The following is a 56,725-nucleotide window of genomic DNA, read 5'->3' on the forward strand; positions in this document are numbered from 1 at the left end:
ACGCGGGCCACGGTGTCCTTCAGGCTCTCGCCGCCGGGCGGCGGCACATCGTAGGAGCGGCGCCAGACGTGGACCTGCTCTTCACCCCAGCGGGCGCGGGCATCGTCCTTGTTGAGGCCGGAGAGGTCGCCGTAATCGCGCTCGTTGAGCGCCTGGTCGGCGATGGTCTTGAGGTCGGGCTGGCCGATCTCTTCCAGGATCAGCTTGCAGGTGCGCTGCGCGCGGCCCAGCGCGGAGGTGTAGGCCACGTCGAACTGCACGCCCATCTCCTTCAGGCGGCGGCCCGCGTTGCGCGCCTCTTCGATGCCGAGATCGGTCAGGCCCGGGTCCTTCCAGCCGGTGAACAGGTTCTTGAGGTTCCATTCGCTCTGGCCGTGGCGGGCAAGCACAAGAAGGCGATCCATCTCTTTTGCGTCTCCGTAGTCCTAGTATCGGGTGTTTTTAGAGGTCTTCGAGGCCGAGCACATCGGCCATCGTGTAATAACCGGGCTTTCTGTCGAAGCCCCAGAGCGCGGCCTTCACCGCGCCGCGCGCGAAAATACTGCGATCCTCGGCGCGATGCGACAGCTCCAGGCGCTCGCCGGCGCCTGCGAAGATCACCGTGTGGTCGCCGACCACCGAGCCGCCGCGAAGGGTCGCAAAGCCGATATCGCCCGCAATGCGTGCCCCCGTGTGCCCGTCGCGGCTGCGCACCGAGCGCTCCTTGAGGGAAATGTCGCGCCCCGCCGCGGCGGCCTCTCCGAGGAGCAGGGCGGTGCCGGAGGGCGCATCGACCTTCATGCGGTGGTGCATTTCGAGGATCTCGATGTCGAAATCCTCGCCCAGGGTCGCCGCCACCTTGCGCACGAGACCGGCGAGCAGGTTGACCCCGAGGGACATGTTGCCGGACTGGATGATCCGCGCATGCCTGGCCGCGGCTTCGAGCTTCGTGAAATCGTCATCCCTCAGGCCCGTGGTGCCGATCACGTGGACGATCCGGGCCTGGGCGGCCAGGCCCGCGAAGGACACCGTGGCGGCCGGCGAGGTGAAGTCGAGAACGCCGTCGGCCTTGGCGAAGACCGGCAGAGGATCGGCGGTGACGCTCACGCCGAGAGGAGCGAGCCCCGCGAGCACGCCCGCATCCTGTCCAAGGGCGTGGGAGCCCTCGCGCTCGATGGCGCCGACGAGACGGCAGCCTTCCGTCTCGGCCACGGTGTCGATGAGCATGCGCCCCATGCGCCCGGCCGCTCCGACCACGACAAGTCGCATTTCGCTCATGCTCGATCTCCTGTTGTCCGAGCCGCTGGATATAGCGGCTCCAGCGACCGTCGAGAATGCCCTTTTCCCGTCATGGCCGGACTTGTCCCGGCCATGGCGAAGCTCTCAACCCGGCTGCGGGCCCTCGTAGCCCTCGATGATGATGATATCCGCCACCGCGTGGCCGTCCCGTTCGGCCTTCGCGGCCTGATATTCGGGCGAGTCCCAGCATTCCAGGGCGGCCTGATAGGTCGGGAACTCGATCACCACGTTGCGGTCGCGCGAGCCGCCTTCCGCGGTCCGGAAGCCGCCGCCTCGCACCAGGAAGCGGGCGCCGTACTTGGAGAAGGCGGCGGCGTTGGCCGTCACGTAGTTCTTGTAGGCGTCCGGGTTGTGCACATCGACCCGGCCGATCCAATAGCCCTTCGCCATGGTTCAGGCTCCTTCCACCAGAACGAACTCGGCGACGCAGGCGCCCTCGCGCCTGGCCTTCGCGGCCTGATACTCGGGGGAATGGTAATAGGTGCGAGCCTGCTCGACCGAATCGAATTCGATCACCACGTTGCGGGCCCGGGCCTCGCCCTCCAGCGCCTCATAGGCGCCGCCGCGCACGAGCGGGCGTCCGCCGTACTGCTTGATCGCCTCCGTCGCGCCCTTGGCGTATTCGGCATAGGCCTCCGGGTTCGTGACGGTCACGCGGGCGATGACATAGCCTTTGGGCATGGTGGTCTCCTCCTCTCGAAGCGAATGAACAGCGAAGGCCGGGCGGCGCGGGGCATCAAGCCTCCGCCATCTCCCGCACGATGGCCTCTGCGGCCGCGCGCGGATCCGCGGCCTTGACGATGGGTCGCGCCACTACGAGATGGGTCGCGCCGTTGCGGATCGCGTCGCCCGGAGTGACGATGCGCTTCTGGTCGCCGGCCTCCGCCCCCGCAGGGCGAATGCCGGGGGTGACGATGAGGCGGTTGCGACCGACGATGCCGCGGACGCGCCCGGCTTCGGTGGCCGCGCAGACGATGCCGTCGATGCCGATGTCGCGGGCCTGCTCTGCCCGGCGGGCGACGAGCTCGGCCGCCGACACGGGCGCATAGCCCGCTTCGACGAGGTCGTTGTCGTCGTAGGAGGTCAGCACCGTCACGGCGAGGATCTTCAAGGAAGAGCCGGCCTTTCCGGCGACGGCCGCGCGCATGGTCTGCGGATAGGCGTGGACGGTCAGGAAGGTGACGCCCATGCGGGCGATGGAGCGCACGCCTTCCTCGACGGTGTTGCCGATGTCGTGCAGCTTGAGATCGAGGAAGATCTTCTTGCCCTGGCCGATCAGCTCGCGCGCGAACTCGAAGCCGCCCGCATAGGCGAGCTGGTAGCCGATCTTGTAGAAGCTGCCCGCATCGCCGATGCGCGTGACGACGGCGCGCGCCTCTTCGACGCTCGGAACGTCGAGGCCGATGATCAATCTGTCGCGCATGTCTCCCTGCGGAATGGGATTCGCTGAAGGAGACACAGGCTGGCTCATGGATGGGAGACCTTGTTGTAGACCCAGACGCGGGCGGGGGGCAGGTTGCGCCAGATCCGGTTGGAGGCTCTGGCCTTGTGCGATTGCGAGCGCGCCGGGATCGGCGGCACGACCGCATAGGTGAACTGGATGAAGGGGGCGCTCGGATGCATCAGCGCCTGCGCCGTTTCGAGAAGGGTCAGGCGCTGGTCCATGGGCTTGGTGAAGAGCGGCAGGCTCGACACGGTGGCGGCCGCAGGCTCCTTCAGGACGCCGGACAATGTTTCGTTGAGATCGTAGGCGTCGCCCTGGACGATGGTCGCCTTCGGGAAGCGACGCCGCAGGAGCTGGCAGAATTCGGGGTTGAATTCGACAAGGATGAGCCGCTCCTGCTCCACGCCGCGCCGGATCAGGGCGTCGGTGACCGGGCCGGTGCCGGGACCCAGCTCGACGATGGGGCCCGGAATGCGGGGGTCGACATAGGACGCCATGGTCCGCGCCAGGATCTTGCCCGAGGGCGTCACCGCGCCGACGACGAGAGGGCGTTCGAGCCAGGACCGGAGGAACCGGGCCTCGTCCTGAAAGCGATCCTTCTTGAAGGGCAGTTTCCGGATCGTGGGCCGTTGGGACGACTGAAGCACTGGGAAGACCCCTCGAGCGGGCGGATCACAAAGGCTGTTTAGAACTCAAAGGAAACGACCGTCAAGTTAACTTGATCCGCCCAAGCCATCGAGAAATTCCCTGAAGCGCGAGAAGAAACCCGAGCTCTCGGGGTGGTTTTCCTTCGAGCATTCCCTGTCGAATTCCTCCAGAAGCTCGCGCTGGCGCTTGGTGAGCTTTTGCGGGGTTTCCACAACAACCTGAATGTAGAGGTCGCCCACGTCCCGCGAACGCAGGACCGGCATGCCCTTGCCGCGCAAGCGGAACTGCTTGCCTGTCTGAGTGCCCTCGGGAACCTTCACCAGAGCCTCGGTGCCGCCGAGCGTCGGCACGCTGAACTCGCCGCCGAGCGCCGCCGCCACCATGGAGATCGGCACCCGGCAGAACAGGTCCGCGCCGTCCCGCTGGAAGAAGGGATGCGGCTTGAGGGACAGGAAGATATAGAGATCGCCCGCCGGCCCGCCGCGCAGGCCCGCTTCGCCTTCGCCTGCCAGGCGAATGCGCGTGCCGTCCTCGACGCCGGCCGGGATGTTGACCGAGAGCGTGCGCTCGCGCGTGACGCGGCCCGCGCCGCCGCACGAGGTGCAGGGGTCGTCGATCACCTCGCCGCGCCCATGGCAGTTCGGGCAGGTGCGCTCGATGGAGAAGAAGCCCTGTGTGGCCCGCACGCGGCCTGCGCCGCCGCAGGTGGGGCAGGCCTTCGGCTTCGAGCCGGGCTTCGCGCCGGAGCCTGAGCAGGCCTCGCAGGTGAGGGACGTCGGAATCTTCAGCTCGGCCGTTTTGCCGTGGAAGGCCTCGTCGAGGGAGATCTCGAGGTTGTAGCGCATATCCGCGCCGCGCTCGCGGCCGCCCGTGCTGCGGCCGCGTCCGCCGCGTCCGCCGGCATCGCCGAAGAAGTTCTCGAAAATGTCCGACATGAAGTCGGAGAAATCGCCTCCGAAGCCCGGTCCGCCCGCGCCGCCGTTGGCGAAGGCCGCGTGACCGTAGCGGTCGTAGGCCGCGCGCTTCTGCGCATCGGAGAGAGTCTGATAGGCCTCGTTGAGTTCCTTGAACTTGACCTCGGCTTCATGGTCGCCCGGATTCCGGTCCGGGTGGTACTGCATGGCGAGCTTGCGGAAGGCGGATTTCATCTCCGCTTCGCTGGCGGTCTTCGCGACGCCGAGAACCTCGTAGTAATCGCGCTTGGACATATCAGGCGCCCCAGGGAGCGGAGAAGCGCTCCGTTATGCTGCCGATCTCCGGGCCCTGGCGCATGGATCGGCCCGCTCCAGCGGGCCCGGCGGCCAAGGCATCGTGACGATGGGTCGAAGGATCGGTCATTGTTGTTTCTAGCCGTTTCACGAAAACGGCACCCGGCCATGAAACCGGGTGCCGAATTCTGTCAAGATGCACGCATGGTCGATTAGGCGCGCTTCTTCTTGTCGCCTTCGTCGACCTCCTGGAAGTCGGCGTCGATGACGTCGTCCTTCTGGGCGTTCTCGCCGCCTTCCGGCTGCTCTGCGCCAGCCTCGCCAGCGTTGGCTTGAGCCTGGTACATGGCCTCGCCCAGCTTCATGGAAGCCTGCATCAGGTCCGTGGTGCGGGCCTTGATGACCTCGGCGTCCTCGCCGGCGAGAGCCTGCTTGAGCGCGTCGATGGCGGTCTGGATGCCCTGCTTGTCGGACTCCGAAACCTTGTCGCCGTACTCGCTGAGCGACTTCTCGGTGGCGTGGACCAGGCTTTCGCCCTGGTTCTTGGCCTCGACGACCTCACGGCGCTTCTTGTCTTCCTCGGCGTGAGCCTCGGCGTCCTTCACCATCTTCTCGATATCGGCATCCGACAGGCCGCCGGAGGCCTGGATGCGGATCTGGTGCTCCTTGGCAGTGGCCTTGTCCTTGGCCGTGACGTTCACGATGCCGTTCGCGTCGATGTCGAAGGTCACCTCGATCTGCGGCACGCCGCGCGGGGCGGGCGGAATGCCCACGAGATCGAACTGGCCGAGCAGCTTGTTGTCCGCCGCCATTTCGCGCTCGCCCTGGAAGACCCGGATGGTCACCGCGTTCTGGTTGTCCTCGGCGGTCGAGAAGACCTGGCTCTTCTTCGTCGGGATCGTGGTGTTGCGCTCGATCAGACGGGTGAACACGCCGCCGAGCGTCTCGATGCCGAGCGAGAGCGGGGTCACGTCGAGGAGCAGAACGTCCTTCACGTCGCCCTGGAGCACGCCCGCCTGGATCGCGGCGCCGATGGCCACGACCTCGTCCGGGTTCACGCCCTTGTGGGGCTCCTTGCCGAAGAAGGTCTTCACCACTTCCTGGATCTTGGGCATGCGGGTCATGCCGCCGACCAGGACGACCTCGTCGATGTCGCCGGGCGAGATGCCGGCATCCTTGAGGGCCTTCCGGCAGGGCTCGATGGTCTTCTGCACCAGATCGTCCACGAGCTGCTCGAACTTGGCGCGCGAGAGCTTGAGGGCGAGGTGCTTCGGACCGGAGGCATCCGCCGTGATGTAGGGCAGGTTGATCTCGGTCTGAGCGGCCGAGGACAGCTCGATCTTCGCCTTCTCGGCGGCTTCCTTCAGACGCTGAAGGGCGAGCTTGTCCTTGGTCAGGTCGATGCCCTGCTCCTTCTTGAACTCGGCCGCGAGATACTCGACGAGGCGCATGTCGAAGTCTTCACCGCCGAGGAAGGTGTCGCCGTTGGTGGACTTCACTTCGAACACGCCGTCGCCGATCTCGAGGACCGACACGTCGAAGGTGCCGCCGCCGAGGTCGTAGACCGCGATCATGCCGGTCTGCTTCTTGTCGAGGCCGTAGGCCAGGGCAGCAGCGGTCGGCTCGTTGATGATGCGCAGAACCTCGAGGCCGGCGATCTTGCCCGCGTCCTTGGTGGCCTGGCGCTGGGCGTCGTTGAAATAGGCCGGAACCGTGATGACGGCCTGGGTCACGGGCTGCCCGAGATAGGCCTCCGCGGTTTCCTTCATCTTCTGCAGGGTGAAGGCGGAAATCTGCGACGGCGAATACTGCTTGCCGTCGGCTTCGACCCAGGCGTCGCCGTTCGGTCCCTTGATGATGTGGTACGGGACGAGGCCCATGTCCTTCTGGGTCATGGGGTCGTTGAAGGTGCGCCCGATCAGGCGCTTGATGGCGAAGAAGGTGCGCGACGGGTTCGTGACCGCCTGGCGCTTGGCCGGCTGGCCGACGAGGCGCTCGCCTTCGTCCGTGAAGGCGACGATGGACGGAGTCGTCCGGGTGCCTTCCGAGTTTTCGATGACTTTGGGCGTCGTGCCTTCCATGACAGCGACGCAGGAATTGGTGGTGCCGAGGTCGATACCAATGACCTTACCCATGGCGGGATCCCTCACTTTCAAGCAGACCGCCGCACCCCGAAGCGGTACGGCCCATGGCTTATGTTGACTGACGTAACAGGTCCGCATCTGTCGAGGCGAACCCTGCTGGCGCTGATATAAGAAGGGGTTTCAAGCGCTGCAAGACGATCTTGATGGCTAGTTGGCCCGATTGCATCGGAGTCGGGTGCTGTTGCAGGGCTGCAATAGGGATAAGAGGCTGACGCTCCTGGTCTTATTCCGTTGCGCCAGCTCGGGCCGGAGTGGCGGAGGCAGCCTGCCTCGCGGTCAGAGCCCCATAGACTTCGAGCCAGAACCGTACGGCGGACGGGTTCGTGTCGCGCTCGGCCAGGAACGCCCGCAGCAGCACCTCCGCTCCGGCCCCGTCTCCATGGCAAGCTACCATGATGCGGGCGGCCTGGGCAGGAACGAGCCGATGCCAGAGCCGGGCTTCACGAGAGCGTTTCCAGGAGATCGTCATCGTTCGAGTATGAGAATAATTAGCCAGAATAGCAAATAGCTATTTTGGCTAATTGGCTGAAACAGCATATTTCATCCGCCCGCTAAAGCGGGCTGGGCATGCAAAAATCCATTCATAGCAAACGGCAGGAGCACCTGCGGGTATTGTTGAAGGCGGCGCGAAAGAAAGCCGGTCTGACGCAGGACGAACTGGCTGAGCGAATGGGAGCCTATAAGACGTTCGTCAGCAAATATGAAAGAGGCGAGCGGCAACTCGACCTGATCGAGTTCTTGGCCGTTGCCGAGGCTTTGCGATTGGAGCCTAAAACGCTGATCGACCAGCTTCTGCGCGAATAGCAGTCTCCGGTTGCCTCTTCAATGATGCTTCACTTTCATGCCCTTCCGATGCCGTCATGCCCGGCCTCGTCCCGGCCAGGACGCGGGTGGCCTGGGCAGGAACGAGCCGATGCCAGAGCCGGGCTTCACGAGAGGGTTTCCAGGAAGTGGGCATGGGGTGGGTAATCTATGGTCAATGAAAGGATGCCCTTGGCAAATATCCCATTTTAGGGGGAATCAGGCATTTTGGGAGAGTTCCCGAAAAAGGATATTTGGTCCGTTGCCCTTCAGCATCGGCGGCAACATGAAATCGCTTCAGACGACTCGGCAGGAAAAGTTCTGCATGCTTTTGCGCCATGCCCGTAAGAAGGCAGGACTCACCCAAGAGGAGCTGGGAAAGCGACTCGGAAAATACAAAACATTCGTCAGCAAATATGAAAGCGGTGAACGTGAGATCACGGTGCTGGAGCTGATCGATATCGCCGAGGCTCTCAACGTCGATCCGCTCTCCATTATGAAAGCCGTCATGGCGAAGTGATAAGGCCTCCGGCAGGGCGTGCCCACCTGCCGTCATGCCCGGCCTCGGGCCGGCCATCCACGCCTTGAAACCACTGTTAAGACGTGGATGGCCGGGACGAGCCCGGCCATGACGAAACGGACGAGCGGTCGATCCGATGTGTCAGGATACCTTCGCGCCTAACCCGCACCCGGCTTCCCACCCCAGAATCGCCTGCTTGCGGGTCAGGCCCCAATGATAGCCCGTGAGCGCGCCGGAGCGGCCGAGCACCCGGTGGCAGGGGACCACGAAGGAAACGGGGTTCTTCCCCACCGCCGCGCCGACCGCCCGGCAGGCGGAGGGCTTGCCGATATGGCGGGCGATGTCGGAATAGGTGGTGGCCTTGTCGCGGGGGATGCGCAGCAGGGTCTGCCAGACCCGCACCTCGAAATCGGTCCCGATGAGAACCACCCGCAGGGGCTGTTCCGCCTGCCATTGTGACGGGCTGAAGATGCGCCGGGCGAGCGGCGCGGTCGCGGCCTCGTCCTCCACATAGGACGCTTTCGGCCAGCGGCGGGTCATGTCGGCGAGCGCGGCGGCCCGGTCGCCGTCATCCACGAAGCCGAGTCCGGCCAGCCCTCGGTCGGTCGCCATCAGGATCGCCTCGCCGAAGGGGGAGGGGTGGAAGCCGTAGCGCATGGTCAGCCCCGCGCCGCCCGCCTTGTAGTCGCCAGGCGTCATGGCCTCATGGGTCACGAACAGATCGTGGAGACGGGCGGGCCCCGAAGGCCCGACCTCGTAGGTGGCGTCGAGGATGCTGGCGGAAGAGGCGAGCAGCACCTTGGCGTTGTCCAGGGTGATCGCCTGGAGAAAGGCCTTCGGCGACAGGCCCGCCCAGCGCCGGAAAAGGTGATGCACATGGGTGGTGGAAAGCCCCACATGGTCCGCGATGGCCTCCAGCGAAGGCTGCTCGCGCCAGCGCTCGGAAATGAACGCAATGATCCGGCGGACCCGCTCGTAATCGGCCTGCGGCTCCTCCGGCGGGGTGAGATGACCGGGTTCGATGGTGATGTCGCGCAATGTATCGAGCATGGCATTGTCCTCTTGAGACTTTCTAGGCGGTCCCGGGAGGAGGGGACACCCGATTCCTGTGACGGATTCACCCGATTCGCTTCCGACAGATCCGTTCATCGAGACCGCGCTTTCAATCCGCACCCCGGCCGAGGGGCGGAGATCTCCCAGCGGGTCAGGCTCGTGAACGGGTGCATTTATGGATGGCGCGGGTCTCAATAGCCCCGCTTCACGGCCGAAAGCGCCTGGCTGAAGGCATCGGCGAAGGTTTCCCGTTCTTCCGGCGAGAGGTCGCGGGCGATCACGACATGCTGGTTGCGGGACGTGAGGGCGAGTTCCTGCAGGCCGAACTCGTCGTCGACCTCGCGATCGAGACGGGTCCAGAGCGGGTTGAACAGCCATTCGTGCGCTTCGCCCCGCTCGCTGACTTTCCGGAGCAGCAGGCGGATCGGGGTCAGTTCCAGGAGCTCGAAGGCCTGTCCCTGCCTGTAGCTGATGCGAAACGCGATGAACAGGCCGAGGAAATCGAGGCCGAAGAAGCCCGCGACGGGCCAGAAGCCCATGATCACGAAGGGCAGGCTCGCGACGATGGAGGTCAGGCAGACCAGCGCCATCACGATCCTGAAGCCGTGCGGGCTCAAGGATCTGTGCGGGCGGATGACGGCCGAGAACACCGGTTTCTCGAACCGGTCGGCTTCATCTTCAAATGTCGCCTTGCTGCCTGCCATGGTCCAGATATAACGCGGGAATGTCCGATCTGAAGCAGCCGGTCCGCCGCAAATCCCTGTCGAAATCGAAAGCCGCCGTCCCGGCGAAGGCCGTCGGGAAGGCTCTGCGCCAGCGCGGACCAAAGCCCGTCGACCGCGCTACCATGATCGAAATCTTCCGCCGCCTCAAGGAGGCCAATCCGGAGCCCAAGGGCGAGCTGGATTATACCAATCCCTATACGCTTCTCGTGGCCGTGACGCTCTCGGCCCAGGCCACGGATGTGGGCGTCAACAAGGCCACGAAGGAGCTCTTTCGCGTCGCCGATACGCCTCAGAAGATGCTGGAACTGGGCGAGGACGGGCTTCGGCAGCACATCAAGACCCTGAACTTCTTCAACACGAAGGCGAAGAACGTGATCGCCATGGCGAGGCGGCTCGTCGAGGAATTCGGGGGCAAGGTGCCCAATTCCGTCGAGATCCTCGAGACCCTGCCGGGGGTCGGCCGCAAGACCGCGAGCGTCGTGGTGAACATCGCCTTCGGCGACCCGCGCATCGCGGTCGACACGCATATCTTCAGGGTCGCCAACCGCCTGCCGCTCGTGGTCACGAAGACGCCCCTGGAAACGCAAGCGGCGCTGGAGGCGCTGATTCCGAAGGAATACCTGCTCCACGCCCATCACTGGCTGATCCTGCACGGGCGCTATACCTGCAAGGCCCGGCGGCCCGAGTGCTGGCGCTGTCCCGTCAACGACCTCTGCCGCTATCCGGACAAGACGATTCCCTGAGTGGCGTTTTAGGGCCGCACACAGCGTGGCGCGGTGGGGACGCAGGCGATGCCGGGCGTCGAGCAGGCGAGCCCCTGCGCGGTGCGGGCGCAGACGATGCAGCCGTTCGTCCATTCGGAGCAGGCGGGCTCTGACGTGGCCTGCCCAGAGGTCTGTGACCCCGCGAGAGCGCCCACAATCAACGCCAGCACCGTCACCATCAGGGCGGTCAGGATGGCGAGGGAAACGGCCAGGGCCTCGTCGCGCGCCGGCATGGCTCACCCGAAGGCCATGGCTCACCCGAAGGCCATGGCTCACCCGAAGGCGATGAGGCCGGCAAGCCCCACCACGCCGACGATGATCCGCCAATAGGCGAACGGCGTGAAGCCGTGGCGGGAGACGTAGTCCAGGAGGGACCGCACGACGATCACCGCGGCGATGAAGGCGGCGATGAAGCCCACCACGATGGTGATCACGTCGTCCGTCGAGAGGACCTTGTAGTTCTTCAGAAGGTCGTACGCGAAGGCGCCCGCCATGGTGGGCATGGCGAGGAAGAACGAGAACTCCGCCGCCGCGCGCTTCGAGGCTCCCATGAGCATGGCGCCCACGATGGTGGCGCCCGAGCGGGACACGCCGGGAACCATCGCGAGGCACTGGAGAAAGCCGATCTTCAGATACATGGGAAGGGGGAAGCGGGTGGCGTCGTCCCGGGTGACTTCCAGGGGCATGCGATCGACCAGAAGCAGGACGAAGCCGCCCGCGATCAGGGTCATGCACACGATCCAGGGGTCGAAGAGCACCTCCTTGATGAAGCCGTGGAGCGCGGCCCCGATGAGGGCGGCCGGCAGGAAGGCGATCACGACGCCGACCACGAAGCGCCGGGCGTCCGGGTCGTGGGGCAGGGCCTTGGCGATGGTCCAGAGTTTATGGAAGTAAACCGAGAGGATCGCCAGGATCGCGCCCAGCTGGATCAGGACCTCGAAGGTCTTGCCCGTGGATTCAAATCCCAGGAAGTGCCCGACGAGAAGCAGGTGCCCCGTCGAGGAGACCGGCAGGAACTCGGTCAGCCCTTCGATGAGACCCAGGAAGAGCGCCTCGATGATGTTCGCCATCGTTGAAAATCCTAAAAACGGCGCCAGATGCAGGGGCGCTCCCGGCCGTGTCAAGTAAGCTTTGCGCATGCAAGGCCGTCTTCATGCGTCTGGAACATGAGATTCACCAAAATTCCTTACCGCACGTTAACAAAGCGCGGCCTTATTCTCGCCGTCTGTTTGGCGCTCACATCACCCATGGCCACCCTACATTCGTATCCCTTTTGCCCGCACTCGCGGTTTGTGCGCCTTGCCCTGGCGGAAACGGGTCTCGAGACGGACATCGTCGAGGAGAAACCGTGGGAGCGGCGAATCCCGTTTCTGGAAATGAATCCTGCCGGCAATCTCCCGCTGCTGGTGGTCGACGACGGCTTGGCCGTTCCAGGCGCCCGGGGAATTGCGGATTACCTGGACGATGTGTGCGGGGGCGATCTGAGGGACCGCAGGCTCCTGCCTCAGGAGATCGCGGACCGGGTCGAGGTTCGCCGCCTGCTCGACTGGTTTCTGGGCAAGTTCCACGAGGAGGTCTCGGATTACCTTGCCACGGAAAAGATCTATAAGCGGTTCATGCCTGCGGAGCTGGGCGGCGGCCCGCCCGACATGGGCGCGATTCGCGCTGCGCGGACCAATGTGCGATATCACCTGAAATATATCGGGTTCCTGATTTCCAAGCGGAATTGGCTGTCCGGCGACCAGATGACCTATGCCGATCTGGCGGCGGCCGCCCATCTTTCGGTAGTGGATTATCTCGGCGACGTGCCATGGGAAGAGAACGAAATGGCGAAGGAGTGGTACGCCCGGGTGAAATCCCGGCGGTCGTTCCGCGCGCTCCTGGCGGACCGGGTCCCGGGGATGGCTCCGGCGGATCACTACGCCGATCTGGACTTTTGAGCGGACAGGCCTTGAAGCGCGCCTTCGTGGAGCGCGCGCGGCAGATCGGCTTCGATACGGTCCGGATCGCCGCTCCCGATTCCATTCCGCTGGCGCCGGAGCGGCTGCAGGCCTGGCTGGCGGCGGGCCATCACGCCTCCATGGACTGGATGGCGGAGACGGCCGATCGCCGGGCCGATCCCCGCGCCCTCTGGCCTGAGGTGCGCAGCATCGTTCTGCTCGGCGTCAATTACGGCCCTTCCGGCGATCCCCTGGCGGCGCTCTCGAAGAAGGATCACGGCTCGATCTCGATCTATGCCCGCAACCGCGATTATCACGACGTGATCAAGGGCAAGCTCAAGGAGATCGCAGGCTTCCTCGCCGCGAGGGCCTCGTCCGACGTGAAGGTGTTCGTGGATACGGCGCCGGTGATGGAAAAGCCCCTGGCGGAAGCCGCGGGCCTGGGCTTCCAGGGCAAGCATACGGTCATCGTCTCGCGCGAGTTCGGCAACTGGCTCTTTCTCGGCGCGATCTTCACCACGGCGGAACTGCCCACCGACGAGCCGGAGCGCAATCATTGCGGCTCCTGCCGCCGCTGCCTCGACGTCTGCCCGACCGATGCATTTCCCGCCCCGTTCCAGCTCGATGCGCGGCGCTGCATCTCGTATCTGACGATCGAGCATAGGGATCATATTCCCGAAGACCTTCGTCCCGGGATCGGCAACCGCATCTTCGGCTGCGACGATTGCCTTGCGGTCTGCCCCTGGAACAAGTTCGCGCAGGTCGGCCGCGAGGCGAAGCTCATGCAGCGGGACGACCTCGCGGCCTTGCCGCTCGCGGAGCTGGCGCGCCTCGACGATCCGGCCTTCCGGACCCGGTTTTCCGGCACGCCGATGAAGCGCACGGGGCGCGACCGTTTCATCCGTAATGTGCTCATCGCCATCGGCAATTCCGGGGATGCCGCCTTGGCGGATGAGGCCGTGCGCCTCCTCGACGATGCTTCGCCGCTCGTGCGCGCCATGGCGGTCTGGGCCGTCGGCCGGCTGCTCCCGGGCGGAGCCGTCGCTTCGCTCGGCGCGCGCCGCCTCGAGCGCGAGGACGATGCGGCCGTGCGTGCGGAATGGAGCCGTGCGCTCCCGGTGAAGAAGGAGGTCGCGTGAGACTTTTCGTTTTCGGGCTCGGCTATACAGCCCAGGCCTTCATCCGCTCGGCGCCATGGACGCATGCCGCCGGAACGGTGCGCGAGGCCGGGAAGGCGCAACGCCTCAGGGCCGGGGGCATCGCCGCTCACGCGTTTGCGGAAAGCGATGCGGACCTTCTGGAGGATCTCCGGCGCGCCGATGCGATCCTGATCTCGGCCCCGCCCGATGCCGAGGGCGATCCCGCGCTGACCGGGTTCAAGGACCGGATCGCGGCGTCGGACGCCTCGTGGATCGGCTATCTCTCCACGACCGGTGTCTATGGCGATCACGGCGGGGCCTGGATCGACGAGACGACGCCCGTGGCGCCGCAAAGCCGCTCGTCGGGGCTGCGCCACGGGGCCGAACTGGCATGGCTCGATCTCGGGCAACGGATCGGGCGGGCCGTTCACGTCTTCCGCCTCACCGGCATCTATGGTCCGGGGCGCAATGCCTTCACCGGCCTCGCGCAGGGGACCGCGCGGCGCATCGTGAAACCCGGGCAGGTGTTCAACCGCATCCACGTGGATGACATCGCTTCGACGCTCGCCGCATCCCTGCTCAGGCCGCGGCCCGGCGCCGTCTACAACGTGACGGACGACGAGCCCGCGCCGCCGCAGGATGTCGTCGCCTACGCGGCCCGGCTGGCCGGCGTCGAGCCGCCGCCCGAGGTGGCTTTCGAGGAGGCCCGGATGAGTCCGACGGCACGCAGCTTCTATGCCGAGAACAAGCGCATCTCGAACCGCCTGATCAAGGACGAGCTCGGCGTGCGCCTGCGTTTCCCCACCTACCGCGAAGGCTTGGACGCGCTCCATGCGGCGGGGGAATACGGTCAGGCCGCGTGACGGTTCGCGGTCGGGCCGAAATGGTCGATGTAGCGCGGGTTGATGGCTGAGACCGGCAGGATGACGAGCACGTCCGTCGTGCCGAACTGCTCGTCGATGACGGCTCCTGTCCCGAAGGTCGCGCCGATCCGCAGATAGCCCTTGATCAACGGCGGGAGGGCATGGAGCGCGGCCTTGGGGTCGACGGCCTCCTTCGGCAAAACGTCCATCCGCGTGAAGCGTTCGGACAAGGCGCGGGCCTGCCAGGAGGTGGGCGCGGCGGCATAATGGTGGAGGAAGCTCAAGGGCAGGGCGAGCGCCCCGGGATCGGTGCCTTCAAGGCTCGCGCAGCCGATCATCACGTCGATCTTGTAGTGCAGAACGTAAGACCAGATGCCGTGCCACAGCAGCTCGACGGTGCGCTTGTTGCGATAGGGCCCGAGCACGCAGGAGCGGCCGAGTTCGAGAAAGCGCAAGGAGGAATGGGCCTTCAGAAGCGGGGCGATGTCGTATTCGCCGCGGGTATAGAAGCCCTGATGGCGCTCCGCCACATCCTGGCGAAGCAGGCGGTAGGTGCCCACCACCTTCGGCTTGGCCCGGCGCAGCGAGCCTGGCTTCACATCGTGGTCGAGCACGAGAAGATGATCGCAGATGGCGTCGTAGTCATCCGCGTCACGCCGCGAGAGCAAGGCGGCCCCTTTCGGCACGGCCGACATCTCCTCGTAGAACACCTTGAACCGCAGCCTCTGCGCCTGGCGGATTTCCTGAGCCGTCGTGGCGAGACGGACCTCGAGGGAGCCGATGCGGCCGAGCACGGGGTCGAGGCTGCCGTAATGGCGCACGGCCCGCCTCGCCATCGCGCGAAATCCCTCCAATGTCGGTATCAGCGCAGGTTTTATGGAAGCTGCCATTCCATTCAGCAGAGAAGACGTCATCGAGATCTCATGGGGCGGGCGGGTCGGTGGTCGTGCCGGATCTGCACCGTGACATAGCCATCGTTTCAAACTGTTTTGTGACAAAGTATATCACAGGGGGCATGTGATTTCACAAGCGTGCGATTTCACAAGAATGCACGGGCGCTTTTCTCAGGTCATGCCGCCGACCGGCGGTCCATATGGGACCGGTAGGACAGGGCTTCGGCAAGATGGATGCGCCGGACGCGCTCTTCGCCGTCGAGATCGGCCAGCGTCCGGCCCACCTTCAGGATCCGGTGGAAGCCGCGAGCCGAAAGGCGCATGGCGTTGGCGGCGTCGCGGATCAGCGAAAGCCCCTCCGAATCAGGCTGCGCGACCTCCTCCAGGAGAGCCGGGGGACAGGCGGCATTGGTCATGAGGCCGATTCCCAAGGCGGAGTAGCGCTTCTCCTGCCGCCTGCGGGCCGCGGCCACCCGGGCCGCCACCTGCGCCGAGCCTTCCACCGGCGGCGGCAGAATGAGATCGGCCGCGGTCACGGCGGGGACTTCGATGACCAGATCGATGCGGTCGAGGAGCGGGCCGGAGAGGCGCGCCTGATATTGCGCGATGCAGCGTTCGTTGGGCTGGCGGCGGCAGACATAGCCGGGCTCCGTCGCCTGCCCGCAGCGGCATGGGTTCATGGCCGCCACGAGCTGGAATCGGGCCGGATACGTGACCCGGTGACTGGCCCGCGCGATCAGGATCTCTCCGGCCTCCAGGGGCTGGCGGAGGGAATCGAGCACCTGGGGCTGAAATTCGGGCAGTTCGTCGAGAAAGAGAACGCCGTGATGGGCGAGGGACGCCTCGCCGGGCCTGGTATGGACTGACAAAAAAGTCATTGCACTACAAAAAAGTTCGTACGGAGACGAATGAGGCGCGCAATTAAGTCCGTACAATGCACTTCAAAGATGATCGGGATAGTTCCTGGCCAAGGAGTGAAAAGTGAATAGATACACTATATCTATAGCTCTCGCATAAAGTCATATTTAGATAATTCGGGCTCTTGAGGGGAAGTTTCGGCTACATTTCCCCACCCTATTCGCTAATACAAGTCGACATCTTGGCAGATGCTTAAGCTTTGAAAGAGTCCATAACTTCAAATCTGCCTCGAGTATTAGCTTCGTACGTGTGATCCTCTGAACCGATCCCAGCTGCCAAAGTTTGTCCGCCGCCTTCTCCAGGCGTTCTGCCCATTGATTGTCCCTAATCCCCCAGTCTTCAGTACTTAATCCCCGCAATTTCGTCCTTGTTGTTCCCGTCATTGAAAGCCAATCAGGATCCAAGGTGGCTAACTTTTCGTATAGACCTTTGTTCGCTAATCTGGCGAGCCTACGATTGGCCTCAGGCACTTTGGATAGGCACTCAAGCCACTCAGCCCGGAGTAGGGCTCGGCGCTGCTCTAGCTCCACAATAGGCTCAATTTCACTGACAAGCTTTACTATGGAGGCGTAGGGAAGTCTCATTTGCGAGGCAATTTTCCGGCGTCCCAAGCCGGACGCCCTCATATCCTTAAGCTTAGCCGCCCAACTAGGTGCAAAATCCCTGACCGAATCGATGATCGGGAGCCTGGGGTCCGAGATGCAAACCCGAGAGAACGTGAAGCGCATTCCACATGGACACCGTGCTGACAGCGCTCTTAATCCGTTCTTTCGCGTCTTAAGCAAGTAAGGGGTTATCGGAAATGGTTGCTCATGCTGGAAGTATGGATTCGGGCAGCGCCAAGACTCGGAAGTCCTCTCAAGGGCTAACACAGACCCGTTCGCATAACTCTCAAAAAACAGCTGTAGCAGCACATGGCGTAATGGGTGCCAAATTACTGGACGTGATGGCTCTAGCATCTTACGTAGCCAGTGCCCGTTGCCGCTAAGTTGACATCCAAGTAGAGTTAAATACGATTCTCCATAAAATGCATGGAATGCTGCCGCAATATCTGGGAGCGAGAGCACTCTTAGCCGACGAGCAAAGCCGCATCTGGCAGCAGCAAGGCGATAGCTCCCAATAACATTGGCTGCGGGCCAATCAAGTGGGAAGCCATACAAAAGCTCCTGCGACCTGCGTGAGACTGCCAGAGCCATTGATGTATCTATATCTGCTTTGCTGATTACAGGAGTGCAGCTTTCTTGCGCACAAGCAGTAGCGTCGAAGTAGAGCCAAGCCCTATCTCTCGGAGACACCGACGAATTCAATAGTACTTGTTCATGCTTGGTACAAACGAGGGCACCAGGAAGTAGATGGGCGCGGCGCCAGTATGTCTCCCCATACAATGATATGTCTTCATCCCTGCACTGCTCGCAGAACAAAAGGTTTCGGGGGGAATCGACAGTTCGAGAGGATGCGCCGATTCGGGCGTGAACCACAGTGCAACAATCACCCTTCATCAATTCGAGGCATCGATCAGCTCTCTCTGGTTCAAGGTAACGTGCGAAGTAGGGAAATAAGGTCAAATCATTGGCAATCTCGTTAGCGGTTCTGCCCCACGAAAAATAAGTTCGGGCAGCTAGTGCTCCAAGTCCTCCCGGAAAACGGATCTGTGCTTTGATCATCCGGCCGAATAATGCTCTCGTAACTGGACAGGGTTGGAGTTCGAGGTGTGAGATATAGCGAGCAATCACGCTATAGAGCACCTCATCGTGATATGGCACCGGTAATTGGACAAACATAGCTAAACCCTGAAGATAGCTTTCTGCGCTCATTTCTCAGGTGGCGGCACCCGAATTAACTGAGGTGGCCAGCTAAGTTAGTATTTGCCGTTATTTGGTGCGGTAACCAAGCCTGCTGTTCTCAAAAGCTCTACAGGGTCTTGGCCTGGCAAAGCCTCTGCAATGAGTAGTTTCAGGCTGCAGTCTAAACTTGCCTTTCCAGCCAAGACGTTCGGTTCTGCTGCTTCCAGTACCCGACGGACGGCTAAGGCGGCGCTCATAGAAGGATCAGTCTCAAACAACCGATCAACAAACTGTTTCGCTCTCGTTTGATCGAAGCCTAGTGTACCCAAGGAGGAGGCAGCTTGGAGCCTTTCCACGCTAGATTGCTGTCTGCTTTGATGCTGTTCCTCCAGAATAGCAAGAGAGATAGTCTCTTCCACGTCCTTCTCAAGTTCGGGTAACCCCTTTATCAGTAAGTCATCGTACTTCTTGGTTTGGTCTAGTTTATTGCCCCTTAATGCATCTAGCATTGGTTTGATCAGACGAAATCGTTTGCCTGCAACGGTCTTGAAGAGCTCTGGGCCTATAACAACCTCTTCGCCTGCCTTTTCTTTCTGAATCACCTCAAGTTGAGTGAGTTGAGACAATCTAACGACTAGTGCGTGAATGCCTTGGGTCAGGTAATGCAATGTGGTCGACAACTTTTTATCAATAGTGATACGGTGCTTTGCCCACCAGAAGCTAAAGAGCGATTTGAGAAATAGATCCCATACTGGCCCTTGCTGCATACGATCCCAAACTAAAGTGCCGTAATTACCTGCGCGACGCGCCTCATGAAACGTTCCTTCGAGCAAACCAAGCGCTTGCGGAGTGCCGACGATTACTACCGGTATCTTAGCAACATTGGAAAACATTACGAAAAAATTTAAAAGCTTGTGTATTCCTACTCCGCTGGCTGCGAGAAGGTTTTGTATTTCATCAATTACAAGCACGCCCAAATAGTGTCTTGATGCGATCTTCGCGACTTCAAGTATAAGCTTGTCAGTTGCTGTCTCGCGGATCGTAAGTGGTTTGTAGTTGGTGCCAATGAGATTATCGATGGCTACAAGAAGAGCATAAAGAAGTTGTTTGAGGCTCCCGTCTGCAGGGCAATCCAGCTTCAGCCAAACTACTTGCACGAAGCCGTACTTCCTGTGGGACAATGCTGGAGGAAAAAAGGAGAGTGTTTGCTCAATTACCGTCGACTTCCCAACACCTGAAATCCCAAATAGGCCAAATGAAGGTGCCGTTGACGGGGCAGCTTGCAAGAGAGGGTGGATGTCCCCGTCCAGCGAAAGCCTATAGAGCCGCATCTGCTCTTTGCGATAGTTGTCGTTTAGAGGGCTCCGATGCACGTACCCGCCACGCAAGACGAGATTCAGGGTGTCTATAACTTCAACGTGCTGCGGAAGGGGTTGTAGATAATGATCGAGGCGCGAAACGGCCTGCATGCGCACCACCGCTGGCAAATCATGCTCGTTCGCAGCGCACACTGGAAATCTACCAAAACGCTTCGTTAGCTCGCGGCCAGTTACCTGGGGTGGTAGAGCTTCAATGAGGGGGTTTCCGACGTGTTCTGGTAATACCCCTGGACGATATTCAGCAGAAAGAACATTGATCGGTAACCGTACCGCCACCCGCCTAGCCATTGGTGGTCCTTTCACGATCTTGGTGCTGCTGTTCCAGCAACTCCAACAAATCCCGTGTAACAGAGTCTATGGACGCCTCATCTTGAGTCGTGTCGGCGGCCTTTTCACTGCGGCTGATGGACTGGTCGCTCCCAAGGGAAAATTTTTCTTCGCGACGTTGAGCGTCCTTTTCCTGGGATCTGTTCTGTGAGATTGAGGCGAGTCTCTCTGAATTGGTGCTTTCGCTGTCGCCTATAGCTCTAGCTTCTGCGGCGGCTCGTTTTCTCACGGCCTTCATCTCACGTGCAAACTGTATCTGGCGGCTTATCCTCTGGCTCTCAGTTGCTGCGAGATTGGTCTTGTTTGCATAGTCGAGTTCTTCGACCTCAGCGAGCGTTTTGCCGGCGCGGTCAGAATTGGCATCCAAAAGTCGACAAATCTCGTATCCATTTGGAAGGCTGGGATTGCGGAGATAAAATTCACCAAGGTCTCTTGGATCATAGGAGATTTTTTCGTCCCACTCTTGCCTACGGGCGAGAGCAAACCAGTCATTCTGCATCGCCGTTGGGCAAGAATAATATTCGCCTTTAAACCGGATACCCTTGGCCGTTACCCTCGCTTTATCGGGACACATGACCGCGAGCGCAACTTCATCAACCGACGCAGCAGTGAGCGATCCGCTGCGGTTGGCAACGCCCCAATTCCAGAGATCGATGGGGCATGCGGTCATGCCATCCGTTATCATTTCTGCGGGTGGAGCCTTGCCCTCTATCGGATCGAGGTTATGTTCGATAACGGCACGGATCAGAAAACCGGTGTACTCAAATAGGTTGAGTTGAGACTTAAGGCGGTAGTCCTCCGCCCCGCGCTCGCCGAAGTCAGGTTTTATGTAACCAGGCACAAAATCTTTGAACCTGGCTGGTACGCTTCCGAAACGTCGTTCGACCAAGGCTTGCAGATCCGGACGCCACGGACCGATATTATCGATTTCAACTCGCAACCCCTGCGTAATATTCTGCCCCAATCGAGTGCTCTTGAACTCTCCGCAGTCCGCCTGGAGCACTCTTCCCAAAAAGTGAGACGGCCAATCGCATTCATCGATTAGGATGCCATACCGTTCACAGAAAGCTTTCTTCGGCGTGACAACGTTGACCAAGGCCATCATTGCCCCAATCCAGGAAGGTCCCTCAAAGCCCACATAAATACCGACAATCATTCGGCTGAAGGAGTCTACAACAAAGTAGATTACTGGTCGCCCAACGATCCGATGACGATCGAATTGAGATCGGAGGTAGACATCTCCAATCGTCGCGTCGATATAATAGCGATCGCCCGGGCCTTGAGTGCCAGCGTCGGCTCGCCCGACCAGACTGCGACCTTCAAGGTTCCAGCGCCTTTCTCCGAGTAGCTTGCGATGGCGCGTAGCGAATGGGTACGTAGTTTCGATGAAGTATCGAAATTGGCGAAGCGTTGGCACCAAATTGGCGTCGACCCGCACGCGAAGCCGCCCGACATCATCTACATAGTCTTCTGCGAAGAATGTATCAATGACGTGATTACGCGCGACTCGCAACGAACACTTAGTCCGGAAGAGATATTGCGCTCCAACATGCAAATATGAACGAACTTCATCGTTCACGTTAATTCCAGGCTCTGAATTGAACTTTCGAGGACGGCCGATCTTTTTTCCAGAAGTGTTTCGCTTTTTGCCAGGGCCTCCACAGTTTCGATAATCCGGCTGGAGCGCTGCGAACGTCATGCCACGTTTAAAAAAGAGTTTGAGCAGGCGACAGATGTTCTGCCTAGTACTAGTTACCTCCTGCAGGCGGGCGGCAATAAGAACCTTACGTGTCGCCGGAACTAAAATCGCAGGCATTCTGTCTGCTGAGATGAGTGGGGCTATGAGGTTGTAGCGATCAATGTGCCGTTGATCAGACGCACTGATATGCATCCCAGGTTTACTTGACCTATCGTCATTGGGTGTTGTTGCTTCGGAATAGATCCGCCTGAGGGGGTCATCCAACTCAATATCGAAGCGGCCGTCCTCTTTATTAAGTTCAGCATGGAATTCATTGGATATGACGGCGAATGGCCAGGAGTCATCGTCAACTCTACACAGCCAAGTTTCCCCGGATAACAAGCTCACATGAATGACGCGGCATGTGAACATGAGCGCTTTGTCTCGGATCAACATTCGGATCGCTATGGGTTGTGAGCCCAATAATGTCATTTCGGGAACTCAAAGCAGGAATGACGCGCCGGGAAGGTCCTGAAGGAACGGCGCATTAAGAGGCGCGCGAAGGCGTTTCGAGGAGAGAAGTCGCCTCAGGCATCCTAATGTTGTACCTAGAGGAAGATCCAGATTGTTATCTACCGCGATGCAGATGTGCCGCACAGGTAGGTTGTGCATTGTATAGATTGCTTCGAGGAGATGCGGAGTGATGGCCTTATCGAATAGCCGCATTCTTATGTTCTCGACAGTGCTCGGACCGGGATCAAAGATCCATGCCAAATTCCTTGTGAAGTTGTTCTTGAGATCGCTGCTTACCATCAGCGACCAAGGGACGTCGCGGCTGACCCAATAGACTCTCTCTATCTCGAGTTTCTCAAGGTTCCTTGAGTTTTCGAGGTCCTTGGCTTCCTTGACTGCGAAAGCGCGGAGGGTGATCCCGTGAGGCGTCTTAACCGTCACCAAGAGGTCGGTGGTCATGACCCATATCGTTTGACTTACGGGATCTACTGGGTGCCGTACGCCACATCGGGCAGCGATCTCTAGGGTTTCGATACGGTTAAGGGGAAACTGTTCCCGGATATCGACTACATCGTCGTCCCACTGGTGGGACAAAAATGCAAAATACTCATTATCTGACAGGAGATGGTGCTCGCGGTCTGTTTTGAGACAGAATGGACGGTGGGTTCGCCCTCGCGAAGGAACATCGGAGACTGTAAGCCAGGGCTTGTAAGATTTTCCGGCTCCCGTGCCTCTGCCTTCTCGAATGAAGCGGGCGATCCTCGCTTCGGTGAATGTGTAGCGCTTTTGGGCCATAGGAATTTACGCTCAAAAATTGAGTTTCTATTTGGCTCTATGTGCACCGCAATGTGCAGAAGATTTGGGTCGGCTTGTATGATTACTCCAACGAATTCGTCACGTTCTGGATCAGACGCCAGCGTTCCTCGCAGCACTATTGACGATTTGCCGCTGGATTTGCTGAATCGGAGAGATCGAGTATTACTCCGTGTTTCTGGGACCACGCATAGATCTCTTTCATCGAATCCTGAGTGCGTTGCGTCAGACGGAGAATAACTGGCGGACCCGACCGATCAGTCGCCCCTTCCAGAATGAGGCGCATCTCGTGAGCTGTTGTTGCGCGCCAGACGTCAACAGATACGATGAGGCGACTAGAGATGTCGATAATCGTAGCGAGGTGCGCACGCTGAGTAACGCCGACCCAGCAATCCAGTGAAGACCACTCTATTTCCCATGCCCGAAATGTCCATTTAGGCCCGCCGGAGGGCGAACGAAGCTTTATGGTGTTTGGATCAATCCGTAGATTTGGTACGTGAGGCATAACGAGCCCCTTCTGCTAGTAAGAGCAGTAAATCTGCGTGGCTAATCTGTTTCAGCCGTTATGGAAGAGCAAAACGAGGTCGAATGATTGCTGTTGCGCACGCGCATTCAGTAGCCTCGTGAACCGACTTCAAGACCTGCTCGGGCCAGATTCTCCATTTGGTCCATTGTAGAAACATTGCCAGACAGCGCGCCGTTGTGCAAGAAAAATTTGTCAAAATGGAAGTTACTTAGTCATACAGCCAAGTTGTTGCGCAACGTAAATCTTGTACAGTCAACTTGTCGGCAAACTAAAGCCAGAAGTGCCAAGTTGTTGCGCAACGAATATCCTTTGAAGTTCATGTCAATTCGATCTGCTGCCCTGATCAGGGGCGGAACTCGCGGCCAGGGCTATGCCGGAGTGGATAGGGGAGATCGGGCCTCAGTCGGCGTGCATTGAGAGAGCAGGGCCGTGGGAGAATAGATCCTACACAGGCTCCGACGTGAGGCCCATGGACGCGCTGCTCGATCGGCAGAGCTTCTACGCCCTCGGGGAGTCTCAGATCCTGATTAAAGCTTGGTGATCCCACTCCGCCCTGGGCTGCTATCTACCTGCTCCAAATGTGATGCTTGGGCCAGCTCCTAAGCCATTCGACAGCACGCGACCGGGGAATTAGGAGCGGCCATCGACTGGAGCCCGAAGGTCAGCAAACCCTAGGGGTTAAATTCTAACGCTTGGTACCCGAGGATCAGCCTCGCGCTTTGAGTGGAAAGCGGACCTTCCTTGGCTCCTCTCAAAGTCTCAGGTTGACCCAGCTTGTGTAAAAACGCGAACGGGCCCGATCTCGACGAACTATTTGTACAACTTCAACGCCCCAATCCGGGGAATCTCCGGCTTGGGCAGCCTCCAAAGACATAAAAGTTCTCCGGCGAGCAACGCATCAGCGTTTTTACACAACCAAGACCCAAAGCGGCTCTTCGCAGGCTGGCACGTAAAGGATGGCGTTGAGCCAGAGTCCGGCATCCGAGACGCCGCTAAGCTAGTCGAGTAGCGGACACTCAGGCGTCTTCCTGCGTACGCCATACGAAATGAGACGTGCGCCGGGCGATGAGCCAGCGCCCGTCCCCGCGGACATACTCATCCTCGTAGGTTACGCCGCTCGTCGTCCTGACCTGTTTTCCGTTCTCCATGCCCATCAGCACGACGAGGGAGTAAGCCACACCCGTCGCGCGGTCGCCGTGCAGCTCGACGGTTTGCTGGCCGTTCTGGTGATAGACGGTGTCGAACTGGGCAAGATGGCGCTGCACGCGCTCGCCTACAATCTCACCCGGGTGCTGAACATCCTAGGCATCCAGCCGCTGATGGCCGCCCTCTGGGCATAGGAGCCAGGCTTTGCTCGTGCATCACGCCCTTGAGGCGCCCAATGCTCGCTTCAGAGGCGATGGAGGCCTCATACCGCCGATCATCAACCAGCTCGCGCTTACTGATAATGTTGAAGGGCTTCTGGGCGTGGAAAGCCGTAATCCGTCTTCAGCCAAAGCGTTTTTACACGACCAAGACCCAATCAATCCTCAGCGGATATACATACTCAAAAGGTCAACAGCATTTGGAACATCAACCTCGTAAATTGCACCCGAACCATTTGGTCCGGCCGCCTGGTCTGTGATCCAAATCTTTCGGCCGTCAAAGGAATTTTGAACTCCGATTGGCTGAACGAGCGGTTTTCCGCTCCAGATGCTCACGGGGACACCGCCTGCACCCGGAAAGGCAAAGAGGCTCTGTGATGTAGCGTCAGCACTCACTGTGATATTTAGCCCGCTGGAACCCGCAGATGGGAGCACGGCTGCTGTTTTGGGATCCATCGGGCGAGCAGCCAGATCAAGCTTCTTGGGAATCGTTAGTTCACGGGTCAGAACCGGATTAGACAGTTTGTCCAATACCTGTAATCTCAGATCGACAGAATGTGCATCTGCATTGGTGTCCGCAACAACATTGATTGAGCCGTCTGCTCCTAAGGTGCTGCCCATATAAACTCTGCGCTTGATACCTGTGTCGAGCGTGCCGTCTCCGATAGCCTCGACGACAATGCTTTCCTCTGGACTTAAACGAGCACGCAGAGCAACTGTATGTTCTTCTCGAAACGGGACGGCTACCAGCTCTCCCACCTGAAGCGGATCGGTTGAAACAATCTCCGCTCGGAAGTACTTCGCCAGCCCAGATTGGGGCAGTGCGGCATAGTCAGACTTATCATGCCTACCGCCGTCAATGTCGATGAAACGAAGGTAAGATTTTCCAGCCTCAGTATATGAACTAACACCGATTACAGTAATCCACTTATGGTCAGGGAAGAGAATTCGCGGCTCCCCACCATCAAGTGGCATGGCAAACACTCGCCCAGATCTAAATCTGGCGCTTGGGTTTTCAGGCCGATTTGTCTCCTCCCCTGCTGCCCAATCGGCCAGTATCACAGTTGATCCAACAACCGTCACACCCTCGGGGCTCCGGAAAGGCGCCCCCTCGTGTATAATCCGCGGTTGCCCTGGACTGTTGCCATCCATAACGGGAATTGCGAAGACCTTTGCTCCAACCCCTGTTCCGGGATCCCTTGGATTAGGCTCTTCACCATAGTCCGAGACAATCAGTTCATCACGACCATCTGCTCGCTCGATGTACGTGAGCCATTTGGAATTAGTTAGGAGCGGCCCTTCATAAAAACGGGTCAGTTCCCGTGTGCTAGGGTCGAATTTCCAGATCCGTGCATTTTCTCTATGTGACCCATCACGCCCTGTATCGGAAATATATAGAACTCCCCGTCCTTTGATCATGCCTTTTGTTTGAATGAGTGGATACCCGCTGAATAGCGGCTTCGGTTCAAAGCGGTTTGATTGCAAGCCGAAACTGTCGCTCTCGGGTTGCCCAGCGAATAGAGTCTGTGACCTCTCCAGTGCTTGACTCCTTAGAAGATTTGCAGCGAGAGGAACCACTGCAAAGCTACGAAGTATTGGTATGGCTTGATCCTGCATTGCAGCAATTTTTTCTGGCTGTGGTTGTGCCAGGGCCCCTGTCGATTGAAACAGGATACTAGACGCTAATGCTGCAAATATAGATCCTACACGCATTGCCATCTTCCAATGCTAGTTTTCCACTCCGAGGATCATGAAGTGATTTACCAGCATCTGATTGGAAATTATAGATAGTCTTGCTAAGCTTTAGGAGATAAGGCTCTACCCATTCGGATCGTCTACACCGCCAGGATATGAACCGTCAGCCTGTTGGCCAGAGGGAAATCCACAGCGGTGAACTCGACGCTCGATTCCATGAGGTTCGAGATGAAGGCGACGTTGCGGGCAAGACGATCAAGCTTGGCGAAGATGAGGATGGCGCCATGAAGACGGCAGAGCCGGAGGGCTTCGGCGAGGCGAGGGCAGTCGTTCTTCTTGCCGCTCTCAATCTCCACCACCTCGGCCATGAGCTGCCAGTCCCCGCCACGCAGGTAAGTCCGGACCGCTTCCTGCTATGCCTCGAGGCCCAGGCCCGAGCGACCCTGCTTCTCTGTCGATACGCGGTAGTAGGCAACATACTTGCGTTGGGACATGGTCGGCTCTCGGCTGGAGACACCCGAAAAGGCTCCAGCCTTCTATTGCATAACACCAATCACGGAGAGTGACAGAAGCCACGACGTGGATCTCACCGAATGGCGTCTGCTGTCGGAAAAGACGCACGAGACTGCACGGACGGATGCCGTTGAGGTCTTTTAGGCCCCGAAAGAATTCAATAGTAATTCCCGTCGAACTGCGGCTCTTTCGAGGATCGGATTGACTAGGAGTTTACTACCCCTGATGCGACGCCTCCGAACTGATCTTCAGAATACGCTGAAAAGACACACTGTCCAGTTCTATAAAGGCAATTCTGCGAAATTGACCCCGCATAAAGGAACTCTTTTGAGCGGTCTTAGAGGGGCTGCAACGGGTAGCAAAGCGGAAGTCTGGTGACAGGTCGATGGACGTCTGATCGAGCCACTGAAGGGCGGTCAGGTCCAAGAGGCAATCTACCTCGGCCTCTCGAAGCGGATGGTTCTACACTGGACGGCAATCGACTCTACAAAACCTGCGCGACCACCGGAGACTGATGTCGAATTGATGACTACCGCATATGTGCCCGGCGGACAGACACCCCCTGGTGCGGGGACTGCCGTATCCAAAGCGCCGTAGATCGTATTTTCAATGCCCGTAATCTGCCTTTTCAAGTCAGCAATCTCCTTTTGCGAGATTGTCGCAACTGTCTCACGAAAACCCCTTACGTCAAACAACGCTTTTGCCAAGTCATCATACTGTCCAAGCACAATCTTGTTAATTTGATCTCTCGATGCGCGCAGCGTGCCTAACACTTCTTCCGCGTTTTGGGCCGCGATGCGCGCCTTGTCGGATGAGCTGTTAGCTTGATCGAAAGCTTTTGTTACCTGTTTAGATATCTCTTCCGCGCTTGTCTGAGCTTTTGCTGCGGACTGTGCGGAATAAAGGGCCTGCTTGGCCGCTTCGGCCGAGGCGTCAATGCGGGCTATGCCACTCAGCACATAGCCAAACAAACCAGAAATAACTGCTACAACCGCGCCAGAAGGAACGATGAACCTCAGCATGTAGGCCTGAATGGCAGCCTTGGCTTCAAGTGAGAGCTCTGAAGTGGCCATAGCTCGGCACCCCTGCATTGATTTACGGCAGCAGCAGAGCCGATCCCGTCGCCGGCATCAATAGGGAATAGGATTAGAAACGCGATTGCCTCGCTTATACGCGAAGCCATAGGGCCGCTCACGACCGCGACACGCCACGCTCACACAGTTATCAGTGGGTGGCTGTACGTCGCATATGAGTCGTAGAAAGTAGCCGTTCTGTGCAACGACAATTTTCATGTCCGGGTAGCGTCAACTACGATGACCGACTTTTTCGTGTGGGCTTAGGCTGGTGCAGGCGGCGCCGGACATTGGGCTTGAGGGCGTTCCTGACGTCCTTGTCGGTGAGCGCCAGATCGAACCACTCCGGATCGAAGTGGCCGCCGCACCAGATCCGGGTCTCAGTGTGCTCAAGATCGTTCGGGTCGGCCATGATGGCGAGAAAGCGCTCATAGCTACTCACGCCACCCACGTCCTCCGGCGGTCTGGCACGGGCTCCTGCGATGCAGGCCCCCAAACGAGGAGGCGCATCGAGAGCCAGCAGCTTCTCGATCTCCACGGTGTGCAGCCAGCTGTCCCCGAAGTCATAGAGATAGCTAAAGCAGGTGCCCGGCTCCCGGTCGAAGTCGCGCAACCGCACCTCACGCTCGTCGAACACCCGCGCGTCATCCTCGAAAGCCCCGTCCTCGAGCAGCTCCGGATCGCCATAGCGCAGGCCACCAATGCGGAACTCGTGCAGGTGATAATCCCACCAGTTGAACGCCGCCTGGATCGCAAGGTGCAACTGCCCCAGGTGCCAGGTCCACGGCACCACCAGCCGCCGCCACACGGGCGGGTCGATCTCGGCCAGCGTGATCTTGATCTGGAGGGCGTTGGGATCTTTCCAGGACATGCCCCAGTGGACCTGTCACCGGGGGCGGCGTCAACTAGCCGGACGCGTCCGACGACAATTAGACAGCGGCGCTCTTGGCCTCCGTCGCGGTTCGGCGCCGGTAGCTCTCGGTGTTGAGTTCCAGAATGGTGGCGTGGTGGACCAAACGGTCGATCGCCGCGACCGTCATGGCGGGATCCGGGAAGATCTGATTCCAGGTGCTGAAGGGCTGATTGCAGGTTGTGATCAGAGAGCGTCGTTCATAACGCTCGGCGATCAGCTCGAACAGGACGCTCGTTTCCGCCTGATCTTTACGCACGTAGCCGAGGTCATCGAGGATCAGGCAATCGAAGCGGTCGAGTTTGGCCAGGGTCGCCGGCAGGCTCAGATCGCGCCGGGCGGCCTGCAGCTTCTGGACCAGGTCGGTGGTGCGCGTGAACAACACCCGTTGGCCGGCCTCGATCAGGGCCGTGCCGATCGCCGCGGCGAGGTGCGTCTTGCCGGTCCCAGAGGGGCCGAACAGCAAAATGTTGGCGCCCTGATCGAGCCAGGCATCCCCGTCCGCCAGAGCCAGGACCTGCGCCTTGCGCAGGCTCGGCACCGCGGCGAAGTCGAAGGTCGCAAAGGTCTTGCCGGGGGGCAGGTCGGCCTCGGCGAGATGGCGGGCAATGCGTCGACTGTGTCGCTCATGGATCTCGTGCTCGCACAGGGCCGCCAGGAAGCGAGCCGATCCCCAGCCCTCCGCATCGGCCCGGGCACCGATCTCCTGCCAGAGCCGCGAGATGGTCGGCAGACGCAAGGTGGTGAGCAGGACCGGCAACTTCGCCGTGTCGACCGGCGGCGCGGCGGATGAGGATCGGGTCATGGTGCGGCCCCTTCTGAAGCGGCGATGGGATCGACAGGGATCAGGCAGTCATAGACGCTCGGATCCGGCGCCCTCACATGAACCACCGGCGCCTGGACGTTCAACGGCCCGGCCACGAGGGCCCGGGCCTGATCGAGATCCGGGAGCCCGCCGCCGGCGAGGACGCTCGCGAGATGATCGGCCAGCTGGGCCTCGCAGGCGTGCGTGGCGGCCAGATGCAGCAGGCCGACATAGACCCGGCACGCCTGTCTTGGATCGAGCCTGGCATCAAGCACCTCCCAGGCCCGTCGGAAGGCAGTCTGCGGGAACAGATCCTCCCGGAATACCGAGTGCCGGAAGGCCTGCGGCTTCTTCACGAGAGCATGGACCAGATGGCGGTAATCGACGACGCGGACACCGGGACCGCCGCGTTTGAAGTAGCGGCGGGGGACGGTCAGCACCGGGCTCAGGCCGAGATGGCAGACAAGACGATCATCGTAGATATGCACCTTGAGCCGACAGCCGACGAGGCGCGAGGGCACGGTGTAAAGGACATTGCGCACCGAGATCGTGCCGGAGCGTGTGACGGTGACCGTCGCCACCGAGTAGTCGCTGGTGCGAAAGCGCGGCAGAGGAGCCAGCGCCTTGCGCTCGATGGCAAGCGCCGCCTGCACGGCTGCGTTCTTGCGCATGGCGAAGTCCTGCAGAAAGGCCTGGTAGGCCTCCAGGTCCGAGAAGTCTTTCGAGCCGCGCAAGTCGAGAGCTTCGCGCAGCCCGAGCTTGAGATGGCCATGGGCGGCTTCGACCGATCCGTTCTCGTGGGCGATGCCGGCATTGTTGCGGGTGGGCTGCAGACCATAATGGTTGCAGAACGCGGCATAGGCCTTGGCCTCGTCCTCGCGATCAATGAGATTGCGGTAGGCGGCCGAGAGCCGGTCGGTGCGATGCTCGCGCGGGACGCCGCCGAGCTGCCAGAGCGCCTCCTGCAGGCCTTCGGTGAGAGCCGTGAAGCTCTCGCCGCCGCAGATGGCTTTGATGAAGCGCCAGCCGGAATAGGCGAGCCAGAAATGATAGAGCAGATGGGGAAAGGGTCGGCCGGCGATGGTCACGCCGAGCTTGGCGCCATTGGTAAAATCCGAGAGGGCCTGCCGACCGGGCGGATGCTCCTGTCGGAAGATCAGCTCACGCTCCGGTCCCTCGGTGGCGCGCCAATGGGCCACCCGGCGCTGCAGCGAGCGCAGATGGCCGTCGCCATAGCGCCCTGGATGCAGCCGTTGCAACTCTTCCAGCAAAGTGGTGGCCCGGATCTGGGGCGCGGCCTCCAGCATCGGCACGAGTTCGTCGCGCCAGACTTCGGCGAACGGATCCGGACGCGTCCGGTAGCGCCGGCCCTCGCGCTGGCTGGGAAGAACCGGGTCGGCTTCGATGCGCCGACCGGTGCGCTCGCTGAAGCCGGCCCGTGCCGCCGCGGCGGCCTGAGAATATCCGTCCTTGCGTGAACTCATATAGCGCCTGACCTGGCGGTCGGTGACGTGCATGCCCGGCATCAACCTTCTCCCGCAATCGCGGGAAAGATTGATGCATCTCACACCTAACCGGCCATCTCTGTCGTCATCAGGCGGCCATCATAGTTGGCGTCGTACACCGTTCCCCGCACCGCTCAAAATGGAGCCCTTTTGCGCGATTTTGCAGGTAGGGCCTCAACCCTACCTGTGCCGGTTCCATAAATGATGGAGTGGACGGCGCCTGCTCCCGGCAGCGCCCTATGAGGTAGGGTGATTGCCTCAGCGCCAGACAGGGAGCCGCTCCAATGCATGTCACGACAGTAGGTCTCGATCTCGCTAAGCACGTCTTCCAGGTCCACGGCATTGATCAGGATGGACAGGTTCTGATCCGCCGTCAGCTTCGCCGAGGCGAGCTCATCGGCTTCTTCCGGCGATTGCCGCCCTGCCTGATTGGCATGGAGGCGTGTTCCACCGCCCACTTCTGGGCGCGCGAGCTGGCAGCTCTCGGGCACGAGGTCCGGCTCATGCCTGCGGCTTATGTGAAGCCCTATGTCAAACGCAGCAAAAGTGATGCCCTTGATGCTGAAGGCATCTGCGAAGCGGTGACCCGCCCGACCATGCGCTATGTCGCCATCAAGAGCTCTGAGCAGCAGGCCGCGCTCATGCTCCACCGCACCCGTGACCTGCTCGTCCGACAGAGGACCATGCTCGTCAATGCTCTACGCGGCCATCTCGCCGAGTACGGTATCATTGCTCCTCAGGGGCTGGCCAGCGTTCCCAAGCTCATCGCATTGGCCGAGAAGGCGCGCGGCACGGCTTTGCCGGACTTGGCGTGGCGCTGCATCCGCCTGATCCTCGCTCAGATCGAGGACGTCCATGGCTGCATTGGTCAAGTCGAGCAGGAGATCCTGGCGTGGCATCGCACAAATGAGCTGAGCCAGCGCCTGGAGACGATCCCCGACATCGGCCTGATCACCGCTAGTGCCTTGGCGGCCACCATCGCGGATCCGAGCTCCTTCCGCTCAGGCCGGCACTTGGCGGCCTGGATCGGGCTGGTACCGCGCCAGAGCGGGACTGGCGGCAAGGTGCGGCTGGGACACATCTCCAAGCAGGGCGACCGATACCTGCGGCGCCTGTTGGTGTTGGGAGCCTCCACGCTGATGCGGCATGCGCGGGGCCAGACCTCAGTCACGGCAGGGTGGATCAACGCGCTCCTGGCGCGCCGCCCGGCCAGCGTGGTCAAGACCGCCATTGCCAACAAGCTGGCGCGGATCGCTTGGGCGGTCCTCCAGGACAAGCAAGGATATCGCGCTCCGGCTGCTGCGGCCACATAGGCGGTCTCGGGAGCTGGACGAGACGTTTGCAGAATTGGTGAGGTGGTGATGGTGTGATGACGAACCGGTCGAGCCGGGGATCAGAGCAGCCCGAGAAGGCCGTTGCGCTCAGACGCAGCATAAACGATGGGGACCTGATCCGCGAACTTCATCACGGCCAGCGGTCATGTGGCCGCACTACAAGGCCGAACACATGGCTGCACCCGACCAAAGCGTCAAAACACCAAAAGCCCTCTTGCCACGCAGGCGCCGTCCACACACGGCCTTCCGCGAGTTTGAGCCGAAATCGCGGAAGGTCAGCCCCTGGCACGGAGCTGCCGTTTGCCCAACTTCCGCTTTAGGTTTGAGAAGGGCATCGCGGGTCGGGTCCCAAGCGTTAGATTTTAACCACTAGGGCCCATGCCAGCGCGCCCGCTTGATCTGCCCAGCGGGCGTCGCCGGTAATCTTAGCTGGTTATAGTTTCCGCCAAACGAAACGGACACGCCCACCAATAGATAGGTTCTCTGACGCTGCACCTCGGATCAACGAAATGGGCTTTTTTCTAGAGTCCTCCGATAAAAAGACCCAAGTTCCTTCTTCCGTTTGAACCGCTCGACGGGTTGAGAGGCGTCCAGCTGCGAGAACGACATAGATCGCGCCATCCACCAGTTTACGGTCAGATTGGTCAATCAGGATATCATCCGCCGTGCCTATGATTGGCGACATCCCATCGTCAGGTGCCGCAAGAACTCCGGCGTTCTCCACCTCCATCCCCAATTGGATAAAGAGCTCTGAGGGTACGACTACAGGTGGTCCATCGGCCAAACTAAATGTCACAACGTCGCTCTGGTCTATTTGCACACGAAGGCGCGGAACCAACTCCAGTCGCTCTTCCAGGGCTCCTGATGGCATGCCTTTTCCCCGAGCTAGCCACTCGAGACTATAACCCGTACTGTCAGCTATAGACGACAATGTGGCAAGAGAGACCGGCCGGCCATTTAGTATGTCATGCAACCATTGGCGCGAGACACCCACTCGGCGGGCAAACGAAGCGATGCTTTCACCGGCGATAATAAGGCGTAGGCGCCTGGATAAATCCTTGTCTGCCCCCGCTTCAAGCGGTTTTTGTGGTGACGTGTCACTGGAACCCGACAAAAGATTTGACCTCCGCTTATTCTCTGTCATTAAGTGTCGTCTATCGACGACAGTGATGATTCATCGAGGATTGTCCTACCATTCCTTCCAGAGGGCATCCTCGCGTCAAGGAGGTCGTCATGAATTTGAGGTGGAGACCGGCAGTGACCGACGCCTGTGCAAGTGGCGCTAGATTTGAGGATCTCGCAGAATGTTTAGGAGAGGAGACCTATGATCTCCATGTCGCAATGCTGATAGCGGCATTTCGTATTGCGATCAGGCGACACCCAGAGGCAGATCTCGTTGAAGATGATGAAGAACGCATTCGGCTCGATAATATAGCCTACGATATTTTCACTGTATGCAATGTGTTCGGAATTGACCCGCGCAATCCTGCAAATCGTATCAAGCTGATGAAATGTCTTTTATCTCGGGCTTATGACTTGCTTTGCCCGAGACGTTGCTCCGGTCAATCCTGAGTCACCGCGGTGTGAAGGGTGCTTAATATTGCTGTATCTCCGTTGTACGCAAAGAAAGATCAATTTTCATGAGACAAGATGAAGTCCGACGTCGTTTCCTGTCGCTCCATCGGGATCTTGACCTCTACGCCTCTGGAGGCCAGCCCGATCAGCATGAACTCGATGGGGCGCCAATTGCCGATTTGTGGCGACCCGGGGAGTATCCGGGAAGTGGCGACCCATGCATCCATGCGAGGCTAATCCTAAATCATCCGCGCCTTGGCACGGCGACTGACTATATAAGCTCACCCGTTTATCACGCTGACGTAGCAAAACGATGGGTTAGAACACAGGGTCAATTGATTCGGCTTGGTCGCCGCGATCCTGAAGGAGCGCAGGCAATCCGGGTAATGGAGTACAGTGATGTTGACCGGGCAGCCAATCTGAGCGGTTATCGCCGGCCACCATCTGAAGTGGAGCCCACAATGCCAATGGGCCAGGATCCAAAATGGCATATTTTATGGCGTTGGTTCGAAGAGAATACCTGGAACGCTCATGACTCAATGCTAGTGTACATCGCCAAAAGGTGGAAACAGAGCATTTCAACAGTGTACGTGAATACGGATTCCTGGGTGAAGTCCAAGCTTCGCCAATTGGAGAGCGAGCGTGCCGATCCCGGTGATTACAATGCAGGATCTAACTATAATTGACGTTAAGCTGTAATCGGCGATGATGACGCGAAGCATGCCTAAATGAAGAAGTTCTGATCCGCACGATTGGCAGTGGGCGTGACCGTGAGCCTATCCCTGAGCTCGGAACTTTGATGGATGGGTATTATCCCGACTTGTGCCTAGCTGTGTGGGCGGATTGGGTTGAGCAACGGGTAGGTAGATTCCTAAATCAGTGCGGTGATGATTCATGGCGGGTCGGCTTCAGAGGCTCGACCATGCTGACGGGAATGACGGAGGACGACTGGACGACGGTGCTGCACGTGTTTGCCGCCTCGTGCTCCCGGCGGGGCGCAGGGCTGTAGATCCTCATAGGGCTGACCAGACCAAGCCGTCACATCTTATCCTATTTACGTCCAATCGGGCAGGAGCTAACCCTTGCCTGTAGCTTGCGAAGGGGCTGCCGTTCATCCAAATGGCACGCCCTGGGCGGGGTTCTCGCAGGAGCGCTGTTCTGGATAGACTTGGCCGTCAGCCTGAGCTTGCGCAGAGACGCGCTGACTTTTAATCAGAGGGTCCCGGGTTCGAGTCCCAGCGCGCTCACCATATATCTCAGAGGTTTAGCTCTTGAACGGCCTTCCGGCAGGTCGTTCACCATACAGCTAGTAATCACATGGTAAGCACCAAGCCTGATTCTGCCCGGCACACTAGTGCCTTCGGGCAATTATGGTCCAAATGCCATGATATTAAATTACGGCGCGCTGACCTTCAACGATCAACGCAATGTGGCATTCGGTACGTTCCAAAACGTACCTTCAAGGTGTTAGTTGAATTGTGCACTGTTTAGCATCGAGCGTACCCATCAAAGCCCAAACGGATTAGGTTAGGTGGCGTTAGGGGAAACGCTCGATTCGCAACAATGAAATATAAAGCTAACTTAAAAACTCGTTCGCTCTCTCGGGCAAAAAATGCCATCCGTGGCGCAATCGGAAACAAAAAAACGCTTATCGTTGAGACAGTTGTCAAACAGTCAGAGATGCTTGCAAGCGACGAGTTTGACCAGTTCTTGGGTTGGCTCGGACGGTTTCCATCATTAAAGTATGATTTCAAGCCAGGTCCGCGGATAACCGAGTGGGAAGAGCTTAGCTTTAAGCTCGCAGCCCCCTTCACTGATCTAGAACGGTGTCTACGCTGGGTTATTTGTACGCATCCGAGGAAGACCGCGGGATCAGGCCTCGCGCGTCGATGGGATCGTGGCTAACGTTGGTGCAGGTTTAAGGGGCGGCTTTTTGTGATGCGACGGTCCTGCGAGCCTCGATGATGTACTTGAGGTTCTCGATGCCATCCTCGGTGAAGAGGACAATGTGCTCGGTCAATTCGGAGGCTGGGTAGTTGTCGTAGGCACTGAGGCGGCCGTCTTCCGGGAACATCTCGATGGAGCACTCGTGCAGGAAGTCCTCGTCTTCACCGAGCATGTCAGCCACGTATTTCAGCGTGTACAGCGTTGAGTTGCGATATCCCATTCGTCGGTCCCTTTTCGGTCACGCGGCCAGCTGGGAGGCCGGGTTCTCGGCCAGCCGTCGGCCTTTCCACGCCCAGGGAAGCAATTCGGGCAGGCGGGCGACAGGAAGATCGGCGATCCGGGCCAGCACGTCGGCGAGCCAGGCTTTTGGATCGACATCGTTGAGACGACAGGTCGTGATGAGGGTAAGCATGACGGCGGCCCGATCGGCCCCGCGCTGGGAACCGGCGAAGGTCCAGTTGCGGCGCCCCAGGGCGATCCCTCTCAAGACCCGTTCGGCGGCATTGTTCGTCAGACACACCCGGCCATCCTCCAGGAAGCGGGCAAAGCCATCCCAGCGCTTCAGCATGTAGTCGATGGCGCCGATCACCTCGGACGATCGGGTGAGCGTGGCACGCTCCCGCTTCAGCCACTCGTGCATCTCATCGAACAGCGGCTTGCTCTTCTCCTGCCGCACAGCCAGTCGTTCCGCGGCGCTCAAGCCGTTGATCTGACGCTCGATGTCAAACAGCGCGTCGAACCGCTTGACGGCCTCCAACGCGATCGGGGAGATCGGCTTGCCGTTTCTTTTGCGATCCCGAGCCCTTTTCTCGATATCGGCCAGTTCAAAGAATTTCCGTCGCGCATGCGCGTGGCAGAAGGCAAAGGTAATCGGCACCGTTTTCTGTTCGGCAACACTGATCGGCTCGAAGCCATTGTAACAGTCACTCTGCAGAATGCCGCCATACCCGGCCAGGTGTTTCTGCGGATGCTCGCCGCGGCGGTCACCTGAGGCGTAGTAGACCGCGGCTGGCGGCGCAGGCCCACCAAACGGCTGGTCGTCCCGCACGTAAGTCCAGATCCGTCCGGTCGTGCACTTGCTTTTGGCTCGGATGGGGATGGTCGTATCGTCGCCGTGAAGGCGCTCGGCCGCAAAGACATGCTTCTCGATCAGATCGAAGACCGGCCTGAGAGCGGAGGTTCCAAACCCAACCTGATCGGCCAGCGTCGAGGTCGACAACGCGATGCCTTCGCATGTAAACCGGGCGCTCTGGCGATTGAGCGGACTGTGCATGCCAAACTTGTCGAAGAGGATCGTCGCCAGCAGATGAGGGCCGATGAAGCCGCGCGGCGTGGCATGGAACGGCGCCGGCGGCTGGCTGATCGCCTCACAGTCCCGGCAGCTGAACTTTTCCCGCACCGTCTCGATCACCTTGAACCGACGCGGGATCTCCTCCAGCGTCTCGGTGATGTCCTCGCCCAGTTTCGCCAGGCGCGAGCCACCGCAGCAGGCACAGGTCGCCGGGGGATCAAGCACCACGCGTTCGCGCTCGATAGTCTCCGGCCAGGGCTTTCGGACTGGCCGCCTGCGCACAAAAGAGCGCCCGTTTGAGTTCCTGGTGGCGGCCTGTGCCGCAACCTCATCCTCGGTCGCGGCCATCACCAGTTCTTCGAGTTGCAATTCCATCTGGTCGATCAGTCGCGCCGCGCGCTCGGAGCGCTGGCCGCGCAGTTCGCGCGCTTCAGCTTTTCGATCGCCAGTTCCAGACTGGCGATCAGGGCCTCGCTGTCGGACAACAGGGCTTGGGCCTTGGCGGCTTGCGCCACAGCCCTGTCCCTCTCGGCGACAACGACATCTCGTTCAGCCTGCAACACCTCACGCTCGGACAGCAGCGCCAGATAGGCGCTTGCAAGGTCTTCTGGAAGATCATCAGGCTTTGAAGGCATGACACCATTCGATCAGAATTCCCCTGTCTTTTCAATTGAATAATGCTACCCGACCCGTGTCGGACGCCAGGTTTCCTGAGGGGCACGCCAATCGATTCCGGACAGAAGATAAGACAGCTGCGCCGGCGAGATTGTCACCACGCCATCAGCCGCTGACGGCCAGATGAACCTGCCGCGCTCGAGGCGCTTCGTGAACAGGCATGCCCCCTGGGAATCGTGCCAAATCACTTTGATCAGATCGCCGCGACGACCCCGGAAGCAAAATAAATGACCGCTGAGCGGGTCATGTTTTAAGACTTCCTGCACCTGCAGGGCCAACGATGGAAAGCCCCGTCTCATATCGGTATAGCCCGTCGCCAGCCATACCCGAACGCCTGTTGGGATGGGGATCATCGCAGCGCCTCGAGGCCCCGGATGATCCGCAACAGCGCATCGACGTCAACATCCCGGTCGACGATCACATGCCGCCCATTCGCCGTGACAACGTCCATTCGGCCGGGGCCGCGTGGGGAATGCGGTACCGGCGCAGTCGGCGAAGGCTCCAAGGGCGCGTGCGAGTCCGGCACGACCAGGGCAGGCACAAACCCATCCCATGAACCAGCGCCAAGCCGTCCTTCTCTGTGAGCCTTGCGCCAGCTGTTCAATTGAAAGCGGGTGATCCCGTGCCGGCGCGCCGTGGCCGAGACCTGCTTTGGGCCGCGATGGCTCTCGGCCACAATCGCGAGCTTTGCTTCATCGCTGAACCGGCGACGGCGACCAGTGTCGACCACGTCCAGGCGGCTGACCGGCCCACGGTCCCTGATAATGTCCATGGCTACAACACCGTCCATATCGACGTCGATAGAGCCAGTGGTCTTCCAAATGCCTCAATCCCACAAGGCGGCCCTGCCCGGATGCGTACGGTTATTTCGAGCCTAAGCTCTCATAAAGAATTGCTCAGTTCATTTCATGAAGCTGCGCGGGCGTTTGAGACTGCATGGCTTATAAACGATCTGGAGAATGCCTCGAAACAATTAGCATACATAGAGAGCGAATTTGGTCTTTCTGCATGGCTGCTGGAAGCGAAGCTTGCATATCTCCAAAAGACCGAGGGGCTTGACGGTCAGAAAGCTTATTTTCGGATAATTCGTGAGGCTATACCTAGGACGCCCATGGCGTCGTTTGCTTACTATGTGAGCCTCCGAAACGAAGACGCAGTATCTTTCCCTAGATTTAGTCAGCGATTGGAGACAGTTCTCCAGCATCCAAAGACACCTGAAGATATTGCAACATTCTTTAGAATTCGCCTTGTTAAGCCCAATCTTGCCACGTACGAAGTTAAAGCACTCTCCATGTATCTTGGCGTAGCGAGCGGAGTTTCGCTCATAGACGCTTACGATGCGGCGAAGGATGTTATTGAGAGTGTTGTTTTGATGGAAGAGGCTGGCCCTTACAAAGAGGCAATTTCTGCGCTTCTCGATTGCTTGCCAACCAAAGACATTAGAATTCAGAATCTTCGGCACGCCCTTGCTGGGTACTCCACGCTCGAACCTCAGCTTAGTCCTTCGGAAAATCTCTACATCGCCGGTGAGTTCACGAAAGCCCGCGCTAGTGCGCTCGAGCGCTTCAAAGGAAGCTATCAAAACATAGACGAGCTTTATCTATATGTTTGCTCCTCCATAGCTGCGAGTGTAGATCTTGACGATGCTCTTCCGAATCTGCCGACGATCTTTCGCGATTTTCTTGTATCTGCGCGGAAGAGAGAGGAGGGGCTCTCTCATGTTATTTCCGATGCTACAAAGACTCTGACTAATTTATCTTTTTTGGGGTGCGCACGCGCAGTCCTAGGTTACGTCCGACTTGAAACAGCAATCGAGCGCAATCCGACAAGTGATCGTGCAGCAATCCATTTCTCATCTCCTTCGGTCCAAGCGCGCCACCTCTATCTCCTACCAGGTGGGCTATCGGCAAAGCTTGCCTGGCGCTTGGCCGATCAGCCTTCAAATGCGACAGCTTCGAAGCTGATTGAAAGATCTCTGACTGATAATCCGGCGGAGCCTGAGCTGCCTCAGCTCGCCGAGTTTTTGGCACTTGGCTGTATCGCGACTGGGGACCTAACTAATGCTCTCGTGTACTCACGTGAGTTGCTCGAATCAACAGATGGAATTTGGAAGCGGCGAGGAGCGCAGTTCGAGGTCGCTTGCTTGATTTGGCTGGGTAGAGATGACGACGCGGTACGCAGCGTCGCGAGGCATTGTAGTCGACATGACGGTCTCAGATATGTCATGCCGTTGGATAAGATTCTAAAAAATGTCTCGTGGAGAGATGTCCGTCATCTAAAGGCAGATATTTCACTGCCGGTAGCAGTTGACGTAGTTCTCCGCACTGTGGGTGATAGTAACTTAGTTCGTATAAGGCGCTTCGCCTATGATGAGTTTCTGCGTGCACAGAGCGTACAGCGTCCATCTCAGCTCTTCGAAAAGAAGAATGGTTATGACAGCGCCGCGCTGCGTTACTTTTTTGAACGACTGTGCATCCCTGAGGTCATGGATGTCAGCTTCCAGACTTTCAAAGGTTCTCGGGAAATCCTTGAGGAGAGGATTCAGGTTTGCTCTGCTTTAATTGATCTTGATCCCGCAAGGCAGTCTGCTTACGCTGAAGAGATCCAGGATATTTCTCGTTTTATAAACGTCCAGGAAGGTTTACAGGACGTTGATAGCAGTCGCGTCCATGTAAACACAGATGCTCTTTTCAAATGGGCAGACACAGAACTTTCTGAGAGCTTCGCAAGATACAAATCTCTTCTTCGCTCGAACACCATCTCTGAAGCGGAGGGTGATCTCGAGGCCGCGCTCCAGGACTCTCTAACTGGCAAGGGCAGTTCTTTAGAAAAATATCTGCAATTCCCTACAGACGAGCTTGGCTCTTTGTTGCTCGAAAACTTCCAAGTATTGAGGAAGGAATACCTGCTGAATGATGATTTCGGCCTCAACGCATTCTTAAGTATGCGGGTTCGCCATGGGTCTCTCTCAGGCCATATTAGAGGGCCATTGGAAGAGCGGAATCTCCTTGCGGTTCGGGATAAGGATACTGGAATCTACAATGCTTTGATAGGAGGATCTGTTGAAGCATTTGGGCTGACTGGGCATGATATCGACGGCTTTGGAAAATGTATTCGAGATTTCTCGTCCGTCTATGATGGTATAATTGACGATTTGGCAAAACATAGATTGCAAGTAAGAACGCAGGAGAGGCCAGATGGTATGTTCGTGCTGAACATCGCGCCTATCATGGTATACTGGGTTAGGAGCAGAATACATGAAAACAGCACATTTCGAGAGGATTTCGAGGCATACCTTTCGGCTCTAAGTGTTCTCTTGAGCTACGATTTGGCTAATATACGGGAGTACATCGGTTCGACAACGAAGATTAAGATTGAAGAAGCAATCAACGATTTGAGGAGAAGCTTAGAAAGATCTTTGTCCCCGGCTGGTTACTCGAAGGTTGCATCAGAAATTTCGTGGGCTATCCCAGAAGTTACTGCTGCGGTCGATCGAGTCAGTGACTGGTTTTCACCTGATCAGGCGCGCCAGGCTGCGTCCGGGAAAACCATGGAGCAAATCGTGGATGTCGCTGTCGAAGCAACAAGAGCGGCTCGACGCGGCTTTAATCCGAAAATTGAGCGCGATATCGATAGTTTGGGCATCCACTCTACTGATGTGCTCCTAGAATGCACCGACATTTTGTTTACGATTCTTGATAACGTTTATCGCCATTCGGGCGTGGCTGATGACCCTTGGATTAGAATAAGCGTGAAAGGCACCGATGTCGGCGAGCCGTCGAAGGTCAAAGTCTTCATACGCGTCGAAAGTGAAGTCGCTGCTGGGGTCTTCAACGCATACGAGCAAGGTAAGCTTGACCGTATCCGTCACATGATGGACACAGGTGATTATAGAAAGAAGGTTAACTTAGAAGGCGGCACCGGCCTACTGAAGCTCAAACGAGTTGTGTCCCTTGATTCTCGGAGAACGTTAGAGTTCGGTTTCAAAGACGAAACGACGTTCTTCGTCGAGGTCTCGATCATGATCGTTTACCTGAAGGCTGAAAAAGCAAAGAACCGGGGGCTTTGAATGAATATCCTCATGATTGAAGACGAGGAGGTCAAAGCGCGACGCATTGAGTCCGCTGTTCGAAAGCTGTTGCCCAGTTGTCAGATCAAGGTAGAGAGATCTGTAAACTCAGGTCTAGCGGCGCTGGTTGAGTTTACGCCGGACCTTCTTCTCCTTGACATGTCCCTCACAACATTCAGCGTCGGACCAAGAGAGGCGGGAGGTAGACCGCAGAATTTCGGTGGCATCGAGGTGCTTGATCAGATGGAGCGCCTCGAGCTCGAGGTTCCCACAATCATTATCACACAGTTTGAAACATTTCGCCGCGGTAGCGTTGAAATCTCTGTAAAAACAATCAGAGCTGAATTGGAGCAGCAGTACAAGACTGTGTTTCGTAGCCTGATTTCCTACAACTCGGCGGATGCTCGCTGGGAAAAAGAACTCGGCCGCAGCTTGATGGATCCAACGTACCGGGGGGGCAATAATGGTAAAGGTACTAATCGTTGACGACAATCAATCGAAGCTCTCGCGCGTCATTTCGAGCCTGACTGAGTGCGGGATTTCGAGGAATGAAATTGACGTTGCACAGTCCGGAGCTGACGCTCGATCGAGGCTTGAAGCCACTGTCTACGATCTAATGATCTTAGATATAGCGCTTCCTTATCGTCCTGAGGATCAACCCGACAGAAGAGGCGGAATCGATCTTCTTGAGGAGGTTCTCGAAAGGGAAATCTACAAGAAACCTAGTAATGTCATTGGCCTCACCGGATTTGCAGATTTACGTGAGGAGTTCGACTCGAAATTCAGCTCTCAACATTGGACATTGGAACACTACGATGAAGCCGAGTCGGGGTGGATAGATCGTCTACGAGCCCGAGCGACCTACATCGTTGCCGCTTCGAAGCAGCACGCTCCAGCCACTTACGGAGTTGATGTAGCAATAATCACAGCTCTCCCAACCGAACTTGCTGAAGTGCGGCGTTTGAGTTGGGCCTGGGGAGGAGCTGAAGCATTAGACAACGTGAGCTTTTTCTATAGAGGTGAGTTCACTTCCGGAGACCGGAAGTGTTCTGCAGTGTGTGCAGCGGCACCTAGAATGGGTATGGTGTCCGCAGCTCTAGTCACAATGAAGATCATTGAGAAGTTTCGACCGAAACTTCTAATCATGACAGGAATTTGTGCGGGTTTTAAGAACGAATGCGACTTCGGTGACGTCTTACTGGCGGAGAGAACTTGGGACTGGCAAATGGGCAAATACACAGAGGTTGAGTTCCAGATCGCGCCTGACCAACTTGATGTTCCGACTGAGATTGTTGAGCGTTTTCAACAGTTGCAGGAAGACAAGCAGCTTCGCTTTAATATTTCCGATAAATACTCTGGCAACAAGCCGAATCGAATCCCAGATATCAAAATTGGACCGGTAGTCTCTGGATCGGCCGTGCTAGCCGATCAACGCCTTCTAACGGAGATCAAGACCCAGCATCGGAAGCTACTGGGGGTCGAGATGGAGCAATACGGAGTTTATCTTGCTTCAAAAGACTGCTCATCTCCAAGGCCTATCGCTATTGGATTAAAAGGTGTCAGTGATTTTGCCGATAAAAAGAAGGACAATAAGTTTCAAGGTTATGCAGCCCACATGAGTGCGGGAGTGATGGCTGCGTTCTGCGAACGATATGGCAAAGACTTGCTTATAAAGTAGATAACAGGGCTATGTGCTGACTTGTCATCAGCTATTTGGGCGCCAAGCAGTACAACTGCCTCTTTCCATCGAAAGAACAGCGGAGAGCTGTTTGGCTGAGAAGTATCGATAGGTTAGCGGTGTTCTCAGGCCACGGCCTTGAGGTCCGGCGCGGTGGCATAGGCCCACGGCAGTAGATCATCAATGCGGGTGTTGAGATGGCCGGTGGCGATGCGGCTCAACACGTCGGCGAGATAAGCCTGCGGATCCACCCCGCACAGTTTGCAGGTCTCGACCAATGAGGCGATGATCGCCCAGTGTTCGCCCCCGCGATCCGAGCCGGCAAACAGTGCATTCTTGCGCGTCAAGGCCAAAGGCCGGATTGCCCGCTCGACCACGTTGGAGTCGATCTCAATCCGCCCGTCGTCGACAAAGCGGGTCAGCCCGTCCCAGCGCACAAGCGCGTAGCGGATCGCCTCGGCCAGCTTGCTCTTCTGGCTGATCAGACCGAGTTTGCCGCGCAACCACGGCTCGAGAGCGTCCAGTACCGGACCGCTCTTGGCCTGACGAATCCGGCAGCGCTCCGCCGCACTCATGCTACGGATCTCGCTCTCGATCCGGTAGAGCTCCGCAATCCGGGTGAGCGCTTCGCTGGCAATCGGCGCCGCTCCGGCCACGGCCAGTTCGTAAAAGCGCCGTCGCACGTGCGCCCAGCAGAACGCGAGGGTGACCTGATTGCCTCCAGCTAGAGCCCGATAGCCGCTGTAGCCGTCCACCTGCAGCACGCCGGCAAAACCGCACAGATGCTCGATCGGCCGGGCCGCCTTGCGATCCGGCGCATAGACGTAGGCCACCCCAGGCGGATCCGTGCCGCCCCACGGCCGATCGTCCCGCGCATAGGCAAACAGCTGCCCGGTCTTGGTCTGGCCGCGGCCGGGATCGAGCACCGGTGCGGTGGTCTCATCGGCAAACAGCCGGGGTGAGGTCTTCAGCTGCGCCAGCAGGCGCTCATGTACCGGCCGCAGGTGCCAGGCGGCGCGCCCGACCCAATCAGCCAGGGTCGAACGATCCAAAGTGATGCCCTGACGCGCGTAGATCTGAGACTGCCGGTAGAGCGGGAGATGGTCGGCGTATTTCGACACCAGCACCTGCGCGACCAGCGCGTCGGTGGGCAGGCCGCCTTCGATCACGCGGGCCGGAGCCGGGGCTTGCACCACCCCATCCTCGCAGTGGCGGCAGGCGTATTTGGGCCGTCGCATCACCAGCACGCGCAGTTGCGCCGGCACGATGTCGAGGCGCTCGGAGACATCCTCGCCGATGCGGTGCAGGGCATTGCGGCAGCAGGGACAGGTTGGATCCTCGATGTCGATGATCGTCTCAATGCGCGGCAGATGGGCCGGCAAGGATCCGCGGTTCCGACGCCGCTGGGCCGCTCGGCTTTGACGCTCGGCCAGATCCGCTTGCTCGTGTTGGGCGCCTTCGGCGGCCTCAGTCTGTTCGGCCTCTTCCAGCCCGAGCAGCAGTTGATCCTCAGGCAGGCTCTCGGCCCTGCGGCCGAAGCGATGACGCTGCATCGCCTTGATAATCTGCTCCAGACGTTCAGCGCGGGCCCGCTCGGCCAGGAGCATGGCTTTGAGCAGTTCAGGATCATCCGGGAGAGTTTGCATCGCGCTGGTCACAGGACGAAGTGAATCATGCTTCGACGGGAGCCGCGATGGCTCTTATGGATGGGATCGGGTCAGCTGGGCTCCACAGGCACAGAGGTCGGTCGTGGCGCATGCACGCGGCGCCAGTCCAGACCCTCGAGCAGAGCGGAGAGCTCGGCGGCTGACAGGTGAAGGGCACCATCCTGCAGCTTGGGCCAGCGGAACTCACCATCCTCCAATCGCTTCGCGACGAGAACCACGCCGGTGCCATCCCAGAACACCAGTTTGACGCGATCCGTGCGTTTGGCGCGGAAGACATAAACCGTCCCGGAGAACGGATCGGCCCCCATGGTGTCGCGCACGAGCGCAGCGAGGCCATCCGCCCCTTTGCGGAAGTCGACGGGCTTGGTGGCCACCAGGACGCGGACAGTCCCGCTCGGCCCGATCATCGCAGGCTCTTGAGCGCTTGCAGGACCATAGCCAGCGTTGCGCCATCGGCCCCCGGAGGGATGCGAATGACAGTGCCCGCCACAACAATCTCGATCACCGCCTCCCGGCAGGCTGCCGGGGTGGGCTGCGGCCCGTCAGGGGCGACAATAACCGGGGTAAAGGCGAGAGGATGATCGTCCGCCGCGCACTTGGCCTGACGGCGCCAGGTGAACAGGTGCTGCGGCGCTATCCCGTTTCGGCGGGCCACCTCGGACACCACCGCGCCCGGCGCCATGGCTTCCTCCAGGATCCGCGCCTTCTCATCGGCTGACCAGCGCCGGCGTCCACTGGCTCCGGTGATCACTTCCAGGCGCCGCACCGGCCGCGGCGGCTCAAGCATATGGTCAACCATCGGCACAAAACGATCCTCAATCCAAGATCGTCAGTCTCGCTGCTCACACATGCGAATGTAAGGTGCGGCGAGAACACCGCTTACATCGATAGAGCCTGAGTGCCCGGGAGAGCCACCTCCGCCGGGCAAGATTGGAAAACATCGGTAATGCTAGGACCATTTGAGGTGTTCGATGGTGCTAGGCCACAAGGTACTGCAGTTTTCCTCGTATCGCGCTTCGAACCCGGCGGCACACCCAGCAGAATTCCTCGCCGCAGGGCTCCGCTTTCAAGGGTGTGTAGCCACAGGGTGAGATAGTTGTAACAACTTTATTGTCACTCGAAGGTCTGCTTCACGTCAGTCTCTCGCAAAAATGTACAAACTTTTGTGATGTTGATTTTATCTCTTGCAAAGCAGCGATCAGTACAAATTTTTTTGCCACGTCACACCTGGCATTGGAGCCGCCGCCGACCAGGGCGGCCATGGAGGCGGAATGATGCGGAGCCCGGAAGGGCCGCCGGTTCGAGAGCGCGCCGTCCGCAAGCAGCCCGGCCACCGACTGAATCATCGAGATTTCCAGGAGTTCGCGCGGCGAGAGCGGCGGCAGGATCGACGGCAGGCGCTGAGCCAGCATGGATTTGCCGGCGCCGGGCGGCCCGCTCATCAGCAGATTGTGGCTGCCGGCTGCGGCGATCTCGAGAGTTCGCTTGGCGCTTTCCTGCCCCTTGATGTCGCGCAGGTCCGGCAATGCGTCGGACGCGGGCATGATGGCCGGCTCCGGCCGGCTCATCACCTGGGTGCCTTTGAAATGGTTCGCGAGCTGGATCAGCGAGCGCGGCGCCAGGATTTCGAGATCGCCGCTGGCCCAGGCCGCTTCCGAGCCGCAACCCGCCGGGCAGATCAGACCGTGCCGCCGTTCGACGGCCGCCATGGCGGCGGGCAGCACCCCGACCACGGTGGTGATGGAGCCGTCGAGCGCCAGTTCGCCGAGAACCGTGAAGCCGTTGAGCGCGTCGCCCGGCACGGCCCCGATGGCCGCCATGACGCCGAGCGCGATGGGAAGATCGTAATGACTGCCCTCCTTGGGAAGGTCGGCCGGTGCGAGATTGACGGTGATGCGCTTCGCGGGAAGCGCGAGCCCGGAGGCGATCAGGGCCGAGCGCACCCGCTCGCGGGATTCCGCGACCGCCTTGTCGGGCAGGCCGACGATCGTGAAGGCGACCGTTCCGGGAGAGATCTGCACCTGCACGTCGACCGTACGCGCTTCGACCCCCTCGAAGGCAACGGTTGAAACGCGCATGACCATGAGGCGGGACCTCCAGACGGACGATTCGGGCCCGCTTTGAGGGCCGATATATCATTTATATGAATTGAACAAATTTGTGCAAATCTTTGAAAGAAGCGACGGAACCCTCCTGACTTCATGACGTTGAGTCACACTGCACCCGCCAAAAGGGCGATTCCCGTCAAGGGTTTCGGGGAGACAATCGATTATGGCAGCATTCCATGCCAAGCCGAGGGCTGTTTGCACCTGCACGCGTGCGGGGTGCGCCCGCGTACGAGCATGAGCACCATGCGGTCTCAAAGCCTGCTAAGTCGTGGAGCGGGGACATCCATTCTGCGAGATATGCACAGCCAGTACACCCTCGAGGCGTTGACTTGGGGCGCCGGTCGACCAGGTACAGCTGAAAGAACCGAGTTTTTCACAACGCGCAATGCCGGGGGGGCACGGGTTGAGTAAAGCGAAGCCTTTGCGCATTCTCATCGTCGAAGACGAGTTCCTGATTGCGCTCGAACTCGAAAGCCTGCTCCAGGATCAAGGACACGACGTGGTGGGGATCGCCGCGACCTCCGATCACGCCATGGCTCTCGGCCAGCAGCTCTCACCCGATCTCGCATTCGTGGACATTCACCTGGCCGATGGCCTGACCGGCATCGACGTTGCCCGCAAGCTCTCCGACCAGCTCCATGTGACCGTGCTGTTCATGACGGCCAACGCCAAGCGTATCCCGGAGGATTGCGCCGGCGCCCGCGGCGTGATCGCAAAGCCCTATACCGAGCGTGGGGTGAAAGAGGCTCTCGCCTATGTCACGGCCGAGCACGACCATACGGGCGGCATCACGGATCGCCTGACCTTCACCCCTTTCGACGCGAAAAGCCGTAGGGACAGCAACTCCCAGCTGTCCTGACGGCCCATTCCCCTACCGCTGCGCTTTCAGGCGATAGAGCGCATCCAGCGCTTCGCGCGGCGTCATCTGGTCGGGATCGAGCGCATCGAGCGCCTCGCGCAGGCCGTCCTTCTGCGGAGCCTGGACCGGCTCGGCGCGAACACGAACCGGAGCGGCGAAAAGCGGAAGGTCGTCGACAAGCGCCCGCTTCGGATGCTCGCGGTCCGACTTCTCCAATTCGCTCAGGATCGTCTTCGCCCGATCGACCACGGCCATGGGCAGGCCCGCAAGCCGCGCGACCTGCAGCCCGTAGGAACGGTCGGCTGCCCCCGGCACGACCTCGTGCAGGAATACCACGTCGCCGTTCCACTCCGTCACCTTCAGGGTGGCATTGGCGATGCGCGGCAGCCGTTCGGCAAGCGCCGTCAGCTCGTGGAAATGCGTGGCGAAGAGCGCCCGGCAGCGATTGGCCTCGTGCAGATGTTCGATGGCCGCCCAGGCGATGGACAGGCCGTCGAAGGTGGACGTGCCGCGCCCGATCTCGTCGAGGATGACGAGGGAGCGCGCCGACGCCTGATTGAGAATCGCCGCCGTTTCCACCATTTCGACCATGAAGGTCGATCGGCCGCGCGCGAGGTCGTCGGCAGCGCCCACGCGGGAGAAGAGGCGGTCCACGGCGCCGATATGCGCTTCCTCGGCGGGCACGAAGGACCCCATCTGCGCCAGGACGACGATCAGCGCGTTCTGGCGCAGATACGTGGATTTGCCGCCCATGTTGGGGCCCGTGATCAGCAGGATGTGGCCCGCGTCCTTGCCCGACAGCTCGGCGTCGTTGGCGATGAAGGCCGTGCCCTCCCGCTTGAGCGCCGCCTCGACCACCGGATGGCGCCCGCCCTTGATCCTAAAGGCAAGCCCCATATCCACGACCGGCCGGGTCCAATCGAGCCTGACGGCGAGATCGGCGAGGGAGGCCGTCACGTCGATCACGGCGATGGCCTCGGCCGCGGAGGCGACCTCGCCCGAGAGAGAAAGAAGCGCCTCGGTCATTTCGTCGAAGAGGCCGAGCTCGATCTTCAGGGCGCGGTCGGCGGCGGAGGCGATCTTCGCCTCCAGCTCGCCCAGCTCCTGCGTGGAGAAGCGCATGGCGCCCGCCATGGTCTGGCGGTGGATGAAGGTGTCCTTGAACGGCTCCTTCAAAAGATCCTCGCCCACATTCTGCGGCACCTCGACGAAGTAGCCGATCATATGGTTGTGCTTCACGCGCAAGGTGCGGCAGCCGGTGTCGTTGGCATAGCGCGTTTGCAGGGCCGCGATGAAGCGGCGTGAATCCTGCTGCAGCTCGCGCAGCTCGTCGAGGTTGGAATCGTAGGCCGCCCGGATGAAGCCGCCGTCCCGCCTCAGGAGCGGCAGGTCGTCGGCAAGCGCCGCCGAGAGCGTGTCGGCCACGTCCGTCCGCAGGGACTGAAGCTGCTGCGCATTCGCCGACAGCTCCTTGGGAAGGTTGGGCGCGATGGCAAGTTCGAGGCCCAGTTCACGCGCCGCGAACAATCCGTCCCGCACGCAGGCCAGGTCGCGCGGTCCGCCGCGCCCCAGGCTGAGGCGGGAGAGGGCGCGGGCCAGATCCGGCGACCGCTTGAGGATGCGCCGCAGGCGCTCGCGCAGATCCGCGTTCTCCACCAGGAAAGCCACGGCATCCTGCCGCTCGCGGATCAGGCCGGGATCGGTGAGGGGGCCTGCCAGCCGCTCCGCGAGGCAGCGCGCGCCGCCCGGGGTCACCGTGCAATCGATGGTGGCGAGGAGGCTTCCCGCGCGCTCGCCCGCGAGCGTGCGCGTCAGTTCGAGATTGGCGCGGGTCGCAGCATCGATGGCAAGCGCCGCCCCGGCGGTCTCGCGGGAGGGCGGGTTGAGGACCGGGCGGCTGTCGATCTGCGTCTTCTCGATGTAGAAGAGCACGCTGCCGGCCGCCGTCATTTCCGCCGGCCCGAAGGACCCGAAGGCGTCGAGCGTGGCGACGCCGAAATACTCCTTCAGCCGCCGCTCGGCGGAGGCCGGATCGAGGCCGTCCCGGGAGAGCGGCGTGATCGACGCCCGGGTCTCGCGCCAGAAGCCGGAGAGTTCCGGATCCTCGTGAATGACGTCTGGCACCAGGATCTCGCGGGGCTCGAAGCGGGCGATCTCGGCGGGCAGGCCCATGGCGTCCGTCTCGCTCACCACGAAATGGCCCGTGGAGATGTCGACGGCGGCGAGGCCGTAGCACCATTGCGTGTCCGACAGGCGGCGGCGGGCGAGACCCAGCAGGAAATTGGCGCGGCCCGGCTCCAGCAGGCGCTCTTCCGTGATGGTGCCGGGGGTCACGAGCCGCACCACGTCCCGGCGCACGACGGACTTGGAGCCGCGCTTCTTGGCCTCCGCCGGGTCCTCGGTCTGCTCGCAGACCGCGACCCGGTGGCCGAGACCGATCAGCCTCTGGAGATAGTCGTCGGCCCGGTCCACGGGCACGCCGCACATGGGGATATCCTGCCCGAGATGCTTGCCGCGCTTGGTGAGCACGATGCCGAGGGACTGGCTCGCGATCTCCGCATCCTCGAAGAACAGCTCGTAGAAGTCCCCCATCCGGTAGAACAGCAGGCTGTCCGGATTGGCGGCCTTGATCTCGATATATTGCGCCATCATGGGCGTGACGCGGCTGTCCTGAGCGGGCTTTTGTCCGGCAGGATCGGCTTGTTGCGGGGTCTCGGAGGCTCGGTAAAGGGCTTGGGACGACATTCGCCCTATGTAGCAAAGCCTGCTCTCCCTTTCACCCGTATCATGGAAGTTGCGCGAAGGGTGTGCACAAGTCTTGAGGCAAGCGGCCCCAGGCCTTATGGTCGCAGCCCCTGCGAGCAAAGGTCCCGCAGCCAAAATACGAAAGTCCCATGACCGAAGAAACGCCCTCGACCCGCCGCAAACGCCCCACCTTCACGGACCAGGAGGCGTTGCAGTTCCATGCCCAGGGCAGGCCCGGCAAGCTCGAGGTCGTGCCCACGAAGCCGATGGCGACCCAGCGGGATCTGTCCCTGGCGTATTCGCCGGGCGTCGCCGTCCCGGTGCTGGCGATCGCCGAGAACCCGGCGCTCGCCTTCGACTATACGACGCGCTCCAACATGGTGGCGGTGATCTCGAACGGGACGGCCATCCTCGGTCTCGGCAATCTCGGGGCGCTGGCCTCGAAGCCCGTGATGGAGGGCAAGTCGGTCCTGTTCAAGCGCTTCGCGGACGTCGATTCCATCGACCTGGAGGTCGATACGGAAGACGCCGACGCCTTCATCAACTGCGTCCGCTATCTGGGCCCCTCCTTCGGCGGGATCAATCTCGAGGACATCAAGGCACCGGAATGCTTCATCATCGAGGAGCGCCTGCGGGAACTCATGGACATTCCCGTCTTCCATGACGACCAGCACGGCACGGCGATCATCGCCGCCGCGGGCCTGATCAACGCGCTGCATCTCACCGGCCGCGACATGGCCGAAACCAAGCTCGTGGTGAACGGCGCGGGGGCTGCCGGCATCGCCTGCACGGAGCTTCTGAAGGCCATGGGCTTTGCGCCCAACAACGTGATCCTCTGCGACACGAAGGGCGTCATCTACAAGGGCCGCACGGAGGGCATGAACCAGTGGAAGTCCGCGCATGCCGCCGAGACGGACGCGCGCACGCTGGCCGATGCGCTGAATGGGGCGGATGCCGTGTTCGGCCTTTCCGCAAAGGGAGCCTTCACGGACGACATGATCCGGTCCATGGCGCCCAATCCGATCATCTTCGCCATGGCCAATCCCGATCCGGAGATCACCCCGGAAGAGGTCGCGCGGATCCGCGGCGACGTGATCATCGCCACCGGGCGTTCGGACTACCCGAACCAGGTCAACAACGTCCTGGGTTTCCCCTACATCTTCCGCGGTGCGCTCGATGTGCAGGCCACGACCATCAACATGGAGATGAAGGTCGCGGCCGCGCAGGCCCTGGCCGAGCTCGCCCGCGAGGACGTGCCGGACGAGGTCGCCGCCGCCTATCAGGGCGCGCGCCCGCGCTTCGGCCGGGAATACATCATCCCGGTGCCGTTCGATCCGCGCCTCATTCACACCATCCCGATGGCCGTAGCCCAGGCCGCGATGGAGACGGACGTCGCCCGCCGTCCCATCGTGGACATGAAATCCTACAAGGCGCAGCTTTCCGCGCGGCGCGACCCCGTCGCAGGCACCCTCAACCGCATCTTCGAGCGCGTCCGCAAGATGCCCAAGCGTGTGGTCTTCGCCGAGGGCGAGGAGGAGAAGGTCATCCGCGCCGCCCTGTCCTTCGTGAACCAGGGACTGGGCCGGGCGATCCTGGTCGGCCGCGAGGAGCGGATCTTCGAAACGGCCGCCCAGGCCGGCATCGATCTCGGAGGGCGCGAGGGCATCGAGATCCACAATGCGCGGCTGTCGCACCGCAACAGCACCTATGCGCAGTTTCTCTACGAGCGCCTTCAGCGCAAGGGCTATCTGTTCCGTGACTGCCAGCGCCTGATCAATCAGGACCGCAACCATTTCGCGGCCTCGATGGTGGCGCTCGGCGACGCAGACGCGATGGTGACGGGCGCGACCCGCAACTACTCGACGGCGCTCGCCGACGTGCGCCATGTGATCGACGCCAAGCCCGGTCATCGCGTCATCGGCGTTTCCCTGTGCCTCGCCCGCGGTCACACGGTTCTCGTGGCCGATACCGCGATCCACGAGATGCCGAGCGCTCAGGAACTCGCGGAAATCGCCATCGAAGCGGCGGGCGTCGCCCGCCGTCTCGGCTACGAGCCGCGGGTGGCGCTGCTGTCGTTCTCCAATTTCGGCCATCCGAAGGCGGAGCGCGCCGAGAAGATCCAGGAGGCGGTCCAGATCCTCGACGACATGCGGGTCGATTTCGAATACGACGGCGAGATGGCGGCGGATGTCGCGCTCAACCGGGATCTGATGGCGCAATATCCCTTCAGCCGCCTGAAGGGGCCGGCAAACGTGCTCGTCATGCCCGCCTTCCACTCCGCATCCATCTCCACGAAGATGCTGCAGGAGCTCGGCGGCGCGATGGTCATGGGGCCGCTGGTGGTGGGGCTCGACAAGCCGGTCCAGATCGTCTCGCTCGGCGCCACGGACAACGACATCGTCAACATGGCGGCGCTGGCGGCCTACAATATCGGCGGCTAAAGCATCGGGCGTGAAAAGTGGATTTGCACTTTTGGGATTGCATCCGATGCTCCCCCTATAGAAGAGCGCATCGTTCCGGCGAAAAACCGGAGCCACTTCTTCGCGCGATGCGCTAGTGAACAAGCAAACAAGCAAACAAGCAAGAGGGGGCCATCGTGAACACTCGCCAACCGACCACCGTCGTCTTCGATATCGGCAACGTCCTGCTGCGCTGGGACCCGCGCCATCTCTACCGCAGCCTCTTCGAGGACGCGGCGGAGATGGAGTGGTTCTTGAGCCATGTCTGCACTCCGGCCTGGAATCTGGAGCAGGACCGGGGCCGCGACTGGGACGAAGCCGTTGCCCTCCTCGTGCGGGATTATCCCGGCCACGAGAGCCAGATCCGCGCCTTCCACGAGCGGTGGCCGGAAACCGTCTCGGGGACCTACGAGCAGAACGTGGCCCTGCTCCTGCAATTGCGGCGGGCCGGGGTGCCGAATTATTCCATCACCAATTTCTCCGGTCCCAAATTCGTCCTTTCGAAGGAGATCTTTCCTTTCCTGGACGGTTTCGACGGCGTGATCGTCTCGGGCGACGAGCGGCTCCTGAAGCCCGATCCCACCATCTACCGTCTTCTGCTCGACCGTTACGGGCTTGCCGCGGCGGATTGCGTGTTCATCGACGATTCGCGGGCCAACATCGAAACGGCCCGGACGCTCGGCATGCATGCGATCCATTATCCCGACGAGCAGGTCGACCTCGCCGCCGAGCTGAGGCGTCACGGCTTTCCGGTTTAATGCCGCGCTTGCTCTTCGAACCGGCTTGAGCCATCAGGCGGCATGCGCGTTTTCGACAGCTCCCTTCCCATCGACGCGGTTCTCGCCGATCTGACGGCGAGCTTGCGGACGAGCGCCAATGCGGTGCTGGTCGCTCCGCCCGGCGCGGGCAAGACCACGCGGGTGCCGCTCGTCCTGCTCGACGAGCCCTGGGTGGAGGGCGGCAGGATCATCGTTCTGGAGCCCCGGCGTCTGGCGGCGCGCGCCGCGGCCGAACGCATGGCTCAGACCCTGGGCGAGCCGGTGGGGGAGACCGTCGGTCTTCGTGTCCGCCTGGGCTCCAAGGTCAGCCGCAGAACGCGGATCGAGGTGGTGACGGAGGGTGTCTTCGCCCGCATGATCCTCGACGATCCCAGCCTCGAGGGCGTCGCGGCCGTGCTCTTCGACGAGTTTCACGAGCGCTCGCTCGATGCCGATCTCGGGCTTGCGCTCGCCCTCGATGCGCAGGGCGGCCTGCGTGAGGATCTGCGTCTGCTCGTCATGTCGGCCACGCTCGATGGCGCCCGTGTCGCGAAGCTCTTGAGCGGCGCGCCGGTGATCGAATCCGAAGGCCGCGCCTATCCGGTGGAGACGCGCTATCTCGGACGCGATCCCACCAGGCGCATCGACGAGCAGGTGGCGGACGCCGCCCTGCGCGCCCTGCGCGGGGAGGGCGGGTCGATCCTCGTCTTCCTGCCGGGACAGGGGGAAATCCGCCGCGTCGAGACCATGCTGCGTGAGCGCATCGCCGATCCCGCCGTCGATATTGCGCCGCTCTATGGCGCGCTCGATCGGGGCGAGCAGGATCTTGCGGTGGGCCCCGCCAAGCCCGGCCGCCGCAAGGTCGTCCTCGCCACGTCCATCGCGGAAACCTCGCTGACCATCGAGGGCGTGCGCGTGGTGATCGATTCAGGCCTCGCCCGCGTGCCCGTCTATGAGCCGAATATCGGCCTGACGCGCCTCGAGACGGTACGCGTTTCGCGCGCCGCCGCCGATCAGCGCCGTGGCCGCGCGGGCCGAACCGAGCCGGGCGTCTGCTATCGTTTGTGGGAAGAGGCCGCGACGGGGGCGCTGGAGCCCTTCGCCCGCCCCGAAATCCTCTCCGCCGACCTTGCGCCGTTGCTTCTCGATTGCGCGGCCTGGGGCGTGACGGACCCCTCGACGCTCGCCTTTCTCGATCCGCCGCCGGCTCCCGCCGCGAAGGAAGCCCGCACCCTTCTTCAGCAGCTCGACGCGCTCGATGGGGAAGGCCGCATCACCGAGACGGGGCGGCGCTTGCGGGATCTGCCTCTTCCGCCGCGTCTGGCCCGCATGATTCTGGTCGCGGGGGAGAACGGTCAGGCGCGGGACGCGGCGGACCTCGCCGCCGTTCTCGTGGAACGAGGGCTCGGCGGCGATATGGTGGATCTGGGCGAGCGGGTCGAGCGCTTCCGCCGGGACCGCTCGCGCCGTGCGGACGATATGCGGCGCCTGGCCGATGGCTGGGCGAAGACCCAGGCGGGCGCGGCCCGAGGCGAGCCCCGCTCCCTCGGTGCGCTGCTGATGCTCGCCTATCCCGACCGCCTCGCGAAGGCGCGGGGCAAGCTTGGCGACTATGTCATGGCCAACGGGCGCGGCGCATCGCTCGAGCCGCACGAGCGCCTGGCCAAGGAGCCCACTCTCGCCGTCGCCGAGATCGCAGGCGGCGCGGCCTCCGCGCGCATTCTCGCAGCCGCTCCGATCGCCATGGAGGAGATCGAGGCCGCTTTCGCGGATCGGATCGAGCAGAGCGACGAAGTCGCCTTCGATCGTCAGGCCCGGGCCCTGCGCGCCCGCGGCGTGCGCCGCCTCGGGGCGCTCGTGCTCAACGAGCGGCCCCTGAAGGTTCCGGCGACGGAAGAGGCCGCGCATCGTCTTGCCAAGGGACTCGTGTCCGTGGGGCTCGATGCGTTGCCCTGGTCCAAGGCGCTGGCGCAATGGCGCGAGCGCGTGATGTTCCTGCGAAAGGCCGAGGGCGACGAATGGCCCGACCTTTCCGACGCGGCGCTGACCGCAACCGCGGAGGAGTGGCTTGCGCCGCATCTCGTCGGACGGAGCGGCCTCAACGATATCGGCCCGGATCTCCTGAGCGAAGCCTTGCGGAATCGTCTGCCGTGGAACCTCCAGCGCCGTCTCGATGCCGAGGCGCCGACCCATATCGAGGTGCCGACGGGTTCCCAGATCCCCATCGATTACGGTGCGGAGGAGGGGCCGGTTCTGGCGGTGCGCGTGCAGGAGCTGTTCGGCCTCGACAGGCATCCCGCCATCGCCGCGGGCCGCGTGCCGCTCATCCTGCATCTG

The 56,725-nt window shown here is 60.5% G+C and carries 51 protein-coding genes and 2 pseudogenes (2 of these 53 cut by a window edge); 16 read left to right on the forward strand and 37 right to left on the reverse strand.

The window, feature by feature from the left end; translation table 11 throughout:
* From RE429_RS04655 to RE429_RS04700, 10 genes are all read right to left on the reverse strand, one after another.
* Positions 1-404: the 5' portion of a 2,3-bisphosphoglycerate-dependent phosphoglycerate mutase gene (locus tag RE429_RS04655; protein WP_414473194.1), read on the reverse strand. The gene continues 217 nt to the left of window position 1, outside the view; 404 of the gene's 621 nt are visible here — the first part of the coding sequence; the start codon lies at positions 402-404; its stop codon lies off the left edge, out of view.
* 37 nt (positions 405-441) lie between these two features.
* Positions 442-1,248 carry a 4-hydroxy-tetrahydrodipicolinate reductase gene (dapB, locus tag RE429_RS04660; RefSeq protein WP_414474123.1) on the reverse strand — a complete coding sequence of 269 codons (807 nt, stop codon included), beginning with the start codon at positions 1,246-1,248 and terminating at the stop codon, positions 442-444.
* Between the two features lie 114 nt (positions 1,249-1,362).
* On the reverse strand, positions 1,363-1,668 hold the full coding sequence (locus RE429_RS04665; RefSeq protein WP_414473195.1) for a DUF1330 domain-containing protein: 306 nt from the start codon (positions 1,666-1,668) through the stop codon (positions 1,363-1,365).
* A gap of 3 nt (positions 1,669-1,671) precedes the next feature.
* Positions 1,672-1,959: a DUF1330 domain-containing protein gene (locus tag RE429_RS04670; RefSeq protein WP_414473196.1), complete on the reverse strand. Its 288-nt coding sequence runs from the start codon at positions 1,957-1,959 to the stop codon at positions 1,672-1,674.
* A gap of 55 nt (positions 1,960-2,014) precedes the next feature.
* Entirely contained in the window at positions 2,015-2,749 is a 735-nt protein-coding gene (gene pyrF, locus RE429_RS04675) for an orotidine-5'-phosphate decarboxylase (RefSeq protein WP_414473197.1), read from the reverse strand.
* Complete coding sequence (locus tag RE429_RS04680) at positions 2,746-3,369, reverse strand: class I SAM-dependent methyltransferase (RefSeq protein ID WP_414473198.1); 624 nt, start codon at positions 3,367-3,369, stop codon at positions 2,746-2,748. The genes pyrF and RE429_RS04680 overlap by 4 nt, the downstream gene beginning before the upstream one ends.
* 66 nt (positions 3,370-3,435) lie before the next feature.
* A complete protein-coding gene (dnaJ, locus tag RE429_RS04685; RefSeq protein WP_414473199.1) occupies positions 3,436-4,578 on the reverse strand; it encodes a molecular chaperone DnaJ in 1,143 nt (380 codons plus the stop codon).
* Between the two features lies 1 nt (position 4,579).
* The gene (locus RE429_RS04690) at positions 4,580-4,708 is read right to left on the reverse strand and encodes a hypothetical protein (RefSeq protein WP_414473200.1); all 129 of its coding nucleotides are present in this window, start codon (positions 4,706-4,708) and stop codon (positions 4,580-4,582) included.
* A gap of 82 nt (positions 4,709-4,790) precedes the next feature.
* A complete protein-coding gene (gene dnaK, locus RE429_RS04695) occupies positions 4,791-6,713 on the reverse strand; it encodes a molecular chaperone DnaK (protein ID WP_414473201.1) in 1,923 nt (640 codons plus the stop codon).
* Between the two features lie 232 nt (positions 6,714-6,945).
* Positions 6,946-7,191 carry a hypothetical protein gene (locus RE429_RS04700; RefSeq protein ID WP_414473202.1) on the reverse strand — a complete coding sequence of 82 codons (246 nt, stop codon included), beginning with the start codon at positions 7,189-7,191 and terminating at the stop codon, positions 6,946-6,948.
* Positions 7,192-7,289: 98 nt separating this feature from the next.
* On the opposite strand from RE429_RS04700, the gene RE429_RS04705 reads away from it, so the two are divergent.
* Positions 7,290-7,526, forward strand: coding sequence for a helix-turn-helix domain-containing protein (locus RE429_RS04705; protein WP_414473203.1), 237 nt, complete (start codon positions 7,290-7,292; stop codon positions 7,524-7,526).
* 259 nt (positions 7,527-7,785) lie between these two features.
* A complete protein-coding gene (locus tag RE429_RS04710) occupies positions 7,786-8,043 on the forward strand; it encodes a helix-turn-helix domain-containing protein (RefSeq protein WP_414473204.1) in 258 nt (85 codons plus the stop codon).
* Positions 8,044-8,184: 141 nt separating this feature from the next.
* Here RE429_RS04710 and RE429_RS04715 read toward each other — a convergent pair whose 3' ends face one another.
* Together RE429_RS04715 and RE429_RS04720 are read right to left on the reverse strand one after the other, a co-directional pair.
* The gene (locus RE429_RS04715; RefSeq protein ID WP_414473205.1) at positions 8,185-9,093 is read right to left on the reverse strand and encodes a methylated-DNA--[protein]-cysteine S-methyltransferase; all 909 of its coding nucleotides are present in this window, start codon (positions 9,091-9,093) and stop codon (positions 8,185-8,187) included.
* A 194-nt stretch (positions 9,094-9,287) separates the two neighbouring features.
* Positions 9,288-9,800 carry a DUF2244 domain-containing protein gene (locus RE429_RS04720; RefSeq protein ID WP_414473206.1) on the reverse strand — a complete coding sequence of 171 codons (513 nt, stop codon included), beginning with the start codon at positions 9,798-9,800 and terminating at the stop codon, positions 9,288-9,290.
* A gap of 20 nt (positions 9,801-9,820) precedes the next feature.
* Here RE429_RS04720 and nth point away from each other — a divergent pair, with 20 nt between their 5' ends.
* A complete protein-coding gene (gene nth, locus RE429_RS04725; protein ID WP_414473207.1) occupies positions 9,821-10,564 on the forward strand; it encodes an endonuclease III in 744 nt (247 codons plus the stop codon).
* An 8-nt stretch (positions 10,565-10,572) separates the two neighbouring features.
* Here the strand turns inward: nth and RE429_RS04730 are convergent, their stop codons facing one another.
* Positions 10,573-10,818: a hypothetical protein gene (locus RE429_RS04730; RefSeq protein WP_414473208.1), complete on the reverse strand. Its 246-nt coding sequence runs from the start codon at positions 10,816-10,818 to the stop codon at positions 10,573-10,575.
* Between the two features lie 39 nt (positions 10,819-10,857).
* On the reverse strand, positions 10,858-11,655 hold the full coding sequence (locus RE429_RS04735) for an undecaprenyl-diphosphate phosphatase (RefSeq protein ID WP_414473209.1): 798 nt from the start codon (positions 11,653-11,655) through the stop codon (positions 10,858-10,860).
* Between the two features lie 177 nt (positions 11,656-11,832).
* On the opposite strand from RE429_RS04735, the gene RE429_RS04740 reads away from it, so the two are divergent.
* From RE429_RS04740 to RE429_RS04750, 3 genes are read left to right on the forward strand one after another with little or no spacing between them, the layout of a single operon-like run.
* Entirely contained in the window at positions 11,833-12,525 is a 693-nt protein-coding gene (locus tag RE429_RS04740) for a glutathione S-transferase family protein (RefSeq protein ID WP_414473210.1), read from the forward strand.
* Between the two features lie 11 nt (positions 12,526-12,536).
* The gene (gene queG, locus RE429_RS04745; RefSeq protein ID WP_414473211.1) at positions 12,537-13,664 is read left to right on the forward strand and encodes a tRNA epoxyqueuosine(34) reductase QueG; all 1,128 of its coding nucleotides are present in this window, start codon (positions 12,537-12,539) and stop codon (positions 13,662-13,664) included.
* On the forward strand, positions 13,661-14,527 hold the full coding sequence (locus RE429_RS04750) for an SDR family oxidoreductase (protein WP_414473212.1): 867 nt from the start codon (positions 13,661-13,663) through the stop codon (positions 14,525-14,527). The genes queG and RE429_RS04750 overlap by 4 nt, the downstream gene beginning before the upstream one ends.
* Here the strand turns inward: RE429_RS04750 and RE429_RS04755 are convergent.
* From RE429_RS04755 to istA, 13 genes and pseudogenes are all read right to left on the reverse strand, one after another.
* Positions 14,515-15,417, reverse strand: a complete 903-nt coding sequence (locus RE429_RS04755) for a GNAT family N-acetyltransferase (RefSeq protein WP_414474124.1) — start codon at positions 15,415-15,417, stop codon at positions 14,515-14,517. The genes RE429_RS04750 and RE429_RS04755 overlap by 13 nt on opposite strands.
* 179 nt (positions 15,418-15,596) lie before the next feature.
* A pseudogene (locus RE429_RS04760) lies at positions 15,597-16,274 on the reverse strand (ATP-binding protein); the annotation flags it as partial.
* A 171-nt stretch (positions 16,275-16,445) separates the two neighbouring features.
* Positions 16,446-18,152 carry a TnsD family Tn7-like transposition protein gene (locus RE429_RS04765; protein WP_414473213.1) on the reverse strand — a complete coding sequence of 569 codons (1,707 nt, stop codon included), beginning with the start codon at positions 18,150-18,152 and terminating at the stop codon, positions 16,446-16,448.
* Positions 18,153-18,196: 44 nt separating this feature from the next.
* Positions 18,197-19,789 carry an ATP-binding protein gene (locus tag RE429_RS04770; RefSeq protein ID WP_414473214.1) on the reverse strand — a complete coding sequence of 531 codons (1,593 nt, stop codon included), beginning with the start codon at positions 19,787-19,789 and terminating at the stop codon, positions 18,197-18,199.
* The gene (locus tag RE429_RS04775; RefSeq protein WP_414473215.1) at positions 19,782-21,998 is read right to left on the reverse strand and encodes a hypothetical protein; all 2,217 of its coding nucleotides are present in this window, start codon (positions 21,996-21,998) and stop codon (positions 19,782-19,784) included. The genes RE429_RS04770 and RE429_RS04775 overlap by 8 nt, the downstream gene beginning before the upstream one ends.
* A 9-nt stretch (positions 21,999-22,007) precedes the next feature.
* A complete protein-coding gene (locus RE429_RS04780; RefSeq protein ID WP_414473216.1) occupies positions 22,008-22,814 on the reverse strand; it encodes a TnsA endonuclease N-terminal domain-containing protein in 807 nt (268 codons plus the stop codon).
* Positions 22,815-24,374: 1,560 nt separating this feature from the next.
* Positions 24,375-24,623: a nuclear transport factor 2 family protein gene (locus tag RE429_RS04785; RefSeq protein ID WP_414473217.1), complete on the reverse strand. Its 249-nt coding sequence runs from the start codon at positions 24,621-24,623 to the stop codon at positions 24,375-24,377.
* 264 nt (positions 24,624-24,887) lie between these two features.
* Positions 24,888-26,441 carry a hypothetical protein gene (locus tag RE429_RS04790; protein ID WP_414473218.1) on the reverse strand — a complete coding sequence of 518 codons (1,554 nt, stop codon included), beginning with the start codon at positions 26,439-26,441 and terminating at the stop codon, positions 24,888-24,890.
* A gap of 116 nt (positions 26,442-26,557) precedes the next feature.
* Entirely contained in the window at positions 26,558-26,785 is a 228-nt protein-coding gene (locus RE429_RS04795; protein ID WP_414473219.1) for a recombinase family protein, read from the reverse strand.
* A gap of 579 nt (positions 26,786-27,364) precedes the next feature.
* Positions 27,365-28,003, reverse strand: coding sequence for a hypothetical protein (locus RE429_RS04800; protein WP_414473220.1), 639 nt, complete (start codon positions 28,001-28,003; stop codon positions 27,365-27,367).
* A gap of 235 nt (positions 28,004-28,238) precedes the next feature.
* The gene (locus RE429_RS04805; RefSeq protein ID WP_414471407.1) at positions 28,239-28,874 is read right to left on the reverse strand and encodes a plasmid pRiA4b ORF-3 family protein; all 636 of its coding nucleotides are present in this window, start codon (positions 28,872-28,874) and stop codon (positions 28,239-28,241) included.
* A 58-nt stretch (positions 28,875-28,932) separates the two neighbouring features.
* Entirely contained in the window at positions 28,933-29,718 is a 786-nt protein-coding gene (istB, locus tag RE429_RS04810) for an IS21-like element helper ATPase IstB (RefSeq protein ID WP_414471408.1), read from the reverse strand.
* Positions 29,715-31,244, reverse strand: a complete 1,530-nt coding sequence (gene istA / locus RE429_RS04815; protein ID WP_414471409.1) for an IS21 family transposase — start codon at positions 31,242-31,244, stop codon at positions 29,715-29,717. Before istA ends, istB begins: the two co-directional genes overlap by 4 nt.
* Positions 31,245-31,507: 263 nt before the next feature.
* Here istA and RE429_RS04820 point away from each other — a divergent pair, with 263 nt between their 5' ends.
* On the forward strand, positions 31,508-32,536 hold the full coding sequence (locus RE429_RS04820; protein WP_414473221.1) for an IS110 family transposase: 1,029 nt from the start codon (positions 31,508-31,510) through the stop codon (positions 32,534-32,536).
* Between the two features lie 454 nt (positions 32,537-32,990).
* Here RE429_RS04820 and RE429_RS04825 read toward each other — a convergent pair whose 3' ends face one another.
* Positions 32,991-33,701 carry a LexA family transcriptional regulator gene (locus tag RE429_RS04825; protein WP_414473222.1) on the reverse strand — a complete coding sequence of 237 codons (711 nt, stop codon included), beginning with the start codon at positions 33,699-33,701 and terminating at the stop codon, positions 32,991-32,993.
* A 113-nt stretch (positions 33,702-33,814) separates the two neighbouring features.
* Between RE429_RS04825 and RE429_RS04830 the strand changes: the two genes are divergently transcribed.
* Positions 33,815-34,129, forward strand: coding sequence for a hypothetical protein (locus RE429_RS04830; protein WP_414473223.1), 315 nt, complete (start codon positions 33,815-33,817; stop codon positions 34,127-34,129).
* Positions 34,130-34,197: 68 nt separating this feature from the next.
* Positions 34,198-34,818: a hypothetical protein gene (locus RE429_RS04835; protein WP_414473224.1), complete on the forward strand. Its 621-nt coding sequence runs from the start codon at positions 34,198-34,200 to the stop codon at positions 34,816-34,818.
* Positions 34,819-36,050: 1,232 nt separating this feature from the next.
* Here RE429_RS04835 and RE429_RS04840 read toward each other — a convergent pair.
* From RE429_RS04840 to tnpA (RE429_RS04855), 4 genes are all read right to left on the reverse strand, one after another.
* Positions 36,051-36,299 carry a hypothetical protein gene (locus RE429_RS04840; RefSeq protein WP_414470658.1) on the reverse strand — a complete coding sequence of 83 codons (249 nt, stop codon included), beginning with the start codon at positions 36,297-36,299 and terminating at the stop codon, positions 36,051-36,053.
* Between the two features lie 18 nt (positions 36,300-36,317).
* A protein-coding gene (tnpC, locus tag RE429_RS04845) for an IS66 family transposase (protein WP_414470659.1) occupies positions 36,318-38,005 on the reverse strand; the annotation gives its coding sequence in 2 pieces (ribosomal slippage) (positions 36,318-37,796 and positions 37,799-38,005; 1,686 coding nt in all).
* 45 nt (positions 38,006-38,050) lie between these two features.
* Positions 38,051-38,398: an IS66 family insertion sequence element accessory protein TnpB gene (gene tnpB / locus RE429_RS04850; RefSeq protein ID WP_414470660.1), complete on the reverse strand. Its 348-nt coding sequence runs from the start codon at positions 38,396-38,398 to the stop codon at positions 38,051-38,053.
* Complete coding sequence (gene tnpA, locus RE429_RS04855) at positions 38,395-38,817, reverse strand: IS66-like element accessory protein TnpA (RefSeq protein ID WP_414474125.1); 423 nt, start codon at positions 38,815-38,817, stop codon at positions 38,395-38,397. The genes tnpB (RE429_RS04850) and tnpA (RE429_RS04855) overlap by 4 nt, the downstream gene beginning before the upstream one ends.
* Between tnpA (RE429_RS04855) and RE429_RS04860 the strand changes: the two genes are divergently transcribed.
* The 3 genes from RE429_RS04860 to RE429_RS04870 are packed head-to-tail and all read left to right on the forward strand — an operon-like array spanning position 38,707 to position 43,792.
* Positions 38,707-42,114, forward strand: coding sequence for a hypothetical protein (locus RE429_RS04860; protein WP_414474295.1), 3,408 nt, complete (start codon positions 38,707-38,709; stop codon positions 42,112-42,114). The two genes, tnpA (RE429_RS04855) and RE429_RS04860, sit on opposite strands and share 111 nt — an antisense overlap.
* Complete coding sequence (locus RE429_RS04865) at positions 42,115-42,600, forward strand: response regulator (protein WP_414473225.1); 486 nt, start codon at positions 42,115-42,117, stop codon at positions 42,598-42,600.
* Complete coding sequence (locus RE429_RS04870) at positions 42,578-43,792, forward strand: response regulator (protein ID WP_414473226.1); 1,215 nt, start codon at positions 42,578-42,580, stop codon at positions 43,790-43,792. The genes RE429_RS04865 and RE429_RS04870 overlap by 23 nt, the downstream gene beginning before the upstream one ends.
* A 125-nt stretch (positions 43,793-43,917) precedes the next feature.
* On the opposite strand, the gene tnpC (RE429_RS04875) is transcribed toward RE429_RS04870, so the two are convergent.
* From tnpC (RE429_RS04875) to RE429_RS04890, 4 genes and pseudogenes are all read right to left on the reverse strand, one after another.
* Positions 43,918-45,438 (reverse strand): IS66 family transposase, encoded by a 1,521-nt coding sequence (gene tnpC / locus RE429_RS04875; protein ID WP_414474126.1) that lies wholly within the window; start codon positions 45,436-45,438, stop codon positions 43,918-43,920.
* A gap of 71 nt (positions 45,439-45,509) precedes the next feature.
* A complete protein-coding gene (tnpB, locus tag RE429_RS04880; RefSeq protein ID WP_414471472.1) occupies positions 45,510-45,866 on the reverse strand; it encodes an IS66 family insertion sequence element accessory protein TnpB in 357 nt (118 codons plus the stop codon).
* Positions 45,863-46,258: an IS66-like element accessory protein TnpA gene (tnpA, locus tag RE429_RS04885; RefSeq protein ID WP_414471471.1), complete on the reverse strand. Its 396-nt coding sequence runs from the start codon at positions 46,256-46,258 to the stop codon at positions 45,863-45,865. Before tnpA (RE429_RS04885) ends, tnpB (RE429_RS04880) begins: the two co-directional genes overlap by 4 nt.
* A gap of 427 nt (positions 46,259-46,685) precedes the next feature.
* A pseudogene (locus RE429_RS04890) lies at positions 46,686-47,543 on the reverse strand (YifB family Mg chelatase-like AAA ATPase); the annotation flags it as partial.
* A 409-nt stretch (positions 47,544-47,952) separates the two neighbouring features.
* On the opposite strand from RE429_RS04890, the gene RE429_RS04895 reads away from it, so the two are divergent.
* Positions 47,953-48,426 carry a response regulator gene (locus RE429_RS04895; protein ID WP_414473227.1) on the forward strand — a complete coding sequence of 158 codons (474 nt, stop codon included), beginning with the start codon at positions 47,953-47,955 and terminating at the stop codon, positions 48,424-48,426.
* A gap of 12 nt (positions 48,427-48,438) precedes the next feature.
* On the opposite strand, the gene mutS is transcribed toward RE429_RS04895, so the two are convergent.
* Positions 48,439-51,171, reverse strand: a complete 2,733-nt coding sequence (gene mutS, locus RE429_RS04900) for a DNA mismatch repair protein MutS (protein ID WP_414473228.1) — start codon at positions 51,169-51,171, stop codon at positions 48,439-48,441.
* 149 nt (positions 51,172-51,320) lie between these two features.
* On the opposite strand from mutS, the gene RE429_RS04905 reads away from it, so the two are divergent.
* From RE429_RS04905 to hrpB, 3 genes are all read left to right on the forward strand, one after another.
* Positions 51,321-53,612, forward strand: coding sequence for an NADP-dependent malic enzyme (locus RE429_RS04905; RefSeq protein WP_414473229.1), 2,292 nt, complete (start codon positions 51,321-51,323; stop codon positions 53,610-53,612).
* A gap of 155 nt (positions 53,613-53,767) precedes the next feature.
* Positions 53,768-54,388, forward strand: coding sequence for an HAD family hydrolase (locus tag RE429_RS04910; RefSeq protein WP_414473230.1), 621 nt, complete (start codon positions 53,768-53,770; stop codon positions 54,386-54,388).
* A gap of 42 nt (positions 54,389-54,430) precedes the next feature.
* Positions 54,431-56,725, forward strand: partial view of an ATP-dependent helicase HrpB gene (gene hrpB, locus RE429_RS04915; RefSeq protein WP_414473231.1) — the 5' portion only. Its footprint extends 171 nt past the window's final position; 2,295 of the gene's 2,466 nt are visible here — the first part of the coding sequence; the start codon lies at positions 54,431-54,433; the stop codon falls past the right edge of the window.

The organism is Microvirga sp. M2, assembly GCF_047497095.1.
Lineage (GTDB): Bacteria > Pseudomonadota > Alphaproteobacteria > Rhizobiales > Beijerinckiaceae > Microvirga.

What these genes read in the sequence shown, in the direction of transcription:
- RE429_RS04840 (WP_414470658.1), bottom strand. Translation starts at nt 36,299, where the DNA reads ATGGGATATCGCAACTCAACGCTGTACACGCTGAAATACGTGGCTGAC.
- RE429_RS04870 (WP_414473226.1), top strand. Translation starts at nt 42,578, where the DNA reads ATGGTAAAGGTACTAATCGTTGACGACAATCAATCGAAGCTCTCGCGC.
- tnpA (WP_414474125.1), bottom strand. Translation starts at nt 38,817, where the DNA reads ATGGACATTATCAGGGACCGTGGGCCGGTCAGCCGCCTGGACGTGGTC.
- RE429_RS04835 (WP_414473224.1), top strand. Translation starts at nt 34,198, where the DNA reads ATGAGACAAGATGAAGTCCGACGTCGTTTCCTGTCGCTCCATCGGGAT.
- RE429_RS04690 (WP_414473200.1), bottom strand. Translation starts at nt 4,708, where the DNA reads ATGACCGATCCTTCGACCCATCGTCACGATGCCTTGGCCGCCGGGCCC.
- istB (WP_414471408.1), bottom strand. Translation starts at nt 29,718, where the DNA reads ATGACCCGATCCTCATCCGCCGCGCCGCCGGTCGACACGGCGAAGTTG.
- RE429_RS04665 (WP_414473195.1), bottom strand. Translation starts at nt 1,668, where the DNA reads ATGGCGAAGGGCTATTGGATCGGCCGGGTCGATGTGCACAACCCGGAC.
- dnaJ (WP_414473199.1), bottom strand. Translation starts at nt 4,578, where the DNA reads ATGTCCAAGCGCGATTACTACGAGGTTCTCGGCGTCGCGAAGACCGCC.
- RE429_RS04800 (WP_414473220.1), bottom strand. Translation starts at nt 28,003, where the DNA reads ATGGCCACTTCAGAGCTCTCACTTGAAGCCAAGGCTGCCATTCAGGCC.
- RE429_RS04905 (WP_414473229.1), top strand. Translation starts at nt 51,321, where the DNA reads ATGACCGAAGAAACGCCCTCGACCCGCCGCAAACGCCCCACCTTCACG.
- RE429_RS04720 (WP_414473206.1), bottom strand. Translation starts at nt 9,800, where the DNA reads ATGGCAGGCAGCAAGGCGACATTTGAAGATGAAGCCGACCGGTTCGAG.
- RE429_RS04805 (WP_414471407.1), bottom strand. Translation starts at nt 28,874, where the DNA reads ATGTCCTGGAAAGATCCCAACGCCCTCCAGATCAAGATCACGCTGGCC.
- RE429_RS04820 (WP_414473221.1), top strand. Translation starts at nt 31,508, where the DNA reads ATGCATGTCACGACAGTAGGTCTCGATCTCGCTAAGCACGTCTTCCAG.
- RE429_RS04780 (WP_414473216.1), bottom strand. Translation starts at nt 22,814, where the DNA reads ATGGCCCAAAAGCGCTACACATTCACCGAAGCGAGGATCGCCCGCTTC.
- RE429_RS04790 (WP_414473218.1), bottom strand. Translation starts at nt 26,441, where the DNA reads ATGGCAATGCGTGTAGGATCTATATTTGCAGCATTAGCGTCTAGTATC.
- RE429_RS04735 (WP_414473209.1), bottom strand. Translation starts at nt 11,655, where the DNA reads ATGGCGAACATCATCGAGGCGCTCTTCCTGGGTCTCATCGAAGGGCTG.
- dnaK (WP_414473201.1), bottom strand. Translation starts at nt 6,713, where the DNA reads ATGGGTAAGGTCATTGGTATCGACCTCGGCACCACCAATTCCTGCGTC.
- istA (WP_414471409.1), bottom strand. Translation starts at nt 31,244, where the DNA reads ATGCCGGGCATGCACGTCACCGACCGCCAGGTCAGGCGCTATATGAGT.
- tnpB (WP_414471472.1), bottom strand. Translation starts at nt 45,866, where the DNA reads ATGATCGGGCCGAGCGGGACTGTCCGCGTCCTGGTGGCCACCAAGCCC.
- RE429_RS04670 (WP_414473196.1), bottom strand. Translation starts at nt 1,959, where the DNA reads ATGCCCAAAGGCTATGTCATCGCCCGCGTGACCGTCACGAACCCGGAG.
- RE429_RS04715 (WP_414473205.1), bottom strand. Translation starts at nt 9,093, where the DNA reads ATGCTCGATACATTGCGCGACATCACCATCGAACCCGGTCATCTCACC.
- RE429_RS04740 (WP_414473210.1), top strand. Translation starts at nt 11,833, where the DNA reads ATGGCCACCCTACATTCGTATCCCTTTTGCCCGCACTCGCGGTTTGTG.
- pyrF (WP_414473197.1), bottom strand. Translation starts at nt 2,749, where the DNA reads ATGAGCCAGCCTGTGTCTCCTTCAGCGAATCCCATTCCGCAGGGAGAC.
- RE429_RS04700 (WP_414473202.1), bottom strand. Translation starts at nt 7,191, where the DNA reads ATGACGATCTCCTGGAAACGCTCTCGTGAAGCCCGGCTCTGGCATCGG.
- RE429_RS04770 (WP_414473214.1), bottom strand. Translation starts at nt 19,789, where the DNA reads ATGGCTAGGCGGGTGGCGGTACGGTTACCGATCAATGTTCTTTCTGCT.
- dapB (WP_414474123.1), bottom strand. Translation starts at nt 1,248, where the DNA reads ATGCGACTTGTCGTGGTCGGAGCGGCCGGGCGCATGGGGCGCATGCTC.
- tnpB (WP_414470660.1), bottom strand. Translation starts at nt 38,398, where the DNA reads ATGATCCCCATCCCAACAGGCGTTCGGGTATGGCTGGCGACGGGCTAT.
- RE429_RS04860 (WP_414474295.1), top strand. Translation starts at nt 38,707, where the DNA reads ATGGCTCTCGGCCACAATCGCGAGCTTTGCTTCATCGCTGAACCGGCG.
- RE429_RS04865 (WP_414473225.1), top strand. Translation starts at nt 42,115, where the DNA reads ATGAATATCCTCATGATTGAAGACGAGGAGGTCAAAGCGCGACGCATT.
- nth (WP_414473207.1), top strand. Translation starts at nt 9,821, where the DNA reads ATGTCCGATCTGAAGCAGCCGGTCCGCCGCAAATCCCTGTCGAAATCG.
- RE429_RS04825 (WP_414473222.1), bottom strand. Translation starts at nt 33,701, where the DNA reads ATGACAGAGAATAAGCGGAGGTCAAATCTTTTGTCGGGTTCCAGTGAC.
- RE429_RS04705 (WP_414473203.1), top strand. Translation starts at nt 7,290, where the DNA reads ATGCAAAAATCCATTCATAGCAAACGGCAGGAGCACCTGCGGGTATTG.
- RE429_RS04775 (WP_414473215.1), bottom strand. Translation starts at nt 21,998, where the DNA reads ATGACATTATTGGGCTCACAACCCATAGCGATCCGAATGTTGATCCGA.
- RE429_RS04795 (WP_414473219.1), bottom strand. Translation starts at nt 26,785, where the DNA reads ATGGCCGAGGTGGTGGAGATTGAGAGCGGCAAGAAGAACGACTGCCCT.
- RE429_RS04755 (WP_414474124.1), bottom strand. Translation starts at nt 15,417, where the DNA reads ATGGCAGCTTCCATAAAACCTGCGCTGATACCGACATTGGAGGGATTT.
- mutS (WP_414473228.1), bottom strand. Translation starts at nt 51,171, where the DNA reads ATGTCGTCCCAAGCCCTTTACCGAGCCTCCGAGACCCCGCAACAAGCC.
- RE429_RS04895 (WP_414473227.1), top strand. Translation starts at nt 47,953, where the DNA reads ATGCCGGGGGGGCACGGGTTGAGTAAAGCGAAGCCTTTGCGCATTCTC.
- RE429_RS04765 (WP_414473213.1), bottom strand. Translation starts at nt 18,152, where the DNA reads ATGAGCGCAGAAAGCTATCTTCAGGGTTTAGCTATGTTTGTCCAATTA.
- tnpA (WP_414471471.1), bottom strand. Translation starts at nt 46,258, where the DNA reads ATGGTTGACCATATGCTTGAGCCGCCGCGGCCGGTGCGGCGCCTGGAA.
- tnpC (WP_414474126.1), bottom strand. Translation starts at nt 45,438, where the DNA reads ATGCAAACTCTCCCGGATGATCCTGAACTGCTCAAAGCCATGCTCCTG.
- RE429_RS04730 (WP_414473208.1), bottom strand. Translation starts at nt 10,818, where the DNA reads ATGCCGGCGCGCGACGAGGCCCTGGCCGTTTCCCTCGCCATCCTGACC.